The organism is Streptomyces lydicus (assembly GCF_000717345.1).
GTDB classification, from domain to species: Bacteria; Actinomycetota; Actinomycetes; order Streptomycetales; family Streptomycetaceae; genus Streptomyces; species Streptomyces lydicus.
This window is the reverse complement of record NZ_JNZA01000008.1, coordinates 170,727-227,997: the sequence shown is the minus strand read 5'-3', so window position 1 is coordinate 227,997 and position 57,271 is coordinate 170,727. Positions and strand designations below refer to the sequence as shown.

50 protein-coding genes and 2 riboswitches (2 of these 52 only partly in view) are annotated in these 57,271 nt (G+C 72.9%); of the genes, 23 read left to right on the top strand and 27 right to left on the bottom strand.

Going from position 1 to position 57,271, the window contains the following annotated elements; all coding sequences use genetic code 11:
- Positions 1–512, bottom strand: the 5' portion of a protein-coding gene (gene mnmA / locus OO62_RS09420; RefSeq protein ID WP_033266817.1) for a tRNA 2-thiouridine(34) synthase MnmA. It extends 619 nt beyond the left edge of the window; only the first 512 of its 1,131 coding nucleotides appear in the window; it begins with the start codon at positions 510–512; its stop codon lies beyond the left edge, outside the window.
- Between the two features lie 45 nt (positions 513–557).
- Here mnmA and OO62_RS09415 point away from each other — a divergent pair, with 45 nt between their 5' ends.
- Positions 558–1,286, top strand: a complete 729-nt coding sequence (locus OO62_RS09415) for an N-acetylmuramoyl-L-alanine amidase (RefSeq protein ID WP_033266816.1) — start codon at positions 558–560, stop codon at positions 1,284–1,286.
- Between the two features lie 25 nt (positions 1,287–1,311).
- Here OO62_RS09415 and OO62_RS09410 read toward each other — a convergent pair whose 3' ends face one another.
- Positions 1,312–2,481, bottom strand: coding sequence for a cysteine desulfurase family protein (locus OO62_RS09410; protein WP_033266815.1), 1,170 nt, complete (start codon positions 2,479–2,481; stop codon positions 1,312–1,314).
- Positions 2,482–2,602: 121 nt separating this feature from the next.
- Here OO62_RS09410 and OO62_RS09405 point away from each other — a divergent pair, with 121 nt between their 5' ends.
- Positions 2,603–3,457 carry an alpha/beta fold hydrolase gene (locus OO62_RS09405; protein WP_033266814.1) on the top strand — a complete coding sequence of 285 codons (855 nt, stop codon included), beginning with the start codon at positions 2,603–2,605 and terminating at the stop codon, positions 3,455–3,457.
- A 50-nt stretch (positions 3,458–3,507) separates the two neighbouring features.
- Here the strand turns inward: OO62_RS09405 and OO62_RS09400 are convergent, their stop codons facing one another.
- Positions 3,508–4,356, bottom strand: coding sequence for a thioesterase family protein (locus tag OO62_RS09400; RefSeq protein ID WP_033266813.1), 849 nt, complete (start codon positions 4,354–4,356; stop codon positions 3,508–3,510).
- A gap of 96 nt (positions 4,357–4,452) precedes the next feature.
- Here OO62_RS09400 and OO62_RS09395 point away from each other — a divergent pair, with 96 nt between their 5' ends.
- A complete protein-coding gene (locus OO62_RS09395) occupies positions 4,453–5,088 on the top strand; it encodes a trimeric intracellular cation channel family protein (protein WP_051732951.1) in 636 nt (211 codons plus the stop codon).
- Positions 5,089–5,125: 37 nt separating this feature from the next.
- Here the strand turns inward: OO62_RS09395 and OO62_RS09390 are convergent, their stop codons facing one another.
- From OO62_RS09390 to OO62_RS09350, 9 genes are all read right to left on the bottom strand, one after another.
- The gene (locus OO62_RS09390; RefSeq protein WP_033266811.1) at positions 5,126–6,553 is read right to left on the bottom strand and encodes a M1 family metallopeptidase; all 1,428 of its coding nucleotides are present in this window, start codon (positions 6,551–6,553) and stop codon (positions 5,126–5,128) included.
- A gap of 108 nt (positions 6,554–6,661) precedes the next feature.
- Positions 6,662–7,777: an ABC transporter ATP-binding protein gene (locus OO62_RS09385; RefSeq protein WP_033266810.1), complete on the bottom strand. Its 1,116-nt coding sequence runs from the start codon at positions 7,775–7,777 to the stop codon at positions 6,662–6,664.
- Positions 7,774–8,901 (bottom strand): ABC transporter ATP-binding protein, encoded by a 1,128-nt coding sequence (locus tag OO62_RS09380; RefSeq protein ID WP_033266809.1) that lies wholly within the window; start codon positions 8,899–8,901, stop codon positions 7,774–7,776. The genes OO62_RS09385 and OO62_RS09380 overlap by 4 nt, the downstream gene beginning before the upstream one ends.
- Positions 8,898–9,908, bottom strand: a complete 1,011-nt coding sequence (locus OO62_RS09375) for an ABC transporter permease (RefSeq protein WP_033266808.1) — start codon at positions 9,906–9,908, stop codon at positions 8,898–8,900. The genes OO62_RS09380 and OO62_RS09375 overlap by 4 nt, the downstream gene beginning before the upstream one ends.
- Positions 9,909–9,986: 78 nt before the next feature.
- Positions 9,987–11,738, bottom strand: coding sequence for an ABC transporter substrate-binding protein (locus tag OO62_RS09370; RefSeq protein ID WP_033266807.1), 1,752 nt, complete (start codon positions 11,736–11,738; stop codon positions 9,987–9,989).
- Between the two features lie 93 nt (positions 11,739–11,831).
- A complete protein-coding gene (locus tag OO62_RS09365; protein WP_033266806.1) occupies positions 11,832–12,830 on the bottom strand; it encodes an ABC transporter permease in 999 nt (332 codons plus the stop codon).
- Positions 12,831–13,255: 425 nt separating this feature from the next.
- Positions 13,256–14,056: an enhanced serine sensitivity protein SseB C-terminal domain-containing protein gene (locus OO62_RS09360; protein WP_033266805.1), complete on the bottom strand. Its 801-nt coding sequence runs from the start codon at positions 14,054–14,056 to the stop codon at positions 13,256–13,258.
- A gap of 61 nt (positions 14,057–14,117) precedes the next feature.
- A complete protein-coding gene (locus tag OO62_RS09355; protein WP_033266804.1) occupies positions 14,118–14,915 on the bottom strand; it encodes an enhanced serine sensitivity protein SseB in 798 nt (265 codons plus the stop codon).
- A gap of 110 nt (positions 14,916–15,025) precedes the next feature.
- Positions 15,026–15,754: an AAA family ATPase gene (locus tag OO62_RS09350; RefSeq protein WP_078617084.1), complete on the bottom strand. Its 729-nt coding sequence runs from the start codon at positions 15,752–15,754 to the stop codon at positions 15,026–15,028.
- A 214-nt stretch (positions 15,755–15,968) separates the two neighbouring features.
- Positions 15,969–16,064, top strand: a riboswitch (glycine riboswitch).
- A riboswitch (glycine riboswitch) is annotated at positions 16,065–16,182 on the top strand. It abuts the riboswitch before it with no gap.
- 34 nt (positions 16,183–16,216) lie between these two features.
- On the opposite strand from OO62_RS09350, the gene gcvT reads away from it, so the two are divergent.
- The 5 genes from gcvT (at position 16,217) to OO62_RS09325 (ending at position 22,621) form a co-directional block, all read left to right on the top strand.
- A complete protein-coding gene (gene gcvT / locus OO62_RS09345; protein WP_033266802.1) occupies positions 16,217–17,344 on the top strand; it encodes a glycine cleavage system aminomethyltransferase GcvT in 1,128 nt (375 codons plus the stop codon).
- Between the two features lie 124 nt (positions 17,345–17,468).
- The gene (gene gcvH / locus OO62_RS09340; protein ID WP_033266801.1) at positions 17,469–17,846 is read left to right on the top strand and encodes a glycine cleavage system protein GcvH; all 378 of its coding nucleotides are present in this window, start codon (positions 17,469–17,471) and stop codon (positions 17,844–17,846) included.
- A gap of 92 nt (positions 17,847–17,938) precedes the next feature.
- A complete protein-coding gene (gene glyA, locus OO62_RS09335) occupies positions 17,939–19,195 on the top strand; it encodes a serine hydroxymethyltransferase (protein WP_033266800.1) in 1,257 nt (418 codons plus the stop codon).
- A gap of 240 nt (positions 19,196–19,435) precedes the next feature.
- A complete protein-coding gene (locus OO62_RS09330; RefSeq protein WP_051732920.1) occupies positions 19,436–21,112 on the top strand; it encodes an APC family permease in 1,677 nt (558 codons plus the stop codon).
- Between the two features lie 123 nt (positions 21,113–21,235).
- Entirely contained in the window at positions 21,236–22,621 is a 1,386-nt protein-coding gene (locus OO62_RS09325; RefSeq protein ID WP_033266799.1) for an L-serine ammonia-lyase, read from the top strand.
- 43 nt (positions 22,622–22,664) lie between these two features.
- Here OO62_RS09325 and OO62_RS09320 read toward each other — a convergent pair whose 3' ends face one another.
- The 4 genes from OO62_RS09320 to OO62_RS09305 all read right to left on the bottom strand — a co-directional run bounded on the left by OO62_RS09320 (position 22,665) and on the right by OO62_RS09305 (position 25,327).
- On the bottom strand, positions 22,665–22,979 hold the full coding sequence (locus OO62_RS09320) for a hypothetical protein (RefSeq protein ID WP_033266798.1): 315 nt from the start codon (positions 22,977–22,979) through the stop codon (positions 22,665–22,667).
- Positions 22,980–23,212: 233 nt separating this feature from the next.
- Positions 23,213–23,962, bottom strand: coding sequence for a phosphatase PAP2 family protein (locus OO62_RS09315; protein WP_078617083.1), 750 nt, complete (start codon positions 23,960–23,962; stop codon positions 23,213–23,215).
- Positions 23,959–24,564, bottom strand: coding sequence for a phosphatase PAP2 family protein (locus tag OO62_RS09310; protein WP_033266797.1), 606 nt, complete (start codon positions 24,562–24,564; stop codon positions 23,959–23,961). The genes OO62_RS09315 and OO62_RS09310 overlap by 4 nt, the downstream gene beginning before the upstream one ends.
- Positions 24,565–24,613: 49 nt before the next feature.
- Complete coding sequence (locus OO62_RS09305) at positions 24,614–25,327, bottom strand: DedA family protein (RefSeq protein ID WP_051732918.1); 714 nt, start codon at positions 25,325–25,327, stop codon at positions 24,614–24,616.
- Between the two features lie 114 nt (positions 25,328–25,441).
- Here OO62_RS09305 and OO62_RS09300 point away from each other — a divergent pair, with 114 nt between their 5' ends.
- Both OO62_RS09300 and OO62_RS09295 read left to right on the top strand, forming a co-directional pair.
- Positions 25,442–25,864 carry a BlaI/MecI/CopY family transcriptional regulator gene (locus OO62_RS09300; RefSeq protein WP_033266796.1) on the top strand — a complete coding sequence of 141 codons (423 nt, stop codon included), beginning with the start codon at positions 25,442–25,444 and terminating at the stop codon, positions 25,862–25,864.
- Positions 25,861–26,832, top strand: a complete 972-nt coding sequence (locus tag OO62_RS09295; protein WP_033266795.1) for a M56 family metallopeptidase — start codon at positions 25,861–25,863, stop codon at positions 26,830–26,832. The genes OO62_RS09300 and OO62_RS09295 overlap by 4 nt, the downstream gene beginning before the upstream one ends.
- Positions 26,833–26,873: 41 nt before the next feature.
- On the opposite strand, the gene OO62_RS39915 is transcribed toward OO62_RS09295, so the two are convergent.
- The 3 genes from OO62_RS39915 to OO62_RS09280 form a co-directional block, all read right to left on the bottom strand.
- Positions 26,874–28,466 carry a serine/threonine-protein kinase gene (locus tag OO62_RS39915; RefSeq protein ID WP_106974830.1) on the bottom strand — a complete coding sequence of 531 codons (1,593 nt, stop codon included), beginning with the start codon at positions 28,464–28,466 and terminating at the stop codon, positions 26,874–26,876.
- Between the two features lie 234 nt (positions 28,467–28,700).
- Positions 28,701–30,251: a sensor histidine kinase gene (locus tag OO62_RS09285; RefSeq protein ID WP_033266794.1), complete on the bottom strand. Its 1,551-nt coding sequence runs from the start codon at positions 30,249–30,251 to the stop codon at positions 28,701–28,703.
- Position 30,252: 1 nt separating this feature from the next.
- Positions 30,253–31,011 (bottom strand): response regulator transcription factor, encoded by a 759-nt coding sequence (locus tag OO62_RS09280; RefSeq protein WP_033266793.1) that lies wholly within the window; start codon positions 31,009–31,011, stop codon positions 30,253–30,255.
- Positions 31,012–31,252: 241 nt separating this feature from the next.
- Between OO62_RS09280 and OO62_RS09275 the strand changes: the two genes are divergently transcribed.
- From OO62_RS09275 to dgt, 5 genes are all read left to right on the top strand, one after another.
- On the top strand, positions 31,253–32,473 hold the full coding sequence (locus OO62_RS09275; protein ID WP_033266792.1) for a glycosyltransferase family 4 protein: 1,221 nt from the start codon (positions 31,253–31,255) through the stop codon (positions 32,471–32,473).
- A 411-nt stretch (positions 32,474–32,884) separates the two neighbouring features.
- Positions 32,885–33,439: a GH25 family lysozyme gene (locus OO62_RS09270; protein WP_033266791.1), complete on the top strand. Its 555-nt coding sequence runs from the start codon at positions 32,885–32,887 to the stop codon at positions 33,437–33,439.
- A 159-nt stretch (positions 33,440–33,598) separates the two neighbouring features.
- A complete protein-coding gene (gene nadE, locus OO62_RS09265; protein WP_033266790.1) occupies positions 33,599–34,429 on the top strand; it encodes an ammonia-dependent NAD(+) synthetase in 831 nt (276 codons plus the stop codon).
- A 218-nt stretch (positions 34,430–34,647) separates the two neighbouring features.
- Positions 34,648–34,998, top strand: a complete 351-nt coding sequence (locus OO62_RS09260; protein WP_033266789.1) for a hypothetical protein — start codon at positions 34,648–34,650, stop codon at positions 34,996–34,998.
- Between the two features lie 87 nt (positions 34,999–35,085).
- Positions 35,086–36,411 (top strand): dGTP triphosphohydrolase, encoded by a 1,326-nt coding sequence (gene dgt, locus OO62_RS09255; protein WP_228332539.1) that lies wholly within the window; start codon positions 35,086–35,088, stop codon positions 36,409–36,411.
- Positions 36,412–36,488: 77 nt separating this feature from the next.
- Here the strand turns inward: dgt and OO62_RS09250 are convergent, their stop codons facing one another.
- From OO62_RS09250 to OO62_RS09220, 7 genes are all read right to left on the bottom strand, one after another.
- Entirely contained in the window at positions 36,489–37,331 is an 843-nt protein-coding gene (locus tag OO62_RS09250) for a cytochrome c biogenesis CcdA family protein (RefSeq protein WP_033266787.1), read from the bottom strand.
- Positions 37,328–38,113: a DsbA family protein gene (locus OO62_RS09245; RefSeq protein ID WP_033266786.1), complete on the bottom strand. Its 786-nt coding sequence runs from the start codon at positions 38,111–38,113 to the stop codon at positions 37,328–37,330. The genes OO62_RS09250 and OO62_RS09245 overlap by 4 nt, the downstream gene beginning before the upstream one ends.
- 57 nt (positions 38,114–38,170) lie before the next feature.
- Positions 38,171–38,575 (bottom strand): hypothetical protein, encoded by a 405-nt coding sequence (locus OO62_RS09240; protein WP_033266785.1) that lies wholly within the window; start codon positions 38,573–38,575, stop codon positions 38,171–38,173.
- An 84-nt stretch (positions 38,576–38,659) separates the two neighbouring features.
- Positions 38,660–39,199 carry an ATP-binding protein gene (locus tag OO62_RS09235; protein ID WP_033266784.1) on the bottom strand — a complete coding sequence of 180 codons (540 nt, stop codon included), beginning with the start codon at positions 39,197–39,199 and terminating at the stop codon, positions 38,660–38,662.
- 264 nt (positions 39,200–39,463) lie between these two features.
- Positions 39,464–40,231, bottom strand: coding sequence for an enoyl-CoA hydratase/isomerase family protein (locus OO62_RS09230; protein ID WP_033266783.1), 768 nt, complete (start codon positions 40,229–40,231; stop codon positions 39,464–39,466).
- Positions 40,232–40,314: 83 nt separating this feature from the next.
- Entirely contained in the window at positions 40,315–41,556 is a 1,242-nt protein-coding gene (locus OO62_RS09225) for a L,D-transpeptidase (protein WP_078617080.1), read from the bottom strand.
- A gap of 170 nt (positions 41,557–41,726) precedes the next feature.
- Positions 41,727–43,046, bottom strand: a complete 1,320-nt coding sequence (locus OO62_RS09220; RefSeq protein WP_078617079.1) for a L,D-transpeptidase — start codon at positions 43,044–43,046, stop codon at positions 41,727–41,729.
- A gap of 253 nt (positions 43,047–43,299) precedes the next feature.
- Between OO62_RS09220 and glgX the strand changes: the two genes are divergently transcribed.
- From glgX to OO62_RS09205, 3 genes are all read left to right on the top strand, one after another.
- Complete coding sequence (gene glgX / locus OO62_RS09215) at positions 43,300–45,555, top strand: glycogen debranching protein GlgX (protein WP_033266782.1); 2,256 nt, start codon at positions 43,300–43,302, stop codon at positions 45,553–45,555.
- Between the two features lie 104 nt (positions 45,556–45,659).
- On the top strand, positions 45,660–47,582 hold the full coding sequence (locus OO62_RS09210; protein ID WP_033266781.1) for an ABC transporter ATP-binding protein: 1,923 nt from the start codon (positions 45,660–45,662) through the stop codon (positions 47,580–47,582).
- Positions 47,579–49,459, top strand: a complete 1,881-nt coding sequence (locus tag OO62_RS09205) for an ABC transporter ATP-binding protein (protein WP_033266780.1) — start codon at positions 47,579–47,581, stop codon at positions 49,457–49,459. The genes OO62_RS09210 and OO62_RS09205 overlap by 4 nt, the downstream gene beginning before the upstream one ends.
- A 347-nt stretch (positions 49,460–49,806) precedes the next feature.
- Here the strand turns inward: OO62_RS09205 and OO62_RS09200 are convergent, their stop codons facing one another.
- Positions 49,807–50,775 carry a GlxA family transcriptional regulator gene (locus OO62_RS09200; RefSeq protein ID WP_033266779.1) on the bottom strand — a complete coding sequence of 323 codons (969 nt, stop codon included), beginning with the start codon at positions 50,773–50,775 and terminating at the stop codon, positions 49,807–49,809.
- Between the two features lie 70 nt (positions 50,776–50,845).
- On the opposite strand from OO62_RS09200, the gene OO62_RS09195 reads away from it, so the two are divergent.
- From OO62_RS09195 to OO62_RS09175, 5 genes are all read left to right on the top strand, one after another.
- Positions 50,846–51,169: a cupin domain-containing protein gene (locus tag OO62_RS09195; RefSeq protein ID WP_033266778.1), complete on the top strand. Its 324-nt coding sequence runs from the start codon at positions 50,846–50,848 to the stop codon at positions 51,167–51,169.
- Positions 51,170–51,280: 111 nt separating this feature from the next.
- Positions 51,281–52,429, top strand: coding sequence for a serine hydrolase domain-containing protein (locus tag OO62_RS09190; RefSeq protein WP_051732914.1), 1,149 nt, complete (start codon positions 51,281–51,283; stop codon positions 52,427–52,429).
- 198 nt (positions 52,430–52,627) lie between these two features.
- Positions 52,628–54,457, top strand: coding sequence for an ABC transporter transmembrane domain-containing protein (locus OO62_RS09185; protein ID WP_033266777.1), 1,830 nt, complete (start codon positions 52,628–52,630; stop codon positions 54,455–54,457).
- Positions 54,454–56,295, top strand: coding sequence for an ABC transporter ATP-binding protein (locus tag OO62_RS09180; protein ID WP_078617078.1), 1,842 nt, complete (start codon positions 54,454–54,456; stop codon positions 56,293–56,295). The genes OO62_RS09185 and OO62_RS09180 overlap by 4 nt, the downstream gene beginning before the upstream one ends.
- A gap of 337 nt (positions 56,296–56,632) precedes the next feature.
- Positions 56,633–57,271, top strand: partial view of a M4 family metallopeptidase gene (locus tag OO62_RS09175; RefSeq protein ID WP_033266776.1) — the start only. The gene runs 1,638 nt beyond the window's last position; only the first 639 of its 2,277 coding nucleotides appear in the window; the start codon lies at positions 56,633–56,635; its stop codon lies beyond the right edge, outside the window.

Genomic DNA, 57,271 nt, shown 5'->3' with positions numbered 1-57,271 from the left:
GCCAGCTGGCGGTCGTCGAGGACGCCGAGGACGTAGGACTGGTCCTTGGCCATGTCGGTGGCGCGGTGCAGCTCGCGGGTGCCGTCCTCGGTGACGACGACGGTGGCGTAGTGGCCGGTGCACACCGCGTCGAAGCCCAGGGCCAGGGCCTTGTCGAGGAGGGCGGCGAACTTGATCTTCTCGTTGCAGCGCAGGCAGGGGTTCGGGGTGCGTCCGGCCTCGTACTCGGCGATGAAGTCGTCGACGACGTCCTCGCGGAAGCGTTCGGCGAGGTCCCAGACGTAGAACGGGATGCCGATGACGTCGGCGGCGCGCCGGGCGTCGTGCGAGTCCTCGATCGTGCAGCACCCGCGGGCGCCCGTGCGGAACGACTTCGGGTTCTCGGAGAGCGCGAGATGCACGCCGGTCACGTCATGGCCGGCCTCGGCGGCGCGGGCGGCGGCGACGGCGGAGTCGACACCGCCGGACATGGCGGCGAGTACGCGGAGGCGGCGGGGGGCGTCATCAGTCATAGCCCGTCCAGAGTAGACGGAACCGCCGACAGGGCGGAAAGCGTTATGCAGCGCATGGGGAAGAGGGCTGGGGAGACGGTCGACGGGGACGGCGCGAGCGGTGAGCCGGAGGGCGCGGCGACGCTCACCCGGCGGCGGGCGCTGTGGGTCGGCGGCGGGCTGCTGGCCGCCGGGGCCGTGGGGCTGGCGGCCCGGGACGAGCTGCGGCACTGGTGGTGGCAGCTGCCGGGGAACGACAAGCCGCGCAAGCCGGGCGAGGTCGACCACCGGGGCGCGCGGTGGGTGGCGGCGTCCCCGGAGAACTACCGGCGGGCGGACCGGCCCGCGGACTACGACATCGACCGGGTGGTCGTCCATGTCGTCCAGGGCAGCTACGCGAGCGCGCTGCGGGTGTTCAAGGACCCGGCCCACGAGGCCGCCGCCCACTACGTCGTGCGCGCGGACGGGCGGATCGCCCAGGCGGTGCGGGAGCTGGACGTGGCGTTCCACGCGGGCAACCGGGCGTACAACGAGCGGAGCGTGGGGATCGAGCACGAGGGGTTCGTGGACCGGCCGGAGTCGTTCACGGATGCCATGTACGCGTCGTCGGCGGCGCTGACCGCGGACATCTGCCGGCGGTACGGCTTCCCGGCCGACCGGGAGCACGTCGTGGGCCATGTGGAGGTCCCCGGGACGGATCACACCGACCCGGGGCCGCACTGGGACTGGGACCGCTATCTGCGGCTCGTCCGGGCGGAGCTGCGCGGGCCCGGACGGCGGCCCGCGAAGTCCTGAGGGGCGCCGCCCGGCTCCCGGCCCCCTAGCTCAGGCCGGCGCTGCGGGCCCGTTCCACCACGGGGCCGATGGCCTGCGCCAGCGCGGCGACGTCCTCGGCGGTGGAGGTGTGGCCCAGGGAGAACCGCAGGGTGCCGCGGGCCAGCTCCGGTGGCATGCCGGTCGCGAGGAGGACGTGGCTGGGCTGGGCGACGCCGGCGGTGCAGGCGGAGCCCGTGGAGCAGGCGATGCCCTGGGCGTCCAGGAGGAGCAGCAGGGAGTCGCCCTCGCACCCGGGGAAGGAGAAGTGCGCGTTGGCGGGGAGGCGGCCGGCGGGGTCCGGGTCGCCGCCGAGGACGGCGTCCGGGGCGGCGGCGCGCACCGCCTTGATCAGGTCGTCGCGCAGCGCCCCGATGTCACGGGCGAAGTCCGCGCGGTGGGCGACGGCGTGCCGGCCGGCGGCGGCGAAGGCGGCGATGGCGGGGGTGTCGAGGGTGCCGGAGCGCACGTGCCGCTCCTGGCCGCCGCCGTGCAGCACCGGCACCGGGGCGTACTCGCGGCCGAGCAGCAGCGCGCCGATGCCGTAGGGGCCACCGATCTTGTGGCCGGAGACGGTCATCGCGGCGAGCCCGGAGGCGGCGAAGTCGACCTCCAGCTGGCCGACCGCCTGCACCGCGTCGGCGTGCAGCGGAATCTCGAACTCCGCCGCCACGTCCGCGAGTTCACGGACCGGCTGGACGGTGCCGATCTCGTTGTTGGCCCACATGACGGTGGCCAGCGCGACATCGGCGGGGTCGCGGGCGATGGCCTCGCGCAGCGCGTCGGCGTGCACCCGGCCGTACGCGTCGACGGGCAGCCAGTCGACGCGGGCGCCCTCCTGTTCGGCGAGCCACTCCACGGCGTCGAGGACGGCGTGGTGCTCGACGGGGCTGGCGAGCACGCGGGTCCGGGCCGGGTCGGCCGCCCGGCGCGCCCAGTACAGGCCCTTGACCGCGAGGTTGTCCGCCTCGGTGCCGCCCGCCGTGAAGACGATTTCGCTGGGGCGCGCGCCGAGCGAGGCAGCGAGGGACTCGCGCGCCTCCTCGACGGTGCGCCGGGCCCGCCGGCCGTCGGCGTGCAGGGAGGACGCATTGCCGGTGACGGTCAGCTGGGCGGTCATCGCCTGCACCGCCTCCGGGAGCATCGGGGTGGTGGCGGCGTGGTCGAGGTAAACCATGGTGCGCACGATTCTACGAGCCGCCGCGGCGGAGCCCCGGGGCGCGTCCGCGGCGCGCGGGAGCACCGGGATGCACCGCGCCTCTCGACACCCCTTGTAAGGAGTCACTAGCCTTACGCTCATGACACAGTGGCTTCTGGACCGTACGTTCCGCACCGCGTCGGGCGACGAGGTGCGGTGGGCCGTCCTCGGCGAGGAGCGCGCCGGGGTGCCGGCCGTGGTGCTGCTGCACGGGACGCCGTTCTCGTCGTACGTGTGGCGGGGCGTGGCCCGCGCCCTGGCCGCGCGGCACCGGGTGTTCGTGTGGGACATGCCGGGCTACGGCGCTTCGGAGAAGCGGGCGGGGCAGGACGTCTCGCTCGGCGCGCAGGCCCGGGTGTTCCGGGAGCTGCTCGGGCACTGGGAGCTGACCGGCGAGGCGGCTCGGCCGGCCGTCGTGGCGCATGACTTCGGCGGCTGCGTGGCGCTGCGCGCCCATCTGCTGCACGGTGCGCACTACGCACGCCTGGCGCTGGTCGACCCGGTGGCGCTGTCGCCCTGGGGCTCGCCGACGTACCGGCTGCTGGGCGCGCACCCCGACGTCTTCGGACAGCTGCCGCCCGCGCTCCACCGGGCGCTGGTGCGTGAGTACCTCTCCTCCGCGAGCCGGCCGGGACTGCATCCGGCCGTACTCGACCGGCTGGCCGAGCCCTGGTGCACCGAGGCGGGGCAGCCGGCGTTCTACCGGCAGATCCAGCAGAACGACCAGCGGTTCACGGACGAGATCGAGGAGCGCTACGGCGAGCTCGGACTGCCGACGCTGATCTGCTGGGGCGCACAGGACAGCTGGATCCCGGTGGCGAAGGGACACGAGCTGGCCGCCCGGATTCCCGGCGCACAGCTGCGGCTCATCGAGGGCGCCGGGCATCTCGTACAGGAGGACGCGCCCGCGGAACTCACCGCGGCGCTGGCGGACTTCCTGGGGGCGGACAGCTAGGACGGGACACGCGCAACGCCCCGTGAACCCGGGCGGTTCCGCCCGTTTCGTCAACCCTCCAGCAGTGCCCGGGCCAACTGGCGCGACTGGGCGACCAGTCGGTCCTCGCTGTCCCAGACCTCCGCGTCCTCCTCCAGGAAACCGCCCGCCAGATTGCGGGTGGTGATGGCGACGCGCAGCGGTCCGGGTGCCGGGCGGTGGCGGACGTGGACGGTCAGTTCGACGGTGGGGACCCAGCCGGACAGGCCGATCTCGAAGGCGGTGGGCGGCAGCGCGTCGACGGTCAGCAGCAGCGAGAGCGGGTCGGGGTCGCGGCCGTCGGCGAGGCCGAACCACGCGCGCATCTCCCCCTTGCCGGAGGGGGCGCCGACGGCCCAGCCGGCGGTCGCCGGGTCCAGGCGAAGCGCGAGCCGGTCGGTGATGGCGGTGCTGCCGGGGATGACGGGGCGCCCGCCGGGTGCGGCGTCCGATCCCAGGCAGTGCTCGTACGGGGGGATGGCGGGCGGCTTGGCGGTGGTGCGGACGTCGTCGGGCAGCGCGTCGAGGTCGCCGTAGGTGGCGAGCACCCGCAGCCGTTCGACCTCGGTGCCGTCCTCGGCGAACTGGATGAGGCGGGCGGTGCCGGTGGACATCGTGCGGCCGCTGCGGACCACCTCGGTGCGGACGACCGCGGGACCCGGTACGGAGGCGGTGAGGTAGTGCGCGCTCACCGAGAGCGGGTCGGGGTGCGGGAGGGCGTCGGCCAGGGCGCGGCCCATCACCGCGAGGAGGTAGCCGCCGTTGACCGCCTGGATGATCGTCCAGCCCGCGGAGAGGTGGGTGTCGTAGACACCGGGGGCGCTGCGGGTGACCGCCGTGTCGCGGTCGAACTCACTGTTGCCAAGGGTCGCCAGAGCCATGGGTTGCACGCTACACCGGATGGTTACCGACCGGTAGTGTCAGTTTTGACGACCGCGGACGGAAGCCGTCCGTCCGGCCCTGCGATGATGGGCGCCATGCTTCACGTGCTCTACCTGGCCGGCGTCGCGGCCTTCGCGGCAAGCGGGGTGCTCGCCGCCTACCGCGCCAACATGGACCCCTTCGGCGGTCTGGTGCTCGCGTTCGCCGCGTCCATCTCCGGCGGCACGCTGCGCGATCTCATCCTCGACCGCCGGCCGCTGTACTGGACGCACGACTGGGTGCTGCTGACCGTGATCATCTGCGTCGGCGTGGGCACCATCATCTATCTGCGGTTCTGGAAACTGCCGCACAAGTCGCTGCTGGTGGTCGACGCGGTCGGACTGTCCGTCGTGACGGTGATCGGCGCCCGCGCCGCCATCGAGGCGGGGGCCACCCCGCTCGCCGTGATCATCCTGGCGGTGCTGACCGGGGTCGCCGGCGAGGTGATCCGCGACGTGCTGTGCGGGGAGTTCCCGCCGCTGCTGCTGCGCGAGGACGTCTACGCCATCGCCGCGCTGGCCGGCGGCTGCTGCTACCTGCTGCTGCACAACCTCGGCGTGGGTGCCACCCCCGCCGCGGTCGTCTCGGCGGGAGTGGTCTTCGCCCTCCGTATGGGCGCGGTCTATCTGGGTCTCCATCTGCCGCGCCCCCAGCAGCTGCGCCCCCGGCCGGGCCGCGGCGGCACCGACTGATCCGTGCGCCGCGCCCCGGACTCCGTGCGGGGAAGCGTTACTTCGCCGGCAGCGCGGGCCGGCCCGAGGTGTTCAGCCAGGCCGTGAAGAGATCGCCCAGCTTCTGCCCGGAGATCTTCTCGGCGAGCGCGATGAACTGCGAGGTCTCCGCGTTGCCGTAGCGGTGGGCGGCGGTCCAGGCCGGCAGCAGCTTGAAGAACGCCTTGTCGCCGATCCGCTCGCGCAGCGCCTGCAGCGTCATCGCGCCGCGCTCGTAGACCGCGCCGGAGAACATGGTGTCCCGCTGCGGATCGGCGATCTTCTGCTGCCAGAAGGCGTCGCCCGCCGGGATCGCGTCGTACGTCTTGCGGAAGGAGTCATGGGCGGTGCTGGTGCCGCGGTGCTCGGCCCACAGCCACTGCGCGTAGGTGGCGAACCCCTCGTTCAGCCAGATGTTCTTCCACTGCTTGACGGACACCGAGTCGCCGAACCACTGGTGGGCCAGCTCGTGGACGATGGTGCTCTCGCTGCGCACGGCCGAGTAGACGGGCTTCGACTGCACCTCCAGGGAGAACCCGGCCTGCGGCATGTCGTCGACGATCGCCCCGGTCTCCTCGAAGGGGTAGGGACCGAAGACCTTCGACCAGTAGTCGGTGGCCTCCGCGGTGATGCCGTAGACGTCGACCTTGCCGGTGGGCAGGGTCGGGTCGGTGGCGACGTAGACCGGGACCCCGCCGGGGGTGGTGCCCGTACGGACGTCGAACTTCCCGATGGTGGCGGTGGCCAGATAGGTGGCCATCGGACGGGACTCGCGCCAGTGCGCGTACGAGCGTCCGCGCGCCTCCCCGGAGCTGATCAGGCGGCCGTTGGAGACGCCGGTCAGGCCCTTGGGGGCGTCGATGCGGATGTCGTAGGTGGCCTTGTCGCCGGGGTGGTCGCTGGAGGGGAACCACGTCGAGGCGGCGTTCGGCTCGCAGGCGACGAAGACGCCGTCCTTGGTCTTCATCCAGCCGTAGTCGGAGCCGAAGACGATCGGCCCGCTGAGCGGCTTGGGGACGCCGTGGTAGGCGACGGTGACGGTGAACTTCGCGCCGCGGTGCAGCGGGAAGCCGGGGCGTACGGATATCTCGTCGCCGGATCTGGTGAAGCGCGCGCGGTGGCCGTTCACCCGGACCGAGTCCACCGTCAGCTTCTGGAGGTCCAGGTCGAAGCCGGAGAGGTTCTGGGTGGCCCGGGCGGTGAGCGTGGTGCGGCCGTCGAGCCGGCCGCTGTCGGGGTGGTAGCTGACCCCGAGGTCGTAGTGCAGGGCGTCGAAGCCGCCGTTGCCCAGTTCGGGGAAGTACGGGTCACCGGCCCCCGGGGCGCCGGGAGTCGGGGCGGGCGCGGCGGACGCGGCCGGCGCGGCGGCGAGGGTGGCGGCCGACGCGACCGCGGTGGCCAGCGCGAGCCAGCGGGAGGTACGACGTACGGAACGGGAGAGTGCCATGAGCCATCCCTTCGGACACGGATGAAGGCCGATCGAAGATCGAACAACCGTGCTGACTCTGCACTCTCCCGCTCTGTTTCACCCACGACTTTGCCAAGTCGTCAGGTGTTACTGATCACTTGATGCCTGACCGTCCGGAGCCTTCGTCCCCGCCGCGGCCGGCTCCCCGGCGTTCTCCGGGTGGTGGCAGGCCACCTGGTGCCCCGTCCGCAGCGCGACCAGCGGCGGCTCGGTGGTGGTGCACACCTCGGTCGCCTTCCAGCAGCGGGTGCGGAACCGGCAGCCGGAGGGCGGGTTGATCGGCGAGGGCACGTCGCCCTTGAGCAGGATCCGGTCGCGCTGGGTACGCCGCTTGGGGTCGGGCACCGGCACCGCGGACAGCAGCGCCTTGGTGTACGGGTGCATCGGGTTCTCGTAGAGCTCCGTGCGGTCCGCCAGCTCCACGATCTTGCCGAGGTACATCACCGCGATCCGGTCCGAGACGTGCCGGATGACCGAGAGGTCGTGGGCGATGATGACGTACGTCAGGCCCAGCTCCTCCTGGAGGTCGTCCATCAGGTTGACGACCTGCGCCTGGATGGAGACGTCCAGCGCCGAGACCGGCTCGTCGGCGACCACCAGCTTGGGCTTGAGGGCCAGCGCGCGGGCGATGCCGATGCGCTGCCGCTGGCCGCCGGAGAACTCGTGCGGATAGCGGTTGTAGTGCTCGGGGCTCAGACCCACCAGCTCCAGCAGCCGCTGCACCTCCTTCTTCACCCCGCCCTCGGGCTCGACGCCCTGGAGGCGGAAGGGGGTGGAGACGATGCCGCCGATGGTGTGCCGCGGGTTCAGCGAACCGTACGGGTCCTGGAAGATCATCTGCACGTCGCGGCGCATCGGCCGCAGCTTGCCCGTCGACAGATGGGTGATGTCGGTGCCCTGGAACTCGATGGAGCCGCCGGTCGGCTCGTCGAGCCGGGTGATCAGCCGGCCCATCGTCGACTTGCCGCAGCCGGACTCCCCGACGACGCCGAGCGTCTCCCCGGGCCGTACGTCGAAGTCGATGCCGTCGACCGCCTGCACCGCGCCGACCTGCCGCTTGAGCAGACCCTTGGTGATCGGGAAGTGCCTGACCAGCCCGCGGACCTTGAGCAGCGGCTCGGCGTCGGCGGCCGGACCGGGCCGGGTGTCCGGCGCCTTCTGGAGCGGGATCTTGTTGTTCGGGTCGTCAGTCGTCTCGGTCACAGCTTCGGCGCAATCTCTTCGGTCCAGATACGCTGCCGCTCCTCCGGCGCCATGTGGCAGGCGGAGTAGTGGCCGCCGCCGGCCTCGCGCAGCTCGGGGCGGACCGTACGGGTGAGGTTGTCCTTGGGCACGTCCGCGTACGGGCAGCGCGGGTTGAAGGCACACCCGGACGGGACGTTGATCAGGCTGGGCGGGGAGCCCTTGACCGGGATCAGCCGCTCGGTCTGGTCGCGGTCGATCCGCGGCATGGAGCCGAGCAGGCCCCAGGTGTAGGGGTGCTGGGGCTCGTAGAAGACCTTCTCCGCCGGGCCGCGCTCGATGCACCGCCCGCCGTACATCACCAGCAGGTCGTCGGCGAGCTCGGCGACCACCCCGAGGTCGTGGGTGATGATGATGACCGCCGAGCCGAACTCCTTCTGCAGATCGCGGATCAGGTCCAGGATCTGCGCCTGGACGGTGACGTCCAGGGCCGTGGTCGGCTCGTCGGCGATCAGCAGCTCGGGGTTGTTGACCAGCGCCATCGCGATCATGGCGCGCTGCCGCATACCGCCGGAGAACTGGTGCGGATGGTCGTCGACCCGCTTGTCGGGCTGCGGGATGCCGACCCGGTCGAGCATCTCGATCGCCCGCTTGCGCGCGGTCTTCTTGTCGACGTCGTTGTGGACCCGGTACGCCTCCACGATCTGGCTGCCGACCGAGTAGAAGGGGTGCAGCGCGGAGAGCGGATCCTGGAAGATCATCGCCATCCGCCGGCCACGCAGCCGGCGCACCTCGTCCGGGTCGGCGGAGACCAGCTCCTTGCCGTCCAGCCGGATCTCGCCGGACATCCGGACCTTGCTGCGCTGCTGGCGCGAGGCGCGGTGCAGGCCCATCACGGCGAGCGACGTCACGGACTTGCCGGAGCCGGACTCGCCGACGATGCCGAGCGTCTTGCCCTTCTCCAGGCTGAAGGTCAGCCCGTCGACGGACTTGACCAGACCGTCGTCGGTGGGGAAGTGGACCTTGAGGTCCCGCACCTGGAGGAAGGCGTCCCTCTCGGGTGCCGCCTCGGTGGGGGCCGCGGCGGACCCGGCCGCGGCGCTCTGGGACGGTACTGCGGTCCTGTCCTCGGAGGAGTCGGTCACGAGAGCCTCACCCGCGGGTCTACGGCGGCGTACAGAACGTCCACCACCAGGTTGCACATGACGATGAAGAACGCGGCGAGCAGGGTGACGCCGAGAATGTTCGGGAGGTCGTTGGCATTGATCGCCTCGACGGCGAAGGCGCCGACTCCCTTGAGCGAGAAGACCTGTTCGGTGATGAGCGCACCGCCCAGCAGCAGGCCCAGGTCCATGCCGAAGACCGTGATGATCGGGGTGAGCGCGGCCCGCAGACCGTGCCGTACAACCACCTTGCGCTCCCGCAGGCCCTTGGCGCGGGCGGTGCGGATGTAGTCCTCGCTCAGCGTCTCCAGCATGCCCGCCCGGGTGAGCCGGGCGTAGAGCGCGGAGTAGAGGAAGGCCAGGGTGACCCAGGGCAGCACCAGGGTGCGCGCCCACAGGAACGGATCGTCCAGCAGCGGTACGTAGTCGCTGCGTTCGAAGATCGGCCACTGGTAGGTGAACAGGGCCAGCGCCAGGGCGCCGGTGAAGAACATCGGGAGGGAGACGCCGGCCAGCGCGATGCCCATCGCCATCCGGTCGAAGATCGAGCCGGGACGCAGCGCGGAGAGGACGCCGGTGGCGACACCGGAGACGACCCACAGCACGGCCGCGCCGGCGGCCAGCGAGAGGGTCACCGGCAGCCTGGACTGAATCTCCGGCCAGACCTCGATGTGGGTCTTGAAGGAGTAACCGAAGCACGGCACATGGCACTTGGCGGCTTCCGGGCCGAACTTGTAGTCGACGCCGACGAAGATGCCCTTGAGGAAGTCCCAGTACTGCTCGTACACGGGCTTGTCCAGGCCGAGGTTCTTCTTCACCGCGGCGATGTCCGCGGGCGTGGGGGCCTTTCCGATGTACTGCTGCGCAAGCTGGTCGGTGCTCTGCCCGGCCAGCTTCGGCAGCAGGAAGAAGATGCCGAACGTGACCGCGCTGACGATCAGCAGCAGGACCACTGCGCTGATCAACCTGCGGATGAGGTACGAGAACACGGGGATGCGGCGTCGGCGCCGCGGACCGGCCGGAACCGGCCCGCGGACACCAATGCCTTCACCTGCCTTCCAGGGCTGCTACTTCTTGACGCCGATGTTGAGGTAGTCGTACTGACCGCTGAAGGCCGAGGTGGACACCAGGTTGGTGGCCTTGGGCGAGCGGTACATCAGGACCTTGAAGTAGGTGAGCGGGACCAGCGCCGCCTGCTCCATCGTCTTCTTGTCGATCTCGGCGTACGCCTTCTGGCGGGCCGCCTTGTCGGTGTTGGCGATGGCGGTCTCGAGCAGCTTGTTGATCTCCGGGTCGTCCAGCTCTGAGAGGTTGGTGTTGCCGGACTTGCTGATCGCCTTGCCGTTGAGGATCTGCTGGAGGTAGCCGTAGCCGGTCGGGAAGTCCGAACCCCACTGCATCATCATCAGGCCGACGTTGTTCTTCTTGTTGAACTCCGGCACACCGGCGTAGTCCGAGAAGTACTTGCTGGTGGGGTACTGCTGGAGCTTGGCGGTGACACCGATCTTCTTCAGCGAGTCGATGACCGAGGTGGCCGCGTCGACCTCGTCCTGGCGGTCACTGCGGGCCAGGATGGTGGTCGTGGCCTTGCCGGCACCGCACTTGCCCCAGTACTCCTTGGCCTTGGCCAGGTCCAGCTTGTCGCCGTCGTACTTCTGCGGGTACAGGTCGTACTTCTGGTAGCCGTCGATGTCGGTCGGCAGGACCGTGGACGCCAGCTCACCGCGGATCGGGCCGCCGAGCGCGGTCTGCACGGCCTTTTTGTCGATCGCGTACTCGACGGCCTGCCGGCACTCCAGCTTGTCGAACGGCTTCACCTTGGTGTTGATCGCCGTGTAGACGAGGCGCTGGCCGAGCGCGTTGTCGGTGTTGGCCTTCGCCTTGGAGTCCGTCAGCAGCTGGGCCTGCGTCTGGCCGTCCACGCCGCGACCGGCCAGGTCGACCAGGGTGTTGCCGGACTGCAGGTCCTTGTCGATGGTCGACTGGGCGACCTTCAGGTTCAGCACGATCTTGTCGGGCAGCTGCTTGCGCAGCGGGTCGGTCTTCGCCGACCACTGCGGGTTGCGGACCAGGGTGAGCTGCTTGCCCTCCTGGTAGCTCTGGTACTTGTACGAGCCGGTGGACAGCACGGACTTGGTGTAGTCCGCGCCCTTGTCCTTCGCCTGCGGGACCGGAGCGGTCTGCGGCGCGCTGACCAGGTAGTCGAACTCGGCGAACGCCTTCTTCAGGTGGAAGACGATCGTCTGGTCGTCCGGCGTCTCGATGGACTTCAGGCCGGCCTTGCTCTTGTCCTTGTACGGGCCCTTGTAGCCGCCCTCGTTGTCCACGAGGAACTGCTGGAAGTAGTTCGGCCCCAGCGACAGGGTGTCGCGGGCGAAGTTGGAGCGCTCCACCGCGTACTTGACGTCCTGCGAGGTGACGGTCGAACCGTCCTCGTACTTGACGCCCTTGCGGATCTTGTACGTCCAGGTCTTGCCGCCGTCGCTGGGCTTGCCCATCGACTCGGCGAGGTCCGGCACCAGCTCGTTGCCCTTCGAGCCGGGGCCCGGCTTGAAGGTGGTGAGCGGGCGCGCGTACAGCCGGCTGAAGTTGTAGATGAAGGCGTAGTACGTGTTGCCGGGGTCGAACGACTCGGGGGCGTCGCTGAGCGCGTAGGTGACCGTGCCGCCCTTCGCGTCCGAGGCGTTGACGACGCCCTTCGTCGCGGCGTTCGCCTCCGCCGAGCCGTCCGAGGAGCTCTTGCCCCCGCTGCAGCCGGCCAGCACGAGGCCCGCACTGGTGATGGCCGCTATCGCCGCGACCGGAACTGACCTTCGCATGATGGTCGGTCTCCCCTTCGTTCGTCGAAACTCAAAAAGGCACAACGTCAAACGCGGTTGAGGCTTCTGGGCGCAGCCCGTGCGGCGGGGCCGTCAGCGGCTGCGCGGGTCCAGGGCGTCCCTCAGACCGTCACCGAGCAGGTTGAAGGCGAGCACGGTGACGAAGATCGCGAGGCCGGGGACGATCATGTACTGGGGGTCGACCTCGTAGTACTTGACCGCCTGGTTGAGCATGCCGCCCCAGGACGCCTGGGGCGGCTGGATGCCGACGCCCAGGAAGCTCAGCGCCGCCTCGAAGAGGATGTTGGAGGGGATCAGCAGCGTCGAGTAGACGATGATCGGTCCCACCAGGTTGGGCAGCAGCTCACGGAAGAGGATGAACGGCCCGCGCGCACCCATGCCGCGGGCGGCGTCCACGAATTCGCGCTCCCGCAGCGACAGGGTCTGCGCGCGCACGATCCGTCCCATGTACGGCCAGTTGAAGAAGCCGATCACGAAGATCAGCACCGAGATGTGCAGCGGCAGGCCCTCCATACCGAAGGCGCCGCCCTGCAGCGAGGCGGAGATCGCGATGGCGAACAGCAGCAGCGGGAACGCCAGGAAGACGTCCATCATGCGGCTGATGAAGGCGTCCACCCGGCCGCGGTAGAAGCCGGCGACCACGCCGAGGACGGTGCCGATGGCGACCGACAGCAGCGTCGCGCCGAAGGCCACGATCAGCGACACCCAGGAGCCCTCCAGGATCCGGGCGAGCAGATCGCGGCCGAACTTCGGGTCCACGCCGAGCGGGTGGTCCGCGCTCATGCCGCCGAAGTCGCCCTTGGGAAGGGTGGTGTTGGGGTCGATCAGCGACTGATCGGGGTTGTTCGGGTCCAGGCCGAGCAGCGCCTGGAGGGGGCGGGAGAACGCGGCGACGGCCACCAGGAGGATGACAACGATGGCACCGGCCACCGCGACCTTGTCCCGCCGGAAGCGCAGCCATGCGATCTGCCCGAGCGAGCGCCCTTCGATGCGCTTGCTCTCCACGCCTTTGAGCACCGCTTCCGGCTGCGCCTCAGCAGCCGCCCCGGTGGTCTCGATCGGTGCGGTCACGGTGCCTTTGACCCCTCTCGGCCGACGGTGGCCGGCCCCTGCCCGCCGCGGTAGCGGCCTGATTCACATCACTGGTGCAAGTCGGTGCAAGTTCGGTGCAAGTCGGTGCAAGCCCCGGGGGCGCCGCGGAAGTTCGCGCTGCGGAAGCCGGGGGTTCGTGCGAGGTCCTACGGGATGACGCTCGTACAAAGGACCGAGGCCCTGTTGGTTCCGGAGTCTTCATCCCCTTCGCGATCAGTCACCAGCCCTGGCGGGGAAAGGATGCGTAACTGTGATGTGCTCCACGGCTTTCCGTTATACGGACAGCAGTTCGGGCTGAGCGGGGCGAAGGACCGCGGGAGAAGCCCTCAACCGCGGTGAATACAGGGCGAATTCAGCCAGAAACGGCCCGCCGGAGCGACGGCTCCGGCGGGCGGGGTGCGCCGTCAGTAGGGGCGCGGGTAGCCGTAGCCGTACGAGGGCGCGGGCGGCTGCTGTCCAGCCGGCTGGGCATAGCCGTCCCGGTCGAAGAACGCGCGCGTCGAGGCCCGCATCCACATCCCGACCGGGTCGTACTCGTCGTTCATCGCCACCGTGGAGACCGGCAGTCCGTCCGGCACCGCGCCGATGGACTGCTGGATCATCAGCCGCGCCGCGTCCACCGCCTGCGGGCCGGTGTCGTACAGATCCAGACCGATCGCCAGATACGGGGCACCGAGCGCGGGCTGCACCCAGGCGCGGCGCAACGACCGCACGGCGGGCGTGCGGTGGGCGTTCTGCGCGAGCAGGGCGTAGAACTGCGGGATGTCGATGACGGGTTCCGAGATCCGCAGCGGCCCGGCCGGCAGCCGGTCCAGGCCGCCGGCGATCCGGCGCAGGTCGAGCCAGGGGATGCCGACGCCGCCGCCGGGGGCGTGCGGGTTCAGCCACAGGCCCCAGCGGTCCGGAAAGAGCGAACCGGCGATCTCCAGGCCGCCGACGACCTCGTGGTCGCGGTTCCAGCCGGAGGCGGCGAGTTCGGGCGCCGAGGTCACGCACGGGGCGTAGCCGAGCCCGTCGACCTCCATGTTCCCGTACTGCGCGTCCGGTGAACCGGCCCGGCCGTGCCAGAGCAGCATCCAGACCTGGCCCGCGGCGAGCGCGTGCAGCACCGCCTCATAGGCGTCGTAACGGCCGGGCGAGACCTGCGCCAGCAGCTGCTCCAGCTGTCCGGCCGCCGCCGGCCCCTGATGCGCACCCGCGCTCACGTGGTCCGTCCCTTCTCTCGGCAGGGCACGTGTGGGTGCGCCCGCGCGTCATCCAACCAGCTTACGAGTGGTCCCGAGAGTAGAAGGGCCGCACGCGCTCCAGCAGCCAGTCGGCCACCGGGTCGCCCTGGGCGAGATCGAGCATCACCAGCTGGACGGGCCAGGGCACCGGCACCATGCCGAGCGCACGTCCCAGGGCCGCGAGCGCCACCTCGCGGGCGGTGCCGTCGTGCAGCGCGGCGGGGGCCGCCTCGATCTGAACACCGACGAACAGCGCGGGCGTGTCGCCCTCGACACTAGCCAGGGCACGCCGGGCAGTCAGGACAATTCCGGCGCCGGAGAACTCCAGCCCGGCCGCGGCCAGGAAGTCCACCGGCTCGTCCTGCCAGTCCGGCTCGAACAGCCGCACCCGGCCGCCGCTCGGCAGCCCCTCCACCTCGTGACGCCCCGTCCGGCACAACCCGGCCACCGCGGGCGGCGGCAGCGGGACACCGACCGTGCCGTCGGGGTTGACCACGATCCCGACCTGCGGCGGCAGCCCGCGGGCGAACTCCTGGGCCGGGGCGACGGTGAAGGGCATGTGCGCGCCGACGACCCGGAGGAACTCCTGCTCGGAGCTGTAGACGGGGACGTAGGGCGCGCCGCCGATGTCGACGGTGGGCAGATCGAGCCCGCGGGCTCCGGGCCCCGCGCTGTCCGGTCCGCCGCCGTTGGGCAGCGGCACCCACAGCCGGCTGCGGCCCAGGACCTCGACGATCCGGCCGCCCGCGCCCGGATGGCCGACCGACGCGGCCAGCACCTCTTCGAACTCGTTCGCCGGCCACGCCAGCTGCGGTATCCCCTGCTCCGGAATATTCATCTGCACCCACCCGCTCCGAACCGCGCTTTCTGGCGCACGACCCTAGACGAGAAAGCACGAGGTGGGACCTACCGGGGCGGTGCGCACCGCGGCCGGAAGCGGCGCTCCGCTCAGTGGAAGCCGAGAGTCTCCAGCGCGCTCGCGGCCGGCCGGTCCAGCAACACCGCCGAGCCGAACCCGCCGGGCAGCCCGGCCGACTCCGCCGCGCCGATCAGCCGGCCCACCGCCCTGCGGTGCCGGGCGAAGGCGTACCCCGACACGCCGCGCCCGCGCGCCGCCTGGCCGGAGCGGGCCACCTCCGGCGCCACGTCGAGCAGCACCAGGTGCAGCCCGCGGCCGCCGCGCACGGCCGACCGCGCGATCCAGCGGCGCACCCACGCCAGCGTCCCGCAGTCGTGCACCACCACGCTGTCGCCGGAGCGCAGCGCCCGGCCCAGCGCCCAGTAGTGCGCGGCCCGCACCAGCGGGCGGTACAGGCCGTACGGCAGCCGGCCCAGCCTGCCGCGCTCCCAGCGCTCGCGCACGTCCTGCGAGTCGATGCGGTGCACCGCGGCGCCGCCCGCGTCCAGCGGCGGTACGACGCGGTGCATCAGGGTGCTCTTGCCGCTGCCCGGCAGACCGGAGACCACGACCAGGTCACCGGCCGGGAACCGCAGCTCGGCGGCGCCCCGGGCGCGGCCCGCGCCGCGCAGGTCGACGATCCGGACGCCGCGGCCGGGCCGGAGCGCGGAGCGCCGCCGGCCGGTCCGGGGCGGGGCCGCGGGGGCCGCCACCGGCGCGGAGTCCGGGGGCACGACCCCCGAAGTGGCCGCGAGTGCCGCTTCCCTGTGCACCGTGATCGCCTCCCCGTCCGGTTCCGGTCCGACCCGAGTCCGTCCCTTACCCGCAGAGTGTCAAGAAAAGGTAATGACCAGCAAGGCGATTGCCCGATCTGCCCACGTCATGGACGGGGTGGCGGCCAGGGCTCCTCCATCCGGCGATCCCGTGCAATGATGTGGCCGCCACGTGCACATCCGGTTTCACCCGTGCACTGCCAACTCCATACCGGCCGCTTGAATCCGCGCGGGAGAGTCCCCGGCCGCCACGGCGGGGCGCCGAAGGAGCAAGTCCTCCCTTGAATCTCTCAGGCCCCTATACCGCGCGGGCGAGGCAGATCTGAAAAGCGAGCCACTGCCCGGTTGCAGGGGCGGCTCCACCCAAGGTGCAAACCGGGTCCGTTCGCGGGATCCCGGTGAACCTCTCAGGTTCCGATGACAGATGGGGAGAGACGTCCTGTCACCCCTGCCTGGGAGCCCAGAACCATGAGTGATGCCCCCCGTCGCACCGCGCTCGACGCCACCCATCGCGCGCTCGGCGCGACCATGACCGACTTCGCCGGCTGGGACATGCCGCTGCGCTACAGCAGCGAGCGGGACGAGCACCTCGCCGTCCGCACCCGCGCCGGCCTGTTCGACCTCTCCCACATGGGCGAGATCACCGTCACCGGCCCGCGCGCCGCCGACCTGCTCGACTACGCGCTGGTCGGCAACATCGGCGGCGTCAAGACGGGCCGCGCCCGGTACACCATGATCTGTGACGCCGAGGGCGGGATCCTCGACGACCTGATCGTCTACCGGCTGGCCGACGAGGAGTACATGGTCGTCGCCAACGCCTCCAACGCCCAGGTCGTGCTGGACGCGCTGACCGCCCGCGCCGCCGGATTCGACGCCGTGGTCCGCGACGACCGGGACGCCTACGCGCTGATCGCGGTGCAGGGCCCGGAGTCCCCCGGCATCCTCAAGTCGGTGACGGACGCCGACCTGGACGGCCTGAAGTACTACGCGGGCCTGCCCGGCACGGTCGCCGGCGTCGACGCGCTGATCGCCCGTACCGGCTACACCGGCGAGGACGGCTTCGAGCTGTTCGTCCGTCCGGCGGACGCGGTCGCCCTGTGGGAGGCGCTGACCGAGGCCGGCAAGGACGCCGGGCTGGTCCCCTGCGGCCTGTCCTGCCGCGACACGCTGCGCCTGGAGGCGGGCATGCCGCTGTACGGGCACGAGCTGACCACCGCGACCACGCCGTTCGACGCGGGCCTGGGCCGGGTCGTGAAGTTCGAGAAGACGACCAACGACGGTGACTTCGTGGGCCGCGCCGCGCTGACGGCGGCCGCCGAGCGCGCGGAGACGAACCCGCCGCGCAAGCTGGTCGGCCTGATCGCCGAGGGCCGCCGGGTGCCGCGCGCCGGATACCCGGTCACCACCGCGGACGGCACGGTCATCGGCGAGGTCACCTCCGGGGCGCCCTCCCCCACGCTCGGCAAGCCGCTCGCCATCGCGTACGTGGACGCGGCCTACGCCACTCCGGGCACCGAGGGTGTCCGCGTGGACATCCGTGGAAGCCATGAGCCGTACGAGGTCGTCGCGCTGCCCTTCTACAAGCGGCAGAAGTAACGGTCCCTCGTCGGCGGACCCGGCACCGGCGCGCCCCGCGCGTCCCACCACAAGACCCGCCCCCCGGCCACGCCAGGGGCGACCCCCTTCACGACCACACCCTCGCGTACAGGAGAATCGAGCCATGAGCAACCCCCAGCAGCTGCGCTACAGCAAGGAGCACGAGTGGCTGTCGACCGCCGAGGACGGCGTCTCGACGGTCGGGATCACCGAGCACGCCGCCAACGCGCTCGGCGATGTCGTCTACGTGCAGCTCCCCGAGGCCGGCTCCACGATCACGGCGGGCGAGACCTGCGGTGAGCTGGAGTCGACCAAGTCGGTCAGCGATCTCTACGCGCCCGTGGACGGCGAGATCGTCGAGATCAACGAGGACGTCGTCAGCGACCCGTCGCTGGTGAACTCCGCCCCGTTCGAGGGCGGTTGGCTGTTCAAGGTGCGGATCAGCGGCGAGCCGGGCGAGCTGCTGTCGGCCGACGAGTACGCCGCGTTCATCCAGAGCTGACGCCCGCCCTCCCGGCCACCGCCGGGAGGCACCCCCTCCCGACCTCCGCCCAGAAGACGGTGCCGCGCGCCGACCCCTTCTTAGGAACTCTCATGTCGATTCTCAACAGCTCCCTGCACGAGCTGGACCCCGATGTCGCCGCTGCCGTGGACGCCGAGCTGCACCGCCAGCAGTCCACGCTCGAAATGATCGCCTCGGAGAACTTCGCGCCCGCCGCCGTCATGGAGGCGCAGGGCTCCGTCCTGACCAACAAGTACGCCGAGGGCTACCCCGGCCGCCGCTACTACGGCGGCTGCGAGCACGTCGACGTCGTCGAACAGATCGCCATCGACCGCATCAAGGCCCTCTTCGGTGCCGAGCACGCCAACGTCCAGCCCCACTCGGGCGCCCAGGCCAACGCCGCCGCCATGTTCGCCCTGCTCAAGCCGGGCGACACCATCATGGGCCTCAACCTCGCCCACGGCGGCCACCTGACCCACGGCATGAAGATCAACTTCTCCGGCAAGCTCTACAACGTGGTCCCCTACCACGTCGGCGAGGACGGTCTGGTCGACATGGACGAGGTCGAGCGCCTCGCCAAGGAGACCCAGCCCAAGCTGATCGTCGCCGGCTGGTCCGCCTACCCCCGCCAGCTCGACTTCGCCGCCTTCCGCCGCATCGCGGACGAGGTCGGCGCCTACCTCATGGTCGACATGGCGCACTTCGCCGGCCTCGTCGCCGCGGGCCTGCACCCCAACCCGGTGCCGCACGCCCACGTCGTCACCACCACCACCCACAAGACCCTCGGTGGCCCCCGCGGCGGCGTGATCCTGTCCACCCAGGAGCTCGCCAAGAAGATCAACTCCGCGGTCTTCCCCGGCCAGCAGGGCGGCCCCCTCGAACACGTCATCGCCGCCAAGGCCGTCTCCTTCAAGGTCGCCGCCTCCGACGACTTCAAGGAGCGCCAGCAGCGCACCCTCGAAGGCGCCAAGATCCTGGCCGAACGCCTCACCCGCGAGGACGCCAAGGCCGTCGGCGTCGACGTCCTGACCGGTGGCACCGACGTCCACCTCGTCCTGGTCGACCTGCGCAACAGCGACCTCGACGGGCAGCAGGCCGAGGACCGCCTCCACGAGGTCGGCATCACGGTCAACCGCAACGCCATCCCGAACGACCCGCGGCCCCCGATGGTCACCTCGGGCCTGCGCATCGGCACCCCGGCCCTGGCCACCCGCGGCTTCCAGGCCGAGGACTTCCGCGAGGTCGCCGACATCATCGCCGAGGCCCTCAAGCCCAGCTACGACGCCGAAGCCCTCAAGGCCCGCGTCACCGCCCTCGCCGACAAGTTCCCGCTGTACCCGTCCCTGTGACGCGTCTCATGCGGTGACCCCCGGCCCGCCGGCCTCCGGCGGGCCGGGGGCCGAACGGGCCATGAGCCCGGGGCCGTTGGTCCCGGGCTCGTGCTCTGCGCGGCCCGTTGTCCTCCCTGTCGCCGGCGCATCCCCGGAATCCCGGGCCATTCGCCGCAAATAAGGTGGTCGGCGGCACAGGACAGCGGCCCTTCAACGGCGAGGGGGCAATCGACGACGGCAGGACGGACCACACCTCCCATGGACATGAGCGCGGGCGACCGCAAGGGGCTCAGCCTCTTCGCCCTCATCATGATCGGCATCGGATCGATCTTCGGCTCCGGCTGGCTCTTCGGCGCCGGCGCCGCCGCCCAGGTGGCGGGGCCCGCGGCACTGGTCGCCTGGGTCATCGGCGCCGTCTTCATCGGCATGATCGCGATGTCCTACGCAGAGGTCGGCGCGGCCTACCCGATCCCCGGCGGCATGGCCCGCTACGGCCATCTCTCGCACGGCCCGGTCCTCGGCTTCCTGACCGGCTGGGCGGTGTGGATCGCAGTCGCCTCGCTGATCCCCATCGAGTCGATCGCCGCCACCCAGTACATGACGTCCTGGAGCTTCGGCTGGGCGCAGGGCCTGGTCGATCCGGCGACCCATCAGCTCACCCTCTCCGGCACGGTCACCGCGCTGGCCCTGACCGTGGCCCTCTGGCTGACCTGCTACTGGTCGGTCCAGTTGCTGGCCCGCGCCAACACCGTGCTCACCCTGGTGAAGTTCGCCATCCCGGTGCTCGCCGTGGCCGCGCTGGTCGCGTCCGGCTTCCACACCTCCAACTTCACCGCGCACGGCGGCTTCGCCCCGTACGGCTGGCCGGCCGTGCTCACCGCCGTCACGACCTGCGGCGTGGTCTTCGCCTTCAACGGCTTCCAGGCCGTCGTCAACCTCGGCGGCGCGGCCAGGAACCCCGGCCGGGCCATCCCGGTCGCCCTGGCCGGCGCGCTCGCGCTGGGCCTGGTGCTCTACCTGGCGCTGCAGGCCGCGTACCTGGGGGCGGTGCCGCCCGGGCAGCTGGCGCGGGCCGGCGGCTGGCAGGGCGTGGACCTCAACTCGCCGTTCGCCGACCTCGCCAAGCTGCTGATGCTGCACTGGGTGGTCACCATGCTCCAGTTCGGCGCCTTCATCTCGCCGGCCGGCTCCAACATCGCCAATGTCGCCTCGGCCGCGTACATGGTCACCAACCTCGCCGAGACCGGCTTCTTCCCCCGGAAGCTGGCGGCGGTGCACCCGCGGTACGGGACCGCGCGCCCCGCGATGTGGCTCAACCTCGGCTTCTCCGTCCTGCTGCTGCTGACCGTCGGACGCAGCTGGCAGGCGCTGGCCGGGGTGGTCTCGGCGGCCATGGTGATCTCGTACCTGATCGGCCCGATCGCGGTGGGCGTGCTGCGGCGGACCCGGCCCGGGCTGCCCCGGCCCTTCCGGCTGCCCGCCGCCGGGATCCTGTGCCCGGTCACCTTCGCGTTCGCGGCCTGCGCGCTGTACTGGTCGAAGTGGCCGGACACCGGGAAGGTCGCCCTGCTGACGCTGGTGTCGGTGCCGGTCGCGGTGCTGGTGCTGCGGCGCAAGGGTGCGGGCGCGACGGGCCGCGCGGCGTGGAACCAGCTGCCGGCGCAGCTCGCACCGGCCTGGTGGATGATCCTCTTCCTGATCTGGATGGCGACGCTGTCCGCGCTGGGCAGCCCCGATTTCGGCGGCCGCGGCCTCGTCCCCGGCGGCCTGGACATCGCCCTGGTCGCACTCACCGCCCCGGCCTTCTACTTCTGGGCCGTACGGGCCGGTGTGAAGGCGCACGAGGCGGGCCTGACCGGCGCGGAGCCCGCCACCGCGGCGGCTCCGGCACCCACTGTTACCCCCGACGACGGACGCCCGATGGCTTCCGTCTGAGGGCACCGCGCCGGGTCCGCGTTACGCTCGAAAACCGGCACGGAATCGAATACCTCCCCACAGCTTTTCGTCCGCTTTCCCCGCTCCACCGTCCACCACGAGCAGACAAGGGAGTCCGCCCCCGTGGCCATCTCCGTCTTCGACCTCTTCTCCATCGGCATCGGCCCCTCCAGCTCCCACACCGTCGGCCCGATGCGCGCCGCCCGGATGTTCGTCGGACGTCTCAAGAAGGACGGCCTGCTCGCCCAGACCACCGCCGTGCGCGCCGAGCTGTTCGGCTCGCTGGGCGCCACCGGCCACGGTCACGGCACGCCCAAGGCCGTGCTGCTGGGCCTGGAGGGCCACTCCCCGCGCACCGTCGACGTCGAAACCGCCGACGACGAGGTGGAGCGCATCCGCTCCACCGGCCGGCTGCGACTGCTCGGCGCCGAGATAGGCAGCGCCCACGAGGTCGCCTTCGACGAGGCCAGCCAGCTGATCCTGCACCGCCGCCGCGCCCTGCCGTACCACGCCAACGGCATGACCCTGGCCGCCTACGACGCCACCGGCGCGCCCCTGCTGGAGAAGACCTACTACTCGGTGGGCGGCGGCTTCGTCATCGACGAGGACGCCGTGGCCGGCGACAACCCGATCGTGCCCGACGACACCGTGCTGAAGTACCCCTTCCGCACCGGCGACGAGCTGCTGCGCCTGGCCCACGACACCGGCCTGTCCATCCCGGCCATGATGATGGAGAACGAGAAGGCATGGCGCACCGAGGACGAGATCCGCGCCGGGCTGCTGGAGATCTGGCAGGTCATGCAGTCCTGCGTGGCGCGGGGCATGTCGCGTGAGGGCATCCTGCCCGGTGGGCTGAAGGTCCGCCGCCGCGCGGCCGGCTCGGCCCGCAAGCTGCGCGCCGAGGGCGACCCGCAGGCCCTGGCGATGGAGTGGATCACCCTCTACGCGATGGCCGTCAACGAGGAGAACGCCGCCGGCGGCCGGGTGGTGACCGCTCCCACCAACGGCGCCGCCGGCATCATCCCCGCCGTGCTGCACTACTACGTCAACTTCGTCCCCGGCGCCGATGAGGACGGTGTGGTGCGCTTCCTGCTCGCCGCCGGCGCGATCGGCATGCTGTTCAAGGAGAACGCCTCGATCTCCGGTGCCGAGGTCGGCTGCCAGGGCGAGGTCGGCTCCGCCTGCTCCATGGCCGCCGGTGGCCTGGCCGAGGTGCTGGGCGGCTCCACCGAGCAGGTCGAGAACGCCGCCGAGATCGGCATGGAGCACAACCTCGGCCTGACCTGCGACCCCGTCGGCGGCCTGGTGCAGATCCCGTGCATCGAACGCAACGGCATGGCCGCCGTCAAGGCCGTCACCGCCGCCCGCATGGCGCTGCGCGGCGACGGCCGCCACCACGTCTCCCTCGACAAGGTCATCAAGACCATGAAGGAGACCGGCGCCGACATGAGCGTCAAGTACAAGGAGACCGCCCGCGGCGGACTGGCGGTCAACATCATCGAGTGCTGACGGGCTGCGGGCCGGCCCCGGGCGCGGGGCCGGCGGCGGGCCGCTATCTGCCGATCTCCCAGGCGCAGGGCGGGAGTTCGCGGGCCCGGGAGTAGATGTCCAGGGCCTGGCGCGCCGGGACGAAGGGGTGGACGCGGGCGCCTTCGAGGCCGGCCAGCAGGCGGGCGCAGTGCTGGACGCAGCCGGCGACCTCCCTGCCGTGGCGGTCGACGATGGTGGCGGCGTCGTGCGGGCCCTCGCAGGGCGTGGGGTCCTTGGCCGCCGCTGCGGGGCAGCGGCCGGTGCGGGCCGCCGTGGGCGGCCGGGCCTCCCCGGCGGCTACGGGGCGCGGGGTCGGGGCGTCGAGCGGCTGATTCATGGCGTGGTGTCCCCCGGTTGGTGCGGTGGTACGTGCCGTGGGCGCGGCTCCGGGTGGCGCGATTGCTGCGGTCCCCGGGGCCCAGGACAGTGCTGCTCGGTGCGGGAGGCGTCCATGCCGCCTTGGGAAAGACCTGGTCCGATCGTCAGCTATTCATGGGAATACGCGGCAAAAGGGGGCGTACGGCGCGCGAAGGGGCGCGTACGAAGGCATGCGCGGCGCTTACGCGGCCCTCACGCAGGTCCTGCGCCGCCCGATTCGGGCAGCCCGACCGCCGCGTACCGGTCCGGGAGGACGTACCGCTCCAGGAGCAGCGCGAGGCTGAGCACGGTACCGGCCAGCAGCCAGCCGCCCAGCACGTCGCCGGGCCAGTGGACGCCCAGCCAGACCCGGGTGAGCCCGACCGCGACGGCCCAGAGGGCGAGCACCGCGCACCAGGTACGGGCCGGGCCCCGGCCGGCGTACCGGGCGATGCCCCAGGCCAGCAGGCCGGCGGCGAGCGCGGAGGTGGTGGCGTGGCCGGAGGGGAAGGCGTAGCCGGAGGCGCGCCCGGCCCAGTCGGCGGTCGTCGGCCGCGGCCGGGCGAGCATTTCCATCAGGCCGTAGCGGACCGCCTGGTCGACGGCGAGGACGGCGACCGCGCAGGCGACCGCGCGCAGCCGTCCGCGCGCGCCCCGGCCGGCCAGCAGGCCCGCGAGGACGGCCATCAGGTACGGGACCGGGCCGGTTCCGGTGGCGGTCAGTGCGCCGGCCGTCGAGCGCAGCGGTTCCCCGCGGTGCGCCAGGGCCCAGCGGTGGACGGCCTCCTCGGGGGCGAGCGGGGCGCCGTGCCGCACCGCGACGGTGACGGCGACGGCGGTGAACAGCGTGGCGCAGAGCGCGGCGAGCGCGAGGAGCGGCCGGGTACCGGGGCGCCGCGGCCGCGGCACCGGTCCGGTGCCCCGCTCCGGTCCGGTCTCCGCGTCCCGTCCGGGCCCGGTCACCGCGCGGCCACCAGGGGGCGCAGCCGGGTGGCGCCGATCCGGTCGACCACGGGCGACGCGCGGCCGGCCAGGGGGGTGAGCCACCAGGCGACGAGGGTGCCGACGAGCAGGCCGACGACGGCGTCGTGCGGGTAGTGCGCGCCGATCCAGACGCGGGAGGCCGCCATCAGGAGCGCGGCCGGTACGGCGATCCGGCCGAGCCGCCGGTCGCACAGGAAGAGGGCGACCGCGGCGGCCGCCGCGATGGCGGAGTGGTTGCTGGGGAAGGACCAGTCCCCGAGGCCGGGGCAGACCTCGACCGTGACGGTGTGCAGCGTGCGGCAGGGCCGCTGCTCGTCGAAGACGCTCTTGAACACGTCGTTGAGCAGGAAGGCGACGACCACGACGGCGGGGGCGGCCAGCGCCCGCGCCACGGCGCCCGCCCCGCCGCGCCGCGCCCGCCACCAGGCGATCAGCATGAGCACCGCGAAGAGGGCGAGCCCGTAGTCGCTGAAGTAAGTGATGACGGTGTTCAGGCCGTGCGGGGCGTGCCGGGCGAGGTGGGTGATCCCGACGTAGGCGCCGCCGTCGATCGAGGCTCCGCCGAAGGCGAGGTGGTTCACGGGTGCTCCTTGGCGGCGTGCAGTGGGTGCGGTGGTGCGGCGGGGCCGGTCAGGTGCCGGGCGGCGGGGTCGGGGCGTCGCCGGGGGCCGCGGCCGGGCGGCGGCGGGCGCGCAGCACTTCGAGGGCGATCGGGGACAGCGAGACCAGCACCACGAGGGCGACGATCGGCAGCAGATAGCGGTCGACGTTCGGTACGGATGCGCCCAGGCCGTATCCGGCGAGGGTGAGGCCGAGCGTCCAAACCAGACCGCCGGTGACCTGCCAGAGGGTGAAGGTACGGGCCGGCACGTTGAGGGTGCCGGCCAGCGGGTTGAGGACGGTGCGCACGACGGGGACGAAGCGGGCCAGGACGATGGCCTTGGCGTGGCCGTAGCGGGTCAGGTACTCCTCGGCGCGGGCGGCGCCCTCGCGGAGCTTGCGGGCACGGCTGCGGGCGAGCAGGCTGCGGCCGCCGCGCCGGCCGATCCAGTAGCCGGTCTGGGAGCCGGCGAGTGTTCCGACCGCGGCGGCGAGGAGCACCTGCGGCAGGGCGAGGTGGGCGGCGCCGCCGGCACCCGGGACGCACAGCAGCCCGGCGGTGAAGAGCAGGGAGTCGCCGGGCAGGAAGAAGCCGACGAGCAGCCCGGTCTCGGCGAAGAGGACGACGGCGACGCCCAGGGCACCGAAGGTCGCGAGCAGCGAGCCGGCGTCGAGCACGTCGACGGCCTGGATCGTGCCCGGCACGCCTCCCGTCACCTGCGCGAATGCGGCGGCTACGGCCATGTCGGTGGCCCCTCCCATAATGGGTTGCGGGCCTGCCGGGCGGCCGGCCCGACCGACTACAGTCACGTAGACGGTCTACGGAACTGTAGACGACGATCAGCTGAAGGGCGTTCCATGTCGCAGACCCCACCCGCGCGGCGACGCCCCGCCGGCGAGCTGGAGGCGAGCGTGCTCGCCGCGCTCTGGACGGCCGGGGTGCCGCTGAGCCCGGCCGAGGTGCAGGGCGCCCTCGGGGGCCGGCTGGCCCGTACGACCGTCACCACGATCCTCACCCGGCTGCACGACAAGGGCGTGGTCTCCCGCTCCAGAGCCGGCCGGGGCTTCGCCTACTCACCGATACAGGACTCCGCGGGGCTGACCGCCCGGCGGATGCGCAGCGAACTCGACAAGCAGGACGACCGCGGCACCGCGCTGGCCCGCTTCGTCTCGCAGCTGACCGACGAGGACGAGCAGCTGCTGCGCACCCTCCTGGAGGGCGCGGGCGCCGACCCGACGCCGGACGCCGGCCCGCGGACCGGACCCGGGGCCGCCCCGTGATCTTCGCCGTTTGGATCCCGCTGCTGATGCCGCTGCTCGCGGTGCCGGCCGCCCGCCGGCTGGCCGAGTCGCTGCCGCCGCGCCCCGCGGCCTGGCTGCTGACCGGCTGCGCCGCCCTGCTGGCCGGCTGCACGACCGCCGCGCTCGGCCTGCTGGCCACCGCCGGCGCGCTGCGGCTGCCGCCGGTCGCCGCGCTGGAACACCTCTCGCTGCCGCTGCTCGGCGACGATCCGGCCGTGTCGGTCCCGGCCGCGTGGGTGGCCGTCGGGCTGCTCTCCGCCTGCGCGTGCGCGGTGGCGTACCGCACCGCCCGGCACCGCGGCGAGCTGCGGGCCGCCCGCCGCGGCACCGCCGCGCACCCGGTCTCCGGCGACCTGTGCGTGCTCCCCGATGCCGCGCCCGACGCCTACGCCCTGCCGGGAGGGCCGGGACGGCCAGGACGGGTGGTGGTCACGGCCGGCATGCTGCGCGCGCTGTCGCCGGCCGAGCGGGAGGCGCTGTTCGCCCATGAGCGGGCCCACCTCGCGGGGCGGCACCACCTCTTCCTGCTCACGGTCGCGCTGGCCGCCGCCTGCCACCCCCTGCTGCGCTCGCTGCGCGCCCCGCTGGCCTTCGCGCTGGAGCGCTGGGCCGACGAGTCGGCGGCGTCCCGGGTCGGCGACCGCCGGCTGACCGCCCGCGCCATCGGCCGCGCCGCGCTGGCCGCCCGCCCGGACGCCCCCGCGCCGTACCGTCCCCGCACCGTCCTGGCCGCGACCGCCGGCCCGGTGCCGCGCCGGGTCGCGGCCCTGCTCACCCCCGCCCCCGAGCCGCACACCCCCGCCCTGCGCACCGGCTTCCGCGGCCGCCGGCTGATCGCCGCGGCCCTGCTCACCTGCGTCACCTTCTCCGCGGCCTCCGCCCTGGACGCCGCCGCCGACCTGCACCAGACCGTCGAGGTCGCCCAGGGAGAGACGACCGGGCACTGAGAGCGGGCCGGCCGGGAGGCCCGCTGGGCCGTGGAGAGGGGTCAGGACCCTGACGAGGAATCCAACCCGTGGCAGGCGCTGACCATGTCCATGCCGCTGGAGGCGCGTTCGTACAGCACTTTGCTGAAGCCCCGCTCGTCGCCGGAGCGGTGGGCGTCGAGGGCCTTGGTGGCGCCTGCCAGGTCCTTTTGCAGCCCCGCTTTGACCGCCGGTTTCGTCGCCTTGGCGAGGTTGGCCCGGTCCAGGTCCTGGATCTCCCGGAGCAGGTCCTCGATCGGTGCCTTGCCGTTGCCGTAGCGGTCGGACGTGACGATCCGGTCCCACTTCTTGACGGTCTCGGACCAGTTCTCGCAACCGGCCTCGGTGGTGAGGCCGCCGCTGCCGCCGGACGAGGATCCCGACGCGTCACCCGCTCCGGCCCGGTCCGGGGCCGAGGAGCTCGGCGGGGTGCTCGCGCCGGTGTCGGCGGCGTCGCCGTCGCCGCTCGCCGTGAGGGCGATGATCCCCCCGATGACGGCCGCGACGACGACAGCGGCGCCCGCGACGACGAGCGCGCGAGGGCGGCGCGGGCTCGGCTCCGGCGGCGGGGGGAGCGGGAGGGTGGGAGCCGCCGGGGGAACGGGGCGCGTGGGCGCTTCGGAGGCCGCCGGAGAAATCGGGGGCTCCTGGATCCCCTGGACCTCTTGAACCTCCTGGACCTCCTGGATCCCTTGGACCTCTTGGACCTCCTGGACCTCCTGGGCCTCCGCGGCCCCTCCGGGATCCGCCGCCTTGACCGGCTCCGCTGGGCCCCCGGGGCGCTCCCGGGGCGACGGGGCCCCGTCGATCACGGCCCGGGCCTGCGCGACGGTTGGCCGGTTGGCGGGGTCCTTGTCCAGCAGCCAGGTGATCAACGGGCCCAGGCGGCCCGCGCGTTGAGGGGCGGGCGCCTGTCCGAGTACCACGGCGGACAGGGTCTCCGTGGGGGTGTCGCGGTGGAACGGGGACACCCCCTCCAGCGCCTGGTACAGCGTCACGCCCAGGGAGTACAGGTCTCCCGCGCCACCGGAGTCGACACCGTCGAACCGCTCCGGCGCCATGTATTCCAGCGAGCCGATCAGCCCTCCGGTCGTGGTGACGGCCGTATCACCCTTGTGGACAGCGATGCCGAAGTCGGCGAGCAGGGCCCGGCCGTCGCGGGTGAGCATCACATTGGTGGGCTTCACGTCCCGGTGGACGATTCCCGCCTGGTGTGCGGCTCCGAGACCTTCCAGCAGTTCGCCGGCGATCCGCGCGACGTCCGCCACCGGCATCGGGCCGTTCTCGGCGAGCCTGTCGGCCAGGTTGGCGCCTTCGACGAGTTCCATGACGATCCACGGCGCCCCGTCCTCGATGACCACATCGTGGACGGCGACGACACAGGGGTGGGAGCGCAGCTTGGCGGCGTTGCGGGCCTCCCGCTCCGCTCGTACCAGTCGTTGCGCGTGCTCCGTCTCGGATGTCGCCGGGGGGAGCCAGACCTCTTTGACGGCGACGTCGACATCCAGGGTCCGGTCATGAGCCCTCCAGACACGGCCGAACCCTCCGCCGCCCAGGGCCTCCTCCAGGCGGTAGCGCCCACCGACCAAGCGGCCCGGTCGTGTCTGCTCGGACACTGCTCCCCCTATGTGTCTGCGATCTGCTTCAACTGCCGTTGTTCACAGGCGAATCGGCTTCAGGGGACCACCCGTTCCCGGGTGAACCCGGACGCCCCTCCCACCCCGCGGGCGCACGCATCACTATGACGTACGGCACTCGCTCTCGGGGGCGGACCGGCGGAAGACGACCGCGGCGTGGAGGTGGCAGGCAGGCAAGGGACATGCCCGTCCCGCAGCCTTCCGCGACACGCTTCAGGCCCCGCCCCGGCTTCCCGCGTCCTCGTTCCTTCCGGTGCGCCGGCCCCGGCCCACCGTGAAGCCCAGGGTGGCGCCGCCGCCCGGCCGGTGGGTGGCGAACGCGTGGCCGCCGTGGGCGGTGGCGATCTCGCGGACGATGGCGAGGCCGAGCCCGGAGCCGGGGAGGCCGCGGGCGGCCGGCGCGCGGTAGAAGCGGTCGAAGACCCGGGTGAGGTCGGCCTCGGCGATGCCCGGGCCGCGGTCGAGGACCTCGATGCGGGCCCCGGTGACGAGGACCTCGATCGGCTCGGTGCCGCCCGCGTCGAATTTGGCGGCGTTCTCCAGCAGATTGGTCAGCGCCCGGCTCAGCGCGGCGGGCCGGCCCTCGACGACGGCCGGCCGGACGGTCCGTACCGCGATCTCCCGGCCGGTGCGGCGGCGGGCCGAGGCCGCCGCCTTCTCCGCGACGTCGGCCAGGTTCACGTCGGACAGCGGGTCGTCGTCGCCCTGGCCCGCCGCCAGATCGACCAGCTCGTTGACCAGGTCGCTGAGCTCCCGGGCCTCCCCCGCCAGGTCGGCGAGCAGTTCCTCGCGGGCGTCCGACGGCAGCTCGTCGAACCGCTTGAGCAGCGAGATGTTCGTCCGGAGCGAGGTCAGCGGGGTGCGCAGTTCGTGCCCGGCGTCCTGGACGAGGCGCTGCTGGTCCTGGACGGCGCTGGCCAGCCGCCCGAGCATGTCGTCGAAGGCCCGGCCCAGCCGGGCGACCTCGTCGCGGCCCGCCACCGGGACCGGTACGTCCAGCCGCCCGTGCTCCGCCACGCTCTCGGCGACCGAGGTCAGCCGCACCAGCCGGCCGGTGATCCGGCGTGCCAGCCACCAGCCGCCCGCGCCGGCCAGCGCGATGACCGCGGCCGCCAGCAGTGCGGTGCGCTGCTGGAGCGCGGAGAGCAGGTCCTCGGTCTCGCTGAACTTCTGGGCCACCTGCACCGCGCCCCGGCCACCGCCGAGCGCCACGGTCGCGACGTGGTACTCCTCGTCGCCGATGTCCGCCTCGCGCTGTGCGTACCGGCCGGGCTGCCGGTCCGAGGCGATCCGGCGCTCCTGGGACCCGACGGGGAGGGCCGGCCGCCCCAGTTCCACGACCCGGCCGCCGGCCCCCAGGACCTGCACGTCCGTACGGGTGGGCCGGGTCAGGTCGTCGCGCGGCCCGTCGTGATCGGGGTCGGAGGTCGCGTAGTCGGCGGGCTGGAACGGCTTCTCCTGGACCTGGGCCCGCAGATCCCGTACGACCTCGGAGAACACCGACTTCTCGTCCACCCGCACCAGCCGCGCCGCCGCGTCGTAGCTCAGGAACCCGACGAGCACGGTCACCCCCGCCGCGCCCACGGCGAACGCCACCGCGAAGGCGGTCCGCAGACTGGCGGGCCTGCGGGTGCGCAGCCAGGCGTCCCGGCCGCCCCGCCGCCAGGACGCCGCCCAGGAGCGCAGCCGGGCGCGCAGCCGGCCCGGCCGCCGGGCGGCGGGCGCGGTCCCGTCCTCCTCGGTACGGCGGCGCGGCGGGCGCATCTCAGTCCTCCCGCAGGACGTAGCCGACGCCCCGCACGGTGTGGATCAGCGGGCGGCTGCCCGGGACGTCGACCTTGCGGCGCAGATAGCCGACGTACACCGCGAGGTTCTTGGAGCCGGGCCCGAAGTCGTAGCCCCAGATCCGGTCGTAGATCGTCGAGTGGTCCAGGACGATCCCGGCGTTGCGGGCCAGCAGCTCCAGCAGCTCGAACTCGGTCCGGGTCAGCTCCAGCTCGCGGTCACCGCGCCAGGCCCGGCGCGAGGGGCCGTCGATCCGCAGGTCGGCCGCCTCCACGACACCGCTGTCGGCCGCCCGGGCGGCGGACGCCTCGCCCGGCTCCCCCGCCTCGCCGGCGGTCTCCGTGCCGGTGCCGGCCGTGGCGCCGTCCCCCGCCGTCGTGCGCCGCAGCAGCGCCCGCAGCCGGGCGAAGACCTCCTCGACCTCGAACGGCTTGACCACGTAGTCGTCGGCGCCGGCGTCCAGGCCGGCGATCCGGTCGGCCGTCTCGACCCGGGCGGTCAGCATCAGGATCGGGGTGCGGTCCTGCTCGGCCCGCAGCACCTGGCACACCTGGAGCCCGTCGATGCCGGGCATCATCACGTCCAGCAGGATCACGTCCGGCCGCTCGCGGTGGGCGGCGGCCAGCGCCTGGATCCCGTCCGCGACGGCGGTGACCCGGTACCCCTCCAGGGTCAGGGCGCGCTCCAGCGCGGTGCGGATGGGGCGGTCGTCCTCGGCGAGCAGTACGGAATGCGTCACCCGGCAAGTCTGCCAAGGTCACCGGGGTGCGGCGGCCGGCGGCCGGACCGGCGGCGGCTTTCTTACCCGGCTCTCACCCGTGCTTCTTACCGCGCTCTCACCCCCGCCACGCCCTCGGCTTACCCCTTGACGACACGGTGGCCCCCGTGCCGGACGGGCCGGTCGCGGCGGCCCGGTGCCGCGGCGGGGGCCCTCACCGGTCGGAACGACCGGTCACACCTCGGGAAGAACACGACACCGCATGAAGATCACTCTGCTGCTGCACAACGCCTACGCCATCGGCGGCACCATCCGCACCACCTTCAACCTCGCCGCCGCGCTGGCCGACCGGCACGACGTCGAGGTCGTCTCGATGATGCGGCACCGCGAGGTCCCGCGGTTCACGCTGGACCCCCGGGTGCGGCTGGTACCGCTGGTGGACACGCGGGTGGGCAGCGCGGACATGGCCGATCCGCTCTTCGCCGAGCCCGCGCAGGACTTCCCGCTGACCGAGAAGCGGCACCACCAGTACAGCCGGCTGATCGACCTGCGCGCGGCGGAGTTCCTGCGCGGCACGGACGCGGACGTGCTGATCGGCACCCGCCCCGGCATCAACGTCTACCTGGCCCGCTTCGGCCCCCGCCGGGCGCTGCGGATCGCCCAGGAGCACCTGCGTCACGACGCGCACAGCAAGGCGCTGCGCCGTGAACTCGCCCACCACTACCGGACGCTGGACGCCCTGGTCACCACGACCGAGGCGGACGCCGCCGTCTACCGGGCGCGGATGCGGCTGCCGGGCGTACCGGTCCTGGCGGTGCCGAACATCGTGCCCGCCCCGGCCGGGCCGCTGTCCCCGGGCACCTCGAAGGTGATCGCCGCGGCTGGCCGGCTGGTCCGCGGCAAGCGCTTCGACCTGCTGATCGAGGCGTTCTCCGCGGTCGCCGCCAAGCACCCCGACTGGCGGCTGCGGATACACGGCGGCGGCGCCGAGCGGGCGCAGCTCCAGGGGCTGATCGACGGCCTCGGGCTGGCCGAGCAGGCCGAACTGACCGGGCCGCGCTCGCCCATCGAGGCCGAGTTCGCCAAGGCGTCGATCGTGGCGTCGGCCTCGGACGCCGAGTCGTTCGGCATGACGCTCGTCGAGGCCATGCGCTGCGGGGTGCCCGTCGTGAGCACCAACTGCCCCTTGGGGCCCGCCGAAATCATCGACCACGGCAGCAACGGGCTGCTGGTCCCGCCCGGCGACGGGCAGGCACTGGCCGCCGGGCTGCTCGAACTCATCGAGACGCCCGAGCGCCGCCGGGAGATGGCCGAGGCCGCGCTGGAGAGTTCGGCCCGCTACGCCCCGGAGCCGATCGCCGAGCGCTACCAACTCCTGTTCGACGAGCTGCACTCGACGCGCGTCCCCCGCGCCTGGCGGCGCGCCGTGGGACGGGCCCGCAACCGCGCGCGCCGGCTGCTGCGGCAGGCCCGGCGGCGCTGACCCCCGAGCCCGGCCGCCCGCGCCCGGCCGGACGGCCGGGCGCACCCCTGCACGGCGGGGCCGGTCCGGTCGGCGGGACCGGCCCCGCACTCACGCCCGCGCACATCCGCCCCGTTCCGTCCCCTCCCGTGAGCCGCAATATGCCGGTACGGCAAGGAACTTCCCGGCAACTCTCTGGCGTCTTCGCCGAGGAACATGCTGAACTGCTGGAACGAACCGGCACACCTACGCATCGCAACGGGACAGACAAACGCACGGAGCGCACGGAACACACCACGGCAAAGAGCGCGGGCCCGCACGGATCACGAGCCCGTACGTAAATGAGGACACCGCCGGAAAGCCGGCAACACCGTGGGCGGTTCGCGCAGTTGGCGCTTCGCATCCGCAGGTCCGATCGACAGGAGGCCGTTCATGCTGCACGGTGTCGATGTCAGCGCCTACAACACCTCGTATTCCGCCGAAGGGCTGGACTTCGTTTTCGTCAAGGCGACCGAAGGCCGTTCCTACATCAATCCCCACCAGAACACGCAGGCGGCAAAGGCCCGTAAAGCAGGATGTGTGGTCGGTTTCTACCACTTTCTGTGGCCCGGGAATATCGCCGCCCAGGCGCGGTATTTCGTCGAGAAGTGCGCCTCGGTGCACGGCGACATCCTGGCCTGCGACTGGGAGCGCACCGGCGAGGGGACGTGTGCCAGCGATGCGCAGAAGGACCAGTTCCTGCACGCGGTGAAGAACCTGCGTCCCACGCACCGCGTGCTGCTCTACTGCAACCGCGATTTCTGGCTCAACCACGACACCACGTCCTACGCGGCCGACGGCCTGTGGATCGCCGACTACGTCACCGCGGGACATCCGCGGATCAAGGCGAAATGGCGCATCCACCAGTACACCGACCGGCCCCTGGACAAGGACGTCGCGGACTTCTCCAGCAAGGCCGCCCTGAAGAAGTGGGCGCACCCGGCATAAGGTTTCCTACCGGTACGCGGATCCACGTCACCGCGCGTACGCACGGGCCACACCCTGCGTAGGCGTACGGCACATCGGGTGACCGCGGCCGCGCCAGAACCCTGTCAGATGCCGCACCGTGCCCGTACGGTGCGGCACGCGAGAACCAGAGGAGCAGCCGTGAGCGACCCGGCGTCCAAGACCCTGCAGCAGGAGATCGCCCGGGATCTCCAGGTGACCGCGTCCTTCGACGCCGAGCAGGAGATCGAGCGCCGGGTGACCTTCCTCACGGAGCGGCTGACCTCCACCGGCCTGCGCTCGCTGGTGCTGGGGATCAGCGGCGGCGTCGACTCCACGACCACCGGCCGGCTCTGCCAGCTCGCCGTGGAGCGGGCCCGGGCGGCCGGCCACGAGGCGACGTTCTACGCGATGCGGCTGCCGTACGGCGTGCAGGCGGACGAGAAGGACGCCCAGCGGGCGCTGGAGTTCATCCGCGCCGACCGCGAGCTGACCGTCGACATCCGCCCGGCGAGCGACGCGGCGCTGCAGGCCACGCTGGACGGCGGCCTCACCTTCCGCGACGCGCGGCACCAGGACTTCGTCCAGGGCAACATCAAGGCCCGGCAGCGCATGATCGCGCAGTACGCGGTCGCCGGCGCCCAGGACGGTCTGGTCGTGGGCACCGACCACGCCGCCGAGGCGGTCTCCGGCTTCTTCACCAAGTTCGGTGACGGCGCGGCCGACGTGGTGCCGCTCACCGGGCTGACCAAGCGCCGGGTGCGCGCGGTGGCGGCGGCGCTGGGCGCCCCGCGCGAGCTGGTGACCAAGGTGCCGACCGCCGACCTGGAGACGCTCGACCCGGGCAAGCCCGACGAGGACGCGCTCGGCGTGACCTACGACCAGATCGACGACTTCCTGGAGGGCAAGCCGGTCGACGCCGCCGCCGTCGAGTCGATCGTCCGCCGCTACCGCCTCACCGCCCACAAGCGGGAGCTGCCGATCGCGCCGTGACGCCGGGCGGGCGCTCCACCGGCCGCGGCGCTCCGCCCGGCCGGGGAGCGCCCGGGCCCGCGCGCGGCCACCGCCCCCGGCGCGTCATGCGCCCGCAAGGGGACAGTCACCCGGCCGGTGGTGAATCGTGGGTGACAGCGGGCATGCATGCGGCCATGGGAAGCCGCGAAATCCGATCGGAAGATCAATTGTCAGTGGGGCCGCCTACGCTCCGGGGCATGGGTTACGCAAACCTGCGCGAACTCCAGACCGCGCTGACCACCGCCTCCGACCTCGCCTGTGCCCTGCAGTCCGCCCCTACCCGGCGCGACGCGGACCAGCTCGTCGATGTCCTCCGCCAGGCACTGACCGCCGCCAGCTCGCTGGGCGCCGAGACCGGCCCGACCGGCTGCGCCCTCCATCCGAACGGCGCCGTCGATCCGCTGTACGGCGACCCGGAGGACCCCCTCCCGCCCGGCTACGGCAGGTGCCTGCTCTGCAACGACCGCCGCCGCCGGGCCGACGCCCACCCGCACATCCGGCCGCACGCCCGCCCGCGCCCCCGCCGGCCCCGCCGGATCGGCGCCTAGGCGCATCATGCGGATCAGCCCGGGCCCGGGGTGATCCGCACGACACGCCCCGGCCCGCCGCGCGGCCGGCCGGACTACCATCCGCGCATGCGACCTGCCAGATACAGCGATGAGGACCTGGAACAGCACTCCCTGCGCCGGCGGGTGTCCGACGACGGGCAGCGGTCCGGGTTCGAGCACGACGTCGACCGGATCCTGTACTCGACGCAGTGGCGGGCGCTGGCCGGCAAGAGCCAGGTGGTGGCGAGCGCCGAGCTGGGCGCGTACCACACCCGGCTGACGCACTCGATGAAGGTCGCCCAGCTCGGCCGCCGGATGGCGGAGCGGCTGGAGCGCAAGTACGGCGGTCCGAACCCGGCGCTCGTCGAGGCCGCGTGCATGGCGCACGACATCGGCCATCCGCCGTTCGGGCACGCCGGCGAGCTGGCGCTGCGCGCCACCATGGACGAGCTGCACTTCGCGGACGGGGTGCTGGACAGCTTCGAGGGCAACGCCCAGACCCTGCGGGTGCTGACCTTCCTCGCCGCCCACAAGTACCCGGGCCACCGCGGACTCCATCTGACCCGCGCCTGTCTGGACGCCGCCACGAAGTACCCGTGGGAGCGGACGCCGGCCGACCAGGATCCGGCGCGCCATGTGAAGTGGGGCGTGTACGTCGCCGACCGGGAGGCGTTCGCCTGGGTGCGGGCCGGCCGTACGGACACCGCCGTACCGGTCGAGGAGCAGGTCATGGACTGGGCGGACGACGTCACCTACGCCTGCCACGACGTCGAGGACTTCTACCGCACGGGCCTGATCCCGCTGGCCTCGCTCTTCCCGCCGGACGGCGCGGCGGGCGGCGACACCGAGCGGGAAACCCGCCGCTTCCTGGACTACGTGCAGGCCAAGCGGGCGCGGGCGGGCGAGCCGTTCGACCGGGCGGCGGCGCTGGTGATGATGGCGGACATCGGCAAGCGGCTGGCGGTGCCCGCCCCGTACAGCGGCAGCCATGAGGACGCGGTCGCGGTCAACCGCCGCACCGCCGACCTGATCTCGTACTTCACCCGGGGCGTCGAGCTGGAGGTGGGCGGCACCGCGGCGATCAGGTACGGGGCGCGGCTGGTGATCCCCGAGGACCGCCGGGCCGCCTGCGACCTGCTCAAGGAGCTGGTGTGGTGCTACGTCATCGACCGGCCCGCGCTGGCCACCCAGCAGCACGGCAAGCGACGGGTGGTCAGCGAGCTGCTGCGCTGGACCCATGACGCCCCCGAGCTGCTGCCGCCGGACCGCGCCGAGGAGCTGGCGCTGCACGGCGACCGGCTGCGCACCGCGGCCGACCACGTCGCCTCGCTCACCGAGGACCAGGCACTGGCCCTGCACCGGCGGCTGTCCGGTACCGGCCTGGGCTCGGTGAACGACAACGTGTGGCTGTGAGCGGCGGGCGGCGGCGCGGGCCGGGCGCACGGGCCCCGGTCCGCGCCGCGCCGCCGGGCCGTTAGTCGGCCGGTCCTCTAGTCGGCCCGGTCCTCGCGCCGCTTGTCCGGCCGCAGCGCGATCCGCCCGAGCACCCCGGCCACGAGCAGCGCACCCACCGCGACCAGCACCGCGTCCGGTACGCCGTTGCCGATCCGGGTGGCCCATTCCTCGACCCGGAACTCGCTGTCCGCGTCGAGGACTCCGGGCAGTGCGCTGGTCCCGTTGAAGCGCAGGAACAGCACGCCGATGCCGATGAAGAAGAGCCCGGACAGCAGCGAGGTGGTGTGCAACCGCAGGGGGCCCAGGCGCAGTTCACGGCCGCGCAGCCAGCCCCGGCCGCCGAGCCGGAAGCGGTCCCACAGCAGGGCGAGCACGAACAGCGGCAGGGCCATGCCCAGCGCGTACACGGCGAGCATCGAGGCCCCGTACACGGGATTGCCGCTGACCGCGGTCACCGTCAGCACCGCGCCGAGGATCGGGCCCGCGCAGAAACCCGCGAGGCCGTAGACACAGCCGAGCAGGAAGGTGGAGACCGCCGAGCGCGGGGTGATCCGGGCGGCCGCGGCCTGCGCGCGCCGGGAGGCGAAGCCCAGGCCCAGGATCTGCGCCACCCCCAGCGCGATGACGACCCAGCCGCCGACGGCGACCAGCAGCTCGCGGTGGCCGTTGAACAGCCGGCTGGCCGCCGTACTGGCCGCGCCGAGCGGCACCAGGGTCGTGGCCAGCCCCAGGTAGAACACGCCGGTGCGGGCCAGCAGCCGGCCGGGGGAGGCGAGGGAGTACGCGAAGAACGCCGGCAGCAGCAGCGCGCTGCACGGGCTGATGAGGGCGAGCGCCCCGCCCAGGAACGCCGCGAGGTAGCCGATGTCGGTCGTCACTTCCCGGCCCCCGCACCCTTCGCGCCCTTCGCGTCCGCCCTGGCCGCGGCGTCCTCGACGGCCTGCGCGAAGACCGCGGTGGGCTGGGCGCCGGCCACCGGCCGGCCGTTGACCAGGAAGGACGGCGTGGACTGCACACCGAGCCGGTAGCCCTCGTCCTGGTCCTTCTTCAGCGCCCGCTCGGCCCCGGCGCTCTTGAGGTCGTCGCGGAACCGGTCGAGGTCGGGCACCCCGCTGGCACGGGCCAGCTCGACGAGCTCGTCCTCGGCCAGCGCGGCGCCCTTGCGGGTCTTCGCGTACAGCGTGTCGTGCAGCTGCCAGAACCTGCCCTGCCGGCCGGCGGCCCAGGAGGCGCGGGCGGCCCGCTCGGAGTCGGCGCCGAAGACCGGGAAGTTGCGGAACTCGATGCGCAGGGTGCCCGCGTCGACGTACTTCTTGATCAGTTCGGGCTGGGTCTCCCGGGTGAAGCGCCCGCAGAACGAGCACTGGTAGTCGGCGTACTCGACGAGCACCACCGGGGCGTCCTTCCGGCCCTTCGCCAGCGGGTCGCCCTCCTGGCGGCGGCTGGTCTGCCGGGCGAGGTCGTCGAACATCTTCTGCTGTGCGGGGTCCTCCTGGGACCCGGCGGAGGCCGCGGCCTCCGGTGCGCCGGCGGGGCCGGTGTCACGGTCGCCCTCGACGGCCTTGCCGACGGCGATGCCGAGGGCGACCACGGCGACGACGAGCGCGACGATCGCGCCGATGGCGGCCAGTTTGCGGGTGGGAGAGGCGGAAGCGGGCATGCGAAAGCTCCAGACGTACGAAGTGGGAATGCGGCCTTTGTGCGTCGGGGTTTCGGCCTATATCCGCAGTACGGGCAGGAGCGCGGTGTGGTCGGCGGCGGAGGCGCCGTCGGTCGGCGGCCGGGCGAGTGCGTACTGCGCCGGCAGGTCGGCGGCGAGCGGGCCGGCGCCGGTGGTGGCGGGGGCCAGGGGTTCGCCGCGGTGCGGCGCGGGGAGCGGAGCGGACTCGTCGGGGCTCGGCGCATGACGGCCGGAGCACCGCTTGGGCGCGGCGGCGACCGGGACGGCGGCTCCGGCCCGCTCGCCGTCGTCCGCCACGGCGGTCCGCGCGCTCCCGTCCGCGGCGCGCACACCGGGACCGGGCCCCCATGCCTGTTCGCCGCCGTTACGGCACAGCAGCGGCCCGAAGGCGACCGCGAGGAGGAGCAGCAGCAGCACCGCCGGCCGGTGCGTCCGGTGCATGTCCCTCCTCCTGCCTGCCGCGAGCATCAACGGCCCATCCTACGGACCGTCGGCCGGCGTCCGGAGCACCGGCCGCGCCGCGGGTCAGCGGTCGGCGATCCGCATCTCGAACCAGGTCGTCTTGCCGCGCGGCAGCAGGTCCACGCCCCAGCGGTCGGAGAGCTTGTCGACGAGGAAGAGGCCGCGGCCGCTGGTGTCCATTGCCTGGACGGGCATGAGACAGGGCAGGCCGCGGGACGGGTCGCGCACCTCGATGCGGATCCAGCCGCGGCGGCGCAGCATCCGCAGCCCGAAGGTGCGGGCGCCGGTGTGGCGTACGGCGTTGCCGACGAGTTCGGAGACGAGCAGCACGGCGTGCTCGGCGAGCTGCGGGGTGAGGGACCACTGTCTGAGGAGTACGGCGGCGGTCAGCCGGCGCGCGATGCCGGCGGACTGCGGACGGGACGGCAACCGGACCTCACCGAGGGTCGGGTCGCCGACGAGATCGACGGCCGCGGGCGCCGGACCGCGCGGCGCCGGAGCCGGTTTCCGGTCCGCACCGGGGATGCCCCATCGCGCGGCGGCCGGATCGCTCCGCGGCCGCGGCTGCTCCATTCCTTCGAGGCCCGCCATGCCCCCCATCATGGCTGCTACTTGGCGGCCGGTGGGGCGGAACCCACGGAATCCGTTGCCCGGAATCAGTGGTTCCGTACCCCCCTCCAGACCTCTGCCAAAGGCAGACATTCTTCCGGGAGCAACCGGCTGACCTGCGACGACATCGGGCCGCCGAGTGGGCGGCCCGATGCGTCAACAAGGTTGCCTTAAGGCGCGGTTAAGATTTCCACCATTCGCCCACACGAGGCACCCGGTCCCGGCCAAACCTCAGGCGTCACACCAACGCCAGGCGTTTCAGCGGAACTTGGCCTTGCCGGGCCCTTCCTCGACGAAGCTGCGCATCCCGGTCTCCCGGTCCTCGGTCGCGAACAGCCCGGCGAACCAGTTGCGTTCGATGGTCAGACCGGTGTCGATGTCCGTCTCCAGACCGGCGTCGACCGACTCCTTCGCGGCCCGCAGCGCGAGCGCGGGGCCGGTCGCCAGCCGCGCCGCCCAGGCGTGCGCGTGCTCGTAGACCTCGGCGGCCGGCACCACCCGGTCCACCAGCCCGATGGCGAGCGCCTCCTCGGCCTTGACGTGCCGGCCGGTGAAGATCAGGTCCTTGGCCTTGGACGGGCCCACCAGGCGCGCCAGCCGCTGGGTGCCGCCGGCGCCCGGGATCAGGCCGAGCAGGATCTCCGGCTGGCCGAGCTTGGCGTTGTCGGCCGCGATCCGGAAGTCGGCGCAGAGCGCCAACTCGCAGCCGCCGCCCAGCGCGTAGCCGGTGACCGCGGCGACGACCGGCTTGGGGATCCGGGCCACGGCGGTGAACGAGTCCTGCAGCGCCTTGGAGCGGACCACCATCGCCGGGTGGTCCATGGCCTGCATCTCCTTGATGTCCGCGCCGGCCGCGAACACCTTCTCGCCGCCCCAGATCACGACGGCGCGCACGTCGTCGCGGCGGGTGACCTCTTCGGCCAGCTCGCGCAGCCGGTCCTGGGTGGCGATGTCCAGCGCGTTCATCGGCGGGCGGTCCAGGCGGATGGTGCCGACGCCGTCGGCGACCTCGAGATTCACAGTCATGCGGGAAGGTTAGTACGCGTTAACGACAGCGGGCCCGGTGCGCTGTGTCACAGTGCACCGGGCCCGGTCGTCCGCCGGTCCCCTTACTGCGCGGCCTTCCACTTCTCCCAGGAGAGGTTCCAGTCGCTGAAGCCGTTGTCCGGCTGGATCGTCTCGTCGTGCGAGTTCTTCACGATGACCACGTCGCCGATGAGGGAGTTGCGGAAGAACCACGCCGCCGGGGTGGAGCCGTCGCCGCCGCCGCGCTCGTCGAAGAGGCCCACACAGCCGTGGCTGGCGTTGCGGGTGCCGAACGTCGGCCGGCCCGACCAGTAGTTGCCGTGGATGAAGGTGCCGGACGCGCTCAGCCGCATCGCGTGCGGCACGTCCTTGATGTCGTACTCGCCGCCGAAGCCGACCGTGTCGCCGTTCATCCGGGTCACGGGGTGCTTCTCGCTGATCACCATCGCGCCGTTGTACGTCTCGGTGCCCGGCGCGCCCGAGGTGATCGGGATGGTCTTGAGCTTCTTGCCGTCGCGGACCACGGTCATCTCCTTCGACCGGGCGTCGACCGTGCTCACCTGGCTGCGGCCGACGGTGAAGGAGACTTCCTTGGCCTGGGTGCCGTAGACCCCGGGGCGGCCCTCGACGCCGTCGAGGTCGAGCTTCAGGGTGACTTTCGTGCCCGGCGCCCAGTACTTCTCGGGGCGGAAGTCGAGCCGGTCGTTGCCGAACCAGTGACCCTCGACGGGCACCGACGGCTGGGCGCTGACCTTGATGGCGTCCTCGACGGCCTCGGGGTGCGTGATGCCGCGGGTGAAGCGGATCGAGACCGGCATCCCGACGCCGACCTGCTGGCCGTTCTCGGGGCTGTACTGGCCGATGAAGGTGTTCTTGGGGACGAGGGTGGTGAAGGCCGAGTGCTCGGCGGACTCCCGGCCGCGGCCGTCCACCGCGACGGCGTCGACGGTGTACCGCGTCGAGGCGCCCAGATGGCCGCTCGGCTGCCACAGGGCGCCGGCGCCGGATATCTTCCCGTCGACCTCGTTGCCCTTGCCGTCCTTGACCTTGACGGACCTGAGCTTGCCCTTGCTGACCGTCACCTTCAGCGCGCCGCTGGTGGCGACGCCGTCCGTGCCGTCCTTGGGCGCTATCGTCACCGCGGCCTGGGAGGCGGCCTTGTCCCCGCCCGCCTTGCCCGCGTCCTTCTTGTCCTCGCCGTCGTCCCCGCCGCACGCGCTGACCAGCAGCAGCGTGGCGCCGAGCAGCAACGCGAGCGGCCCCCGGCCGCCGTGCGGCCACCGACGCCGGCGACCCGGCACCCCCGGATTCGGCTGGACGTTCACGACTGGCCCCTTTTCCCCTCGCACGGCCCGCTCCCCCGCGCGCGTCCGCGGACGGCCGCGCGCTTTTCGCTAGACAACCACACAGCGGTGACATGTGAACTGCCCGCGGATGTCACCGTTCAGTCCCAAGTGCGGGGGTGGGCCGGGCCGGCGGCCGGGCACCGGCCCGTTCAGCGCAGCGCCGAACCGGCCCGCCACTGCTCCCACGGCAGGTTCCAGCCGCCGAGCCCGTTGTCCGGTGCGACGGTGCGCTCCGGGGAGTTGAGCACCACCACGGTGTCGCCGACGATCGACCGGCCGAAGAACCAGCCGGCCGGGGTGTCGGGGGCGCCGCCCCGGAGGTCCCGGAGGCCGACGCAGCCGTGGCTGGTGTTGACGCCGCCGAAGACCTCGGGCCGCGCCCAGTAGTTGCCGTGCAGAAAGGTCCCGGACCGGGTCAGGCGCATGGCGTGCGGGACGTCCGCGATGTCGTACTCGCCGCCGAAACCGACGGTGCCGCCGTCCATCCGCGTCACCGAGTGCCGCTCCAGGATCACCATCCGCCCGTTGTAGGTGGGATTCTCGGCATCGCCCGCGGTGACCGGCAGCACCGCGACGATCCGCCCGTCGCGCCGGACCGTCATGGTGTGCCGCGCGGCGTCGATGGTGCTGATCTGGTCCCGGGCCACCCGGTAGCGGACGGTGCGCGCCTGGGTCCCGTAGACGTCCGGGGCGGCCTTGACCCCGCGCAGCCGCAGCCGCACCGTGATGTCGGTGCCCGGCCGCCAGCGGTCGCGGGGCCGGAAGTCCAGCCGCCGGCGGCCGAACCAGTGGCCGGCGACCTCGACCTGCGGGCGGGCGGTGACCGTGACGGCGCGTTCGACGGCCGCCCGGTCGGCGACCGGCCGGTTGAAGACCATCGAGAAGATCAGGCCGGTGCCCACCGTGGCGTCGCTCTGGGGGGAGAAGTGGCCGGTGAGGTGGTGGACGGGCCGGGCGGTGCGGAACGTGGTGCGGCGGACGGAGCGGTGGCCGCGGCCGTCCAGCGCCACCGCGTCGACGGTGTACGTGGCGCCGAGGTGGAGCGGGCCGCGTTCGGGCCGCCAGACCGTGCCGTCCGGCGAGATGCGGCCGGCGACCCGCTGCCGGCCGGCCACGCCGGTCCGGCTGACCTCGACCCGCTCCAGCCGCCCCTGCGGGACCCGGATCTCCAGCCGCCCGTCGGCCCGTACGCCGTGCGCGCCGTTGTGCGGAACGACGCTGATGGTCTCCTCCGGGGAGGGCGGGGCGCCCGGGTCGAAGAAGGCGGAGTCCGCGCAGCCGGTGAGCGCCACCGCCCCCGCGAGGCCGGCGACGGCGGCCAGGGCCAGCCGGATGCGGCACGCCGCCCGCCCGCCCGGCCGGTGGCCCGCCGTCCGGTCCCGTGCCCGGTCCGGCGTGCGCCCCCGCGGCCGGATGCCCCCGTGGCGCTGCGCTCGGCCCCCTGCTCGGTCCTGCTGATGGACGGTCATGTACCGGATTGTGACGGATGACTCCGATATTAGGATGTATGCCGCGTAACGGAATGTCAGCGGTATTCCCTCGGCAGAGCATGAACAGAACAATGAGCCGCGGCAGCGGGAAACGTGAGGCAACGCCCGGTTGCGGGCAGAACAACCAGGAGGGCGGGGACACACCACGGCCGGGACTCACCCAGCGGACGCTGGGCGGTACCCCGTGCCGCGGCACCGCCCGACCGAGCCATGAGCCGCAGGAGGCCGGCACGTGTCGAGCGCACCCGAGCAGGAGGCGGTGGCTGACGAGCCCCTCGCCCCACCCGCGGAGATCCGTCCCGGCAGCCCGACGCCGCTGGGAGCCCGTTACCGCACCGGTCCCGACGGCGTCACCGGGACCAACTTCGCCCTGTGGGCGGGCGGCGCCGAGGCCGTGGAGCTGTGCCTCTTCGACGAGGCGGAGCACGAGACCCGGCATCCGCTCACCGAGCTGACCCATGAGATCTGGCACGGCTTCCTGCCCGGTGTCCGCCCCGGCCAGCGGTACGGGTACCGGGTGCACGGCCGCTGGGACCCGTGGACCGGCGCCCGCTGGAACCCGGCGAAGCTGCTGCTCGACCCGTACGCCAGGGCCGTGGACGGCGACTTCGGCGCCCGGGCCGAGCCGGCCGGTGCGGGCTTCGCGCTGCCCGCGCAGCTCTACGGCCACGTCCGCGACTGGCCGCAGCAGCAGCTCGCCGACACCGTCCGCGACGACCGGGACTCCGCGCCGTACGTCCCCAAGGGCGTGGTGGTCGGCGAGGACACCGCGGACGAGGGCGGCGAGGACGAGTGGCGGGACGACGTCCGGCCCAAGACGCCCTGGCCGGATTCGGTCCTCTACGAGCTGCACGTGCGCGGGTTCACGATGCGCCACCCCGGCATCCCGGAACGGCTCCGCGGCACCTACGCGGGTCTGGCGCACCCCGCCGCGCTGGAACACCTGGTCCGGCTGGGTGTGACGGCCGTGGAACTGCTGCCGGTGCATCAGTTCGCCCACGAGGACCACCTGGTGCGCCGGGGGCTGCGCAACTACTGGGGCTACAACTCCATCGGCTACTTCGCGCCCCACGCCGGCTACGCCGCGACCGGCACCCGGGGGCAGCAGGTCGGCGAGTTCAAGCGGATGGTCCGGGCGCTGCACGACGCGGGCATCGAGGTGATCCTCGACGTCGTCTACAACCACACCGCGGAGGCCGGCGAGCTGGGCCCCACGCTCTCCCTCCGGGGCATCGACAACCGCGGCTACTACCGGCTGGCGGGCGACGCCCGCCGCTACGCCGACTACACCGGCTGCGGCAACACCCTGCACGTCGTCCAGCCGCACGTGCTGCGGCTGATCACCGATTCGCTGCGCTACTGGGTCACCGAAATGGGCGTGGACGGCTTCCGCTTCGACCTGGCCGCCGCGCTGGCCCGCTCCATGCACGACGTCGACATGCTCTCCCCGTTCCTCGCCGTGATCGCCCAGGACCCCGTGCTGCGCCGGGTGAAACTGATCGCCGAACCCTGGGACGTGGGCTCGGGCGGCTATCAGGTCGGCGCCTTCCCACCCCTGTGGACGGAGTGGAACGACCGCTACCGCGACACCGTCCGCGACTTCTGGCGGGGCGCCCAGCACGACGTGCGCGACCTGGGCTACCGGCTGTCCGGATCGAGCGACCTGTACGCCTGGGGCGGCCGCCGCCCGTACGCCTCGGTCAACTTCGTCACCGCACACGACGGCTTCACCCTGCGCGACCTGGTCAGCTACGAGCACAAGCGCAACGCCGACAACGGCGAGAACAACCGCGACGGCACCCACGACAACCGGGCCTGGAACTGCGGCGCCGAGGGCGAGACCGACGACCCCGAGGTCAACGCGCTGCGCCGCCGCCAGCTGCGGAACCTGCTGACCACCCTGCTGCTGTCCACCGGCGTGCCGATGCTGGTGGCCGGCGACGAGATGGGCCGCACCCAGCACGGCAACAACAACGCCTACTGCCAGGACAACGCCCTCAGCTGGGTCGACTGGTCGCTGCTGGAGGACCCCCACTGGCGCCGGCTGGCCGACCTGGCGGCCCGGCTGATCGCGCTGCGCCGCGCACACCCCGTGCTGCGCCGCCGCGCGTTCTTCTCCGGACGGCCGCACGGGCAGGGCGGACTGCGCGACCTGGCCTGGTTCACCGCGGACGGCACGGAGATGACCGAACAGGACTGGTACACCCCGGGGGCCACGCTCGGCATGTACCTCTCCGGGAACGACATCTCCCAGCGCGACGCCCGCGGCATCCGGATCGTCGACGACAGCTTCCTGGCCGTGCTGCACGCGGCCGCCCGTCCCCGCGCGGTCACTCTCCCCGGCCCGCCCTGGGCCCAGTCGTACGAACTCCTCCTCGACACCTCACGGGAGGACCGGGCGGGGGCGGCCGAGCGGGTGTATCCGGCGGGCGGCACGCTCACGCTGCCGGAACGGTCGGTGATGCTGTTCCGCGCGGTCCCGGGCTGAGCGGGCCGGGCTGAGCGGGCCGGCAGCGGCGGTACGGGCGGCCGGGGCGGTGCGGACGAAAACCGGATGAGCGTTGTCAGTGGTGCGCCTTACGCTCGCGAGTGATGGCCGACACCACGCAGACGACGCCCCCGGCCCGGCACCGGACCGACCCCACCGACCCGACGAACCCGACCGCCCCGACCGACCCGGGCGACGGCTCCGGCTTACCCCGGCGCTCCGTCGTGCGCGCCCTGTTGCGGCTGTGGCCGTACGTGCGCCCGGTGCGGGCGCGGCTGTCCCTCGCGGCCTTCGTGGCGGTGATCGCCTCCTGTCTGAGCCTGGTCATCCCGCTGGTGCTCAAGTGGCTGGTCGACGGGCCGGTGGCGGACGGCGACCCGGGCGGGGTGTGGCTGGGCGGCGGCTACCTGCTGCTGCTCGGGGTCGCCGAGGCGCTGCTGTTCGGGCTGCGGCGCTGGCTGGTCTCGCGCCCGCTGGCCGGGGTGGAGGCGGCGATGCGCGAGGCGCTCTACCGCCACCTCCAGCGGCTGCCGGTCGCCTTCCACGACCGCTGGCCCTCGGGCCAGTTGCTGTCACGGGGCACGACCGACCTGCAGATGCTGCGCCAGTTCCTCACCTTCCCCCTCACGTTCCTGCTGGTCAACGGCGTGACGATCCTGGTCGGCGGGGTGCTGCTGGTGGCTCAGCGCTGGTCGCTGGGGCTGGTGCTGCTGTCACCACTGCTGCCGCTGCTGGTGCTGTGCTCGGTCTTCGAGGCGAAGTACGGGCGCGCGGCGCGCCGGACCCAGGACCAGCTCGGCGATCTGACGACGGTGGTCGAGGAGTCGGTGCTCGGCATCCGCATCATCAAGGGCTTCGGACGCCACCGCAGCCAGGCCCGCGCCTTCAAGGAGCTGACCCGCGCCCTGCGTACGACCGAGCTGCGCAAGGCGCGGCTGCTGGCCTGGATCTGGGGCGTCAACACGACCCTTCCGGAGCTCGCGCTCGGCGCCGCCCTGGTCTTCGGCACCGTCCAGGTGGCCGACGGCGCACTGTCCGCGGGCACCCTCGTCGCGTTCCTGTCGACGGCGCTGGCGCTGCGCTGGCCGGTGGAGTCGATCGGCTTCCTGCTGGCGATGAGCAACGAGGCGGCGGCGGCCACGGACCGCTACTTCGAGGTGATGGACGAACCGGCGGTGCGGGACGAGCCAGTGGCGGGGGACGAGCCGGTGGCAGGGGTCGAGCCGGCGGTACGGGCCGAGCCGGCGGGGCCGGTCCACGGGGGCGGGCCGCGGGACGCGCCCGGCGGGCTGGTCTTCTCCGGCGTCGCCTTCCGCTACCCCGACGCGCCCCCGGACGCGCCGCCCACCCTTGAGGACATCACCCTGCACGTCCGGCCGGGCGAGACCATGGCCCTGGTCGGCGCGACCGGCAGCGGCAAGACCACCCTCACCGCGCTGGTGCCCCGGCTGTACGACCCCACCGCCGGACGGATCACCCTCGACGGGCGCGATCTGGCCACGATCGGCCGGGCGGAGGCCCGTGCCCTGGTCGCGGTGGCCTTCGAGGAACCGACCCTCTTCTCGGCGTCCGCGGCGGAGAACGTCCTGATGGGCGCGGAGGGTGCCGGCGAGGCGGAGCTGCGGCGGGCGTTGCGGGTCGCGCAGGCCGAGGAGTTCGTCGCCGCGCTCCCCGAGGGCAGCGCGACCCAGGTCGGCGAGCAGGGCCTGAGCCTGTCCGGCGGGCAGCGGCAGCGGCTCGCCCTGGCCCGTGCCGTCATCAGCCGGCCCCGGTTCCTGATCCTGGACGATCCGCTCTCCGCGCTCGACGTGCACACCGAGGCCCTGGTGGAGGCGGCGCTGCGCCAGGTCCTGTCGGCCACCACGGCCCTGGTCGTCGCCCACCGCCCGTCCACGGTCCTGCTCGCCGACCGGGTGGCGCTGCTGTCCGACGGCCGGATCGCCGCCGTAGGTACCCACCACGAACTCCTCCGGGACAACCCCGAGTACGCCGCGCTGATGTCCGGCGGGGAAGAGGGCGACCGATGACCACCACCACCGCCGGCCTGCCCCCCGACGACTCCCCCGGCGGCCCCGGCCGGCGCCGGGAACGGCCCCCGGAGGAGGCGGCGTCCGCGGACCTCTTCGAGCGGGACCGGCTCCCCGCGCCCAGGGGCGCCGCCCGGACGCTGCTGGCCTCCTTGCTGGCGCCGCACCGCCGCCGCGTCCGGGTGGTGGCCGTCCTGCTCCTGCTCCAGCAGGCCGCGGTGCAGGCCGGACCGCTGCTGGTCGCCTATGCGCTGGACCGCGCGGTGCCGGCACTGCGGGCCGGCGAGCACGGTCCGCTGCTCGCGGTGGCGGGGGCGGCCGCGCTGTGCGCCGCGGCGTCCGGCGGGCTGCAGTTCGGCTTCGTCCAGCTCTCCGCGCGGGTGAGCCAGGACGTACTGCTGGACCTCCGCGGCCGGATCTTCCGGCACGGCCAGGACCTGAGCCTGGACTTCCACGAGCGCTACACCTCCGGCCGGCTGATCTCGCGGGCCACCACCGACGTCGAGTCGCTGCGCACCCTCCTCGACGAGGGGCTGCAGGAGCTGATCACGATCGTCCTGGCGACGGTCTACATCACCGCCACCCTGCTGTATCTGGACTGGGGCTTCGGCGCCGCCTCCCTGGTGTCCGCCGGCCCGCTGTACCTCCTCGTACGCTCCTACCGGCGCCGCGTGCACCGCGTCTTCAGCGCCAAGTCCACCGCCATCGCGGACGTCATCGTGAAGTTCGCCGAGACGCTGGGCGGCATCCGCCCGGTGCAGGCGTTCCGCCGCGAGCGGTCGAACGACGCGGTGTTCGCGCGGCTGAATCACCGCCACGAACGGGTCAACGGCGACGCCTTCCTGGAGATGGCGCGCTATGTCGTCACCTCCCGTCTGGTGGCCAACACCACGATCGCCGCGGTCGTCCTGTGGGGCGCCTACCGCGTGGCCACGGGCAGCCTCGCGCTGGGCGTGCTGGCCGCCGCGGTGCTCTATCTGCGCCGGCTGTACGACCCCATCGACCGGCTGGGGATGTTCCTCAACGCCTACCAGTCCGCGGCCGCTTCACTGCAGAAGATCGCCGGCCTGCTCGCCCAGCGGCCCACGGTCCCCGAGCCGGCGGTGCCCGTCGCGCTGCCCGCCCCCGCCGGCGGCCGGCCGGGCCGGGCGGTGGACTTCGACGGCGTCCGCTTCGCCTACCGCACCGGCGGCGAGGTGCTGCCCCGTTTCTCGCTGTCCCTCGCGGCCGGGACGACCGTCGCCGTGGTGGGCGCCACGGGCGCCGGCAAGTCCACCCTCGCCAAGCTGCTGGCCCGCTTCTACGACCCCACGGAGGGCCGGGTCCTGCTCGACGGGGTCGATCTGCGTGAGCTGGCCACCGCGGAGCTGCGCCGCGGTGTCGTGATGGTCACCCAGGAGGCGTTCCTGTTCTCCGGCACGGTCGCCGACAACATCGCCCTCGGCCGCCCGGACGCCTCCCGCCGGGAGATCGAACGGGCCGCCGAGGCCATCGGCGCCCATGACTTCATCACCGCGCTGCCGGACGGCTACGACACCGACGTGCGCAAGCGCGGCGGCCGCATCTCGGCCGGTCAGCGCCAGCTCGTCGGCTTCGCCCGGGCCCTGCTCGCCGACCCGGCCGTGCTCGTCCTCGACGAGGCGACCAGCTCCCTGGACATCCCCGGCGAACGAGCCGTCCAGGCCGCCATGGACACGGTGTTGCGGGGCCGCACGGCCCTGGTCATCGCCCACCGCCTGTCCACCGTCGAGCGGGCCGACCGGGTGCTGGTCGTGTCGGACGGCCGCATCGTCGAGGACGGCCCACCGGACCAACTCATCAAGAACCACGGCCGGTTCGCCGATCTGCACCAGGCATGGCGCGACAGCGTGGGATGACCCGGGCGGTTGCAGGATCCGCAACTTCGCTAGCAGTGACGTCGGTTGCTCAGCAACGGATGAGCGAATCCGCGGTTCGCCTGGCAACGAATACGGTCGGTAGCGGTCCCTCTGAGGCGGAATGCGCAGAAGATCGCTGAGGCTCCGGCGTGGCTCGCACAGATGATCACCAAATCCGACCGGAATGCCTGATTTCGACCGGGCCCTGCGCTGGAGCACGGCCCTGAGGGAACCGTCCCCCGTGTCGTCCCGCACCGCGTAGAACCTGGTCGCCGAGTTCGTGGCTGGACCGGGCGCCGGGCCGTACTGGTCACCCGTCCCCCGAGCGGACCGGCATGCGGCGACCGCTATGACGTCGGCGTGCCGGTTCCGCGGCCAAAAGTGCGGCGGTAGGCAGCGGGGGTGGTGTGCACCGCTGCACGGAATCGCCTGCGGAGGTTGGTGGCCGTAGAGAGCCCTACCTTGGCGGCGATCGCCTCCACGGGCAGGTCGGTGTCCTCGAGGAGGATCCGGGCCGCCGTGAGGCGCTGGTGGAGCAGCCATCGTCCGGGGGAGGTGCCGAGTTGTTCGGTGAACCTGCGGGCGAGGGTACGTGGGGAGAGGTGCGCCCGGGCGGCAAGGCGGTCGACGGTGAGGGGTTCCGCGAGGTGGTCGACGGCCCAGTTCAGGACGGCGGCCAGGGAGTCCGGCGGGGCGTCGGGCCGAGGGGACGCGGCGTACTGCAGCTGCCCGCCCTCCCGGTGCGGCGGCATGACCATGTGCCGCGCGATCCGCGCGGCGTGGGCGGCGCCGTGGTCGGTACGGACCAGGTGCAGGCACAGATCGATGCCGGCGGCGGTCCCGGCGCTGGTGGCGGCGTCTCCCAGATCGATGTAGAGCGTGTCGGCCTCGACCTGGACCTGCGGGAAGCGGGCGGCGAACTCGGCGGCCATCCGCCAGTGGGTGGTCGCCCGCCGGCCGTCCAACAGCCCCGCTTGCGCGAGCAGGAAGGCGCCGGAACAGATGGCGACGATGCGGGCGCCGCGGCGGTGGGCCTGCCGCACGGCGTCGAGCACGGCAGGTGGGGCAGGTTCCCGGTGGCGCTGCAGCCCGGGGATCACCACGGTGTCCGCGGTCTGCAACGCGTCGAGTCCCCGGCCGACCGTCATGTCGTAGCCCGCCAAGGTCGCCACGCTGCCCGGTCGTTGCGTGCACACGCCGAACTCGTAGCGGCCGGGCAGCCCATGGCGGGACAGGCCGAAGACCTCCGCAGCGCACGCCAGCTCGAAGGTGGACTGGGGCGGCACCACCAGGGCGACCACGCGATGCAGCGACATGGCAGGAAAGTACCTCCTCGCGTCATTCTGGACACTGGGACGTGGTGATCGGCGCCGCGACAGTGAACACATGAGTCACGACCCCCTGCAGATCCAGGTCCTGAACACCCACGACGTCCAACCGGTGGAGGTCGCTCCCGGAATCACCCGGCGGCGCCTGCCCGCCACGCGGTGGGCGCGAGGGTGGATGTACGACTTCGCCCCGGGGGCGGAGTGGCCCGAGGTGGATGTGCACGAGGGCGAGGAGCGCTACTACGTGGTCTCCGGGGAGTTCATCGACCGCGGGTACCGCCTCGGACCGGGCAGCTATGTGGTGTTCGCGCCCGGGAGCACGCACCGCCCGCGCACCGAGACGGGCGCCCGCATGCTCGGGATCAGCATCCGCACCCACTGACGGCCGGTTGCGCACCGGCCGGTGCACGAGCGGAGCCGCTGCCGGGCAGGCCCGGCGTGCCCCGGCCCCGGCCCCACCCGCCCACGCCCTGACGACGAAAGGTCACCTGCCATGAACGACCCGCTTGATCACGCGGAGTTGAACGCCGCCCTGCACAACGTCCACCGCGCGGGAATGCCGGGAGTGTTCGCCGAGGTGCGCGACGGCGAGGAGGTCTGGCGCGGCGCCGCCGGGGTCGCCGATCTCGCCACCGGCCGCCCCGTCACCGCCGACATGCGGCACCGCGTCGGCAGCATCACCAAGACGTTCACCGCCGCCGCGGTGCTGCAGCAGGTCGAGAACGGCCTGGTCGGGCTCGACACACCCATCGGTCGCTACCTGCCCCGGCTGGTACCCGGCGAGCTCGGTGACGCGATCACGGTCCGGATGCTGATCAACCACACCAGTGGCCTGGCCGATTACCTCCCCTACGCCTATCCGTCCCTCAAGGCGTTTCCGTCCCTGGCGGACACCACGCCCGAGAGCCTGGACGACAACCGGCTGACGCGGTTCCACCCGACCGAGCTGATCGGGATGGGAGTTGCGGCCCGCCCGGCCCATCGCCCCGGCGGCACTCCGGGGACGTACTCCAACACCAACTACCTGTTGCTGTGCCAACTCCTGGAGAAGGTCACCGGTCTCGCCGCCGAGCAGTGCATCACCGAGAACGTCATCGAGCGGGCCGGGCTGACGGACACCGAGCTGCCCCTCGGTCCGGAGATCAACGGGCCGCACGCACAGCACTACGAGGCATGGTTCGGCATGATCGACCCGCCGCGTGACTTCAGCGTCTTCGACATGTCGTGGGTGGGACCCGCGGCCTCGCTGATCTCGACCGTCGCGGACCTCAACCGCTTCTTCCGCCTGCTGCTCGCCGGGGAGATCGTCACCCCGTTGTCGCTGGCGCAGATGCAGCGCACGGTGCCGGTCGTCTCCTTCGAAGGGAAGCTCGTCGACTACGGCCTCGGCCTGCACAGGAACCAGGTTCCCGACCGCGGCACCTTCTGGGGCCACGACGGCAGCGCGTGGGGCGCCGGAGCCATCTCCATGACCAGCGCCGACGGCACGCGGCAGATGTCCATCGCGGTGAACCTGCAACGGTGGAACCGGCTCGACGCATCGGGGAAGCCGCAGCCGCACCCCCTCGACGGGGCGATTGCCGCACTCCACCGGGTGGCGTTGGGCGTTGGCAGCGCCGAGGACCGGCGCGGACACCTCTGACCACCGCCGCGCAGGCAGCCGTTCCGCTCCCCACGGCGTGCCGAGGGCCGCGCGCCCGCGCCGTCCCGCCCACGGGCTCGCCCCGGCCGGCCCTCCCCCGGCTGTGGCGCTGCTCACTGGACGCGGACTTCAGCGCCCCGCATGAGCCAGGGTTGACGCAGTCGCGGATCCTGGGGCGAGGACGAACGGGGGAGGGCAATGGCGGACAACGCACCGGGCCCGGGGGCTGTGGGCCACCGGGGTGCCGGACGGTACCTGTGGTGGCTGGTGGCGTGTCAGGGCCGGCGGGTCGCGGCGGGGGCGACGTACGGAAGTCTGTGGATGGTGGGACTGATGGTGCCGCCGTACGTGCTGTCCCGGGCGATCGACGAGGGGCTGGTGCCGGGCCGGATGCCGGCGCTGCTCGGGTGGACCGCGGCGCTGCTGGGTGTCGGGGTGCTCAACGCCTGTCTGGGGACCCTGCGGCACCGCACGATGACCAGGATCCGGATGGACGCCACCTTCCGCACGGTGCGCACCCTCGTGGCGCACACCGTACGGCTGGGCGCGGCGCTGCCGGGGAGGGCGACGGCCGGGGAGATCGTCACGATCGGGATCGGCGACGTCGGGGTGATCAGCCAGACGCTGACGATGACCGGGCCCGGTGTCGGCGGGGTGCTGGCCTACGTCGTCGTCGCGGCGCTGCTGCTGGCCGTCTCGCCGCTGCTCGCCCTGGTGGTGCTGCTGGGCGTACCGCTGCTCGCGCTGCTGGTGGGGCCGCTGCTGGGCCGGCTCCAGGGAGCGGAGGCGCGCTACCGCGAGCGGCAGGGCGGGCTGGCCGCGCGGCTGACGGACCTGGTCGGCGGGTTGCGGGTGCTGGCCGGGCTGGGCGGCAAGGAGGTGTTCGCCGACCGCTACCGCCGCGAGTCGCAGGCGCTGTGCCGCGAGGGCTACCGGGTCGGCGCGGCGACGAGCTGGATCCAGGCGCTCGGGGTGGGGCTGCCGACGCTCTTCCTGGCCGCGGTGACCTGGCTCGCCGCCCGGATGGCGGCCCAAGGGCAGATCACCGTGGGCGAGTTGGTGGCGGTCTACGGCTATACGGCGGCACTGGTGGTGCCGGTCTCGTTCTTCATCGAGGGCGGCTACGACCTCACCCGCGGACTGGTCGCCGCCCGCCGGGTCGTCCGGTTCCTGCAGTGGGAGCCGGACGCCGCGGACGGGCCCGCGGCGCGGGCCGGCACGGTGCGCGCGCCGGAGGGGCCGGCCGTGCTGCGGGATCCGCGCTCGGGCGTCGAGGTGGTGCCCGGGCAGCTGACGGCGCTGGTCTCCGCCCGGCCGGCCGAGTCGGCCGCGGTGGTCGACCGGCTGGGCCGGTTCGCCGGGTCGGCGGCGACCTGGGGCGCGGTGCGGCTCGACGAGCTGCCGCTGGCCGAGGTCCGCGACCGGATCCTGGTGGCGGACAACGAGGCGGAGCTGTTCGCCGGGACGCTGCGGGAGGTGCTCGCGGGGCGCCGCGACCGCACCGAGGAGGCGATCGGGGACGCCGTACGCACGGCGATGGCCGAGGACATCGTGCGCGGCCTGCCGGCCGGGCTGGACTCCCCGGTCGAGGCGCGCGGACGGAACCTCTCCGGCGGGCAGCGGCAGCGGCTGCGCCTGGTGCGGGCGCTGCTGGCCGACCCCGAGGTGCTGCTCGCGGTGGAACCGACCTCGGCGGTCGACGCCCACACCGAAGCGGCCGTCGCGGCCCGGCTGCACGCCGCCCGGGCGGGCCGCACCACCGTCGTCACCAGCACCTCGCCGCTGCTGCTGGCCCGGGCCGACACGGTGTGCTTTCTCGTCGACGGCCGGGTGGCCGCGGTCGGCAGCCACCGCCGGCTCCTCGACGAACAGCCCGGCTACCGGCGTCTGGTCGCGCGCGGCGAGGACGGGGCGGACGCGGACGGCACGGACGAGTACGGCACGGACGGGGCGGACGGCGGCGGGGCGGACGGCGGCGCGCTGCCGCTCCCCCGGACGGTCCCCGCGGCGGAGAAGGGCACACGATGACGGCAACCGAACCCACCACGCCGCCGACCACACCACCCGAGACGCCCGGCACGGCCCCCGGGCCGTCCGCCGCGGACGCCCTGCCGGACGGTGCCGGGCTGCCCGTCGCCACCCGCACCGCGACCCGGCAGGCGGCGCTCCGGCTGATCCGGCCGGACCGTACGGCGTTCACCCTGATGCTCGTGCTCAACGCGCTCGCCGCCGGCGCCGGCCTGGCCGGCCCGTGGCTGCTCGGCCGGATCGTGGACGCGGTCCGGGCGGGCGGCGGGGTGCGCGCGGTCGACCGGCTGGCGCTCGCGATCGTGGTGTGCGCGCTCGCCCAGCTGCTGCTGGCGCGGTACGCGCGGTACGTCGGGCACCGCTTCGGCGAGCGGACCGCGGCGCGGGTCCGCGAGCAGTACCTGGACCGGGCGCTGGCGCTGCCCGCGGCGGTCGTGGAGCGGGCCGGCAGCGGCGATCTGACCGCCCGCGGCACCACCGACGTCGCCTCCGTCGCACGGACGTTGCGGGACGCCGTACCGGAGGTGTGCGTCGCGGCGGCGCGGGCGCTGTTCCTGCTCGGCGCGGTGGTGGTGCTCGATCCGCTGCTCGGGCTGTGCGGGCTGGGGCTGCTGAGCGGGCTGCTGGCGGTCCGGTGGTACCTGCGGCGTGCGCACACCGCGTACCTCGCGGAGGGGGCCGCGACATCGGCGCTGGCGGAGCTGCTCGCGGCCACCGCGGAGGGCGCCAGGACGGTCGAGGCGCTGGGCCTCCAGGAGCGCCGGCGGGCGGCGGGCGAGCGGGCCGTCGAGGACTGCCGCCGCACCCGGCTGCGCACGCTGTTCCTGCGCAGTGTGCTGCTGCCCGCGGTGGACGTCTCGTACGTCCTCCCGGTGGTCGGCGTCCTGCTGGTGGGCGGGGCGCTGCACGGGCGGGGCGGGATCAGCCTGGGGGTGGTGGTCGCCGCGGCGCTGTATCTGCGTCAGCTGTCCGAGCCGCTGGAGACGATCCTGCTGTGGGTGGAGCAACTGCAGTCCAGCGGGGCCGCGTTCGCCCGCGTCGAGGGTGTGGGCGCGGCCCCGCGGCCCCCGCGGGCCCCTGCCGCGCGCCCGCTGCCCGCCGATGACCGGATCGACGTCCGCGCGGTGCGTTACGCCTACGACCGGGGCGGCCACGAGGTGCTGCGCGGGGTGGATCTGACCATCCGCCCCGGGGAGCGGATCGCCGTGGTCGGGCCCTCCGGTGCCGGCAAGTCCACACTCGGGCGGCTGCTGGCGGGCATCGACGCGCCGCGCAGCGGCTCGGTGACGGCCGGGCGGGTGCCGCTCGCGGAGCTGGACCCCGAGGTGCTGCGCCGGCAGGTCGTCCTGGTCACCCAGGAGCACCACGTGTTCCTGGGCACCGTCCGCGACAATCTGCGGATCGCCGCGCCGGACGCCGGAGACGCGGCCCTGGAGGCCGCGCTGGCCGCGGTGGGGGCCGACTGGGCCGCGGAGCTGCCGGCCGGCCTGGACACCGAGCTGGGCCCCGGCGGCCACCGCCCGGACGGCTCGCAGTCCCAGCAACTCGCCCTGGCGCGGGTGGTGCTGGCGGACCCGCACACCGTGATCCTGGACGAGGCGACCGCGCTGCTCGATCCGCGTACCGCGCGCCACACCGAGCGGGCGCTGGCCGCCGTGCTCCGGGGCCGTACGGTCATCGCCATCGCCCACCGGCTGCACACCGCCCACGACGCGGACCGGGTCGCCGTCATGGAGCACGGCCGGATCGCCGAACTGGGCACCCACGACGAACTGGTGGCGGCGGACGGCGCCTACGCCGCCCTGTGGGAGTCCTGGCACGGCAGGGCGCGGCCGTGAGGTACCTACCACCCGTCCGGTTTTCGGACGCCGATTTCGCGCAACGGACGTTTTCCGGCCAATAAGTTGAACGGAGCCTGACAACCGGTCATGCGTGGTGGGACTCTTCCCCGCAACCGCCGCTTGGCCCCCACAGCACCACACCTCGCGGCAGCCGGTTCCACGCGCACCATCAACATCCTTTGCGCCAACCGCTCCACAAGCACATCCAGTACCTCGCGTACGTCTCCCCCCACACGCTCCATGAGTTCTGCCTCGATCTGCCCGGACGGCCGCTCCGCCGCCCGGTCCCCCTCGGCCGCACCGTCACGTCGCGGCCACCGCAGAAGGAGTCAGTGTGAGACGCACCCCCCATACCCGCGCCGTTGCGACCGGCGCGCTGGTCGCCGTCACGGCGATGCTGGCCGTCGGTGTACAGGCCGGCACCGGAACGGCGGCCGCCCCGCGGCCGGGCACCACGCATGCCGTACCCGATCCCGGCGCCCTGCCGGCGAAGCTGTCCCCGTCCCAGCGTGCGGAGCTGATACGGGCAGCCGGTGCCACCACCGCCGAGACCGCGCGGCAGCTGAAGCTCGGCGCGAAGGAGAAGCTGGTCGTCAAGGACGTCTCGAAGGATGTCGACGGCACGGTCCACACGCGCTACGAGCGCACCTACGAAGGACTGCCGGTGCTCGGCGGCGACCTCGTGGTGCACGAGACCAAGGCCGGCAAGCTCAAGGGCGTCACGAAGGCCGTCGCCTCCCAGCTGAAGGTCGCGAGCACCACCGCGAAGATCAAGCCGGCCGCCGCCGAGGCGAAGGCCGTCACCTCCGCGCGGGCGCTGGGCTCGAAGAAGACCGAGGCGGCCAAGGCGCCGCGCAAGGTGGTCTGGGTCGCCGACGGCAAGCCGGTCCTCGCCTACGAGACGGTGGTCGGCGGGCTGCAGGACGACGGCACCCCCAACCAGCTGCACGTCATCACCGACGCCGTCACCGGT

Bases quoted from the DNA above. Each gene is read 5' to 3' on its own strand.
- OO62_RS09300 (WP_033266796.1), top strand. From the start codon at position 25,442: ATGTCGCAGACCCCACCCGCGCGGCGACGCCCCGCCGGCGAGCTGGAG.
- OO62_RS09400 (WP_033266813.1), bottom strand. From the start codon at position 4,356: ATGGCTCTGGCGACCCTTGGCAACAGTGAGTTCGACCGCGACACGGCG.
- OO62_RS09320 (WP_033266798.1), bottom strand. From the start codon at position 22,979: ATGAATCAGCCGCTCGACGCCCCGACCCCGCGCCCCGTAGCCGCCGGG.
- OO62_RS09330 (WP_051732920.1), top strand. From the start codon at position 19,436: ATGGACATGAGCGCGGGCGACCGCAAGGGGCTCAGCCTCTTCGCCCTC.
- OO62_RS09390 (WP_033266811.1), bottom strand. From the start codon at position 6,553: ATGGCACTCTCCCGTTCCGTACGTCGTACCTCCCGCTGGCTCGCGCTG.
- OO62_RS09185 (WP_033266777.1), top strand. From the start codon at position 52,628: ATGGCGGACAACGCACCGGGCCCGGGGGCTGTGGGCCACCGGGGTGCC.
- OO62_RS09210 (WP_033266781.1), top strand. From the start codon at position 45,660: ATGGCCGACACCACGCAGACGACGCCCCCGGCCCGGCACCGGACCGAC.
- OO62_RS09180 (WP_078617078.1), top strand. From the start codon at position 54,454: ATGACGGCAACCGAACCCACCACGCCGCCGACCACACCACCCGAGACG.
- OO62_RS09190 (WP_051732914.1), top strand. From the start codon at position 51,281: ATGAACGACCCGCTTGATCACGCGGAGTTGAACGCCGCCCTGCACAAC.
- OO62_RS09230 (WP_033266783.1), bottom strand. From the start codon at position 40,231: ATGACTGTGAATCTCGAGGTCGCCGACGGCGTCGGCACCATCCGCCTG.
- gcvT (WP_033266802.1), top strand. From the start codon at position 16,217: ATGAGTGATGCCCCCCGTCGCACCGCGCTCGACGCCACCCATCGCGCG.
- OO62_RS09395 (WP_051732951.1), top strand. From the start codon at position 4,453: ATGCTTCACGTGCTCTACCTGGCCGGCGTCGCGGCCTTCGCGGCAAGC.
- OO62_RS09205 (WP_033266780.1), top strand. From the start codon at position 47,579: ATGACCACCACCACCGCCGGCCTGCCCCCCGACGACTCCCCCGGCGGC.
- OO62_RS09200 (WP_033266779.1), bottom strand. From the start codon at position 50,775: ATGTCGCTGCATCGCGTGGTCGCCCTGGTGGTGCCGCCCCAGTCCACC.
- OO62_RS09405 (WP_033266814.1), top strand. From the start codon at position 2,603: ATGACACAGTGGCTTCTGGACCGTACGTTCCGCACCGCGTCGGGCGAC.
- dgt (WP_228332539.1), top strand. From the start codon at position 35,086: ATGCGACCTGCCAGATACAGCGATGAGGACCTGGAACAGCACTCCCTG.
- OO62_RS09370 (WP_033266807.1), bottom strand. From the start codon at position 11,738: ATGCGAAGGTCAGTTCCGGTCGCGGCGATAGCGGCCATCACCAGTGCG.
- OO62_RS09275 (WP_033266792.1), top strand. From the start codon at position 31,253: ATGAAGATCACTCTGCTGCTGCACAACGCCTACGCCATCGGCGGCACC.
- OO62_RS09410 (WP_033266815.1), bottom strand. From the start codon at position 2,481: ATGGTTTACCTCGACCACGCCGCCACCACCCCGATGCTCCCGGAGGCG.
- OO62_RS09240 (WP_033266785.1), bottom strand. From the start codon at position 38,575: ATGCACCGGACGCACCGGCCGGCGGTGCTGCTGCTGCTCCTCCTCGCG.
- OO62_RS09195 (WP_033266778.1), top strand. From the start codon at position 50,846: ATGAGTCACGACCCCCTGCAGATCCAGGTCCTGAACACCCACGACGTC.
- OO62_RS09260 (WP_033266789.1), top strand. From the start codon at position 34,648: ATGGGTTACGCAAACCTGCGCGAACTCCAGACCGCGCTGACCACCGCC.
- OO62_RS09355 (WP_033266804.1), bottom strand. From the start codon at position 14,915: ATGAATATTCCGGAGCAGGGGATACCGCAGCTGGCGTGGCCGGCGAAC.
- OO62_RS09415 (WP_033266816.1), top strand. From the start codon at position 558: ATGCAGCGCATGGGGAAGAGGGCTGGGGAGACGGTCGACGGGGACGGC.
- glyA (WP_033266800.1), top strand. From the start codon at position 17,939: ATGTCGATTCTCAACAGCTCCCTGCACGAGCTGGACCCCGATGTCGCC.
- gcvH (WP_033266801.1), top strand. From the start codon at position 17,469: ATGAGCAACCCCCAGCAGCTGCGCTACAGCAAGGAGCACGAGTGGCTG.
- OO62_RS09305 (WP_051732918.1), bottom strand. From the start codon at position 25,327: ATGGCCGTAGCCGCCGCATTCGCGCAGGTGACGGGAGGCGTGCCGGGC.
- OO62_RS09285 (WP_033266794.1), bottom strand. From the start codon at position 30,251: ATGCGCCCGCCGCGCCGCCGTACCGAGGAGGACGGGACCGCGCCCGCC.
- OO62_RS09245 (WP_033266786.1), bottom strand. From the start codon at position 38,113: ATGCCCGCTTCCGCCTCTCCCACCCGCAAACTGGCCGCCATCGGCGCG.
- OO62_RS09270 (WP_033266791.1), top strand. From the start codon at position 32,885: ATGCTGCACGGTGTCGATGTCAGCGCCTACAACACCTCGTATTCCGCC.
- OO62_RS09220 (WP_078617079.1), bottom strand. From the start codon at position 43,046: ATGACCGTCCATCAGCAGGACCGAGCAGGGGGCCGAGCGCAGCGCCAC.
- OO62_RS09235 (WP_033266784.1), bottom strand. From the start codon at position 39,199: ATGATGGGGGGCATGGCGGGCCTCGAAGGAATGGAGCAGCCGCGGCCG.